The organism is Kineococcus sp. TRM81007 (assembly GCF_022669155.1).
GTDB lineage: Bacteria > Actinomycetota > Actinomycetes > Actinomycetales > Kineococcaceae > Kineococcus.
The window spans coordinates 213,779-271,449 of sequence record NZ_JALBVB010000057.1 but is presented as its reverse complement, the minus strand read 5'-3'; the positions used below and the strand labels follow the sequence as shown (position 1 = coordinate 271,449).

The window sequence follows — 57,671 nt, the reverse complement described above, 5'->3', positions numbered from 1 at the left end:
CCCTGCGCGCGACCCTGCACCAGGAACGCCGCCGCGCCGCCGCCGAACGCCTCATCACCCGAGCCGAGAGCGGGTACTTCGCCCCACTGCTCCAGGAGCACCCCAAGGCCAACGGCGACGACGTCGAGGCGCCTGCTGCCGGCGACCAGCGACAAGGCGCTGCGTGAGCTTCCTGCTCGACAAGTCCGCCCACGCCCGCTGGCACCAACCGGTCGTGGCCGCCCGGTTGAACGACCTCCTGCGCGCGGACCTGCTCGCCATCGCCCGCCCGAGCGTGCTGGAGATCGGGTTCTCCGCCCGCTCCCCGCAGGACTACCGCGACGTCATCGCCGACCTCACCGAAGCGATGACCGTCATCGAGCTCAGCACCGAGATCAGCGCCCGTGCGCAGGACCTGCAGGAGCGCCTCACCCACCGAGGCTGGCACCGGGCCCCTGGACCGGTGGACCTCCTGCTGGCCGCCACGGCCATCGAACACGAGCTGACGCTCCTGCACCTGGACAAGGACTTCGAGCTGATCGCTCGCGTCAGCTCGTTGCAGCAAGAGCGAGTGGTTCCCCGGGACGCGCCCGCTGCGTGACCCTGGCGAGGCGACGTCCGGCCGACCGGACCGACCTCACGGTCATGGCGCTGTCGCGAACGTCGACGACCCTTCTGGATCGGCGGCTCCACGCATGGACACCATGGCATCGAGCTCCTGAAGAGAGCATCCTGACTGCTGTGACGGGACAGCAGTGATGGCGATGACAGGACTCACTGAGGCGTTCCGCGGTCTGGTCACCTGGATCACCAACACTTTGCTCCCTTCCCGCAAGCAGCAGGTGAAGCAGACCGAAGAGGCCCGGCACGTCACTTACTTGGACCCTCCTGACGGTGCGCCCACCGCATCACGAGGACATCGCTGATCTCCGGCGGAGTGTGCTCCGGTGACTTCAAGGGCAGCGCCAGTGCGAGCAAGATCATCGCCGCACCGTCGCGTCCGAGTGAATCGCTAGGCGCTCCTGACGACCTCGCGGTCATGGCGCTGGCCAGGACGTCCCACGACCACCCTCACCCGCCGACGAGCGAGCACCGGCTACCCCAGGCATCGTGACTCGCATGGCCGTGTGGCACTTCACCGTCGAAGGGCACCAGTGGGTGGTGCGTGAGCGTGATGGCGAGCCCGGCTCCTACGACGTCGACTGGCTCAGCGGCCCCCACCCGTACGGCTTCACCTCCAAGTCCTCCGACGGCTCCGCGGTGGCACCAGCAGAGATGGAGGAAGCCATCGCGGACTTCCTCGCCGGGATCAACCCGCGAACCGGCTACCTCGACTGACGACCGGCCCCCAGGCACACATCCGGTTACACACCCGGTCGCACGGTGATCAGGCATCCTGAACGGGTGGGTGAACGCCGCTGCTACCGCCCCCGAGGTCACGGGACGCCGCGCCCGTGGTGGCGCGCGGAGGTCAACACCACCCCCTTGGCCGGCCAGCGCGAACCCCGCCCCGGTCCGGTCACCGATGCGGACGACGAGCGACTGGCCGACCTGCGCCGGCGGGTCGTCGAGCCGGTGGTCACCAGCGTGCTCAGACCTGAGGAGATCGAAGCCCTGAGCGTGCACTGGGGCATCGACGGGCGCGCCGGGGACGTGTGGGTGCGCATCGACATCCCCGCCGAGCGGCACGAGCAGCTGCTGCTCTCACCCTGGTGGGCGTCCGACCCGAAGGAGGTCGCCGCACCCACCACCGATGTGCAGATCGCCGCCCATCTGGGTGACCGCCTGGAGGACTGGGTCTGCGAGACGGCCTTCGCGTGGGGCCAGCAGCGACGGGCCCACTACGAACTACCCGGGGCGTAGGCGCCGGGAGCGCACCTCGCCCCGCCGACACCGCGGCCTCGGCGCCCCGGCGGCGCGACCACGGATGCCATCACGGGTGCCGTCACGGGTGTGGGGTCGGGGTCGGCGACAGTCCCAGGCTGCGGTCGACCTCTGCTCGCGGCCACACCGGCACCTGCGCCAGGTGCTCACGGAGGAAGGCCACCTCCTCCTGGTCCAGGCCGTACGAGCCGTCCAGACCGCCGGCACCGCCACCGACGTGCGCCATCGACCAGGCGACGCGACACGCACCGGGATGCTCCTCCGGCGCCGCGCACAGCGCCTGGCCGATCACCTCCTGCACCGCGTGCACCTGCTCGGGGGGTGGCCAAGACGTCCACCACGATGCGGAAGGGCTGACGGGCATCGTCCGTGGGCTGCTGCAGCGAAGGCTCCGGCACGCTCTCGACGCCAGCCAGGCAACCGATGAACGCCACTGCTTTCTCACCGACCATGCACGCGGTCATCCCGCCGATCGCGCGGTCCTGCCGATCTGCGGTAGATCGCCAAGCCCGCCCACGGCGAGCACTGGCGTCGGTTGGCGCCCTGCTCAGGGGTCAGTCCAGGCGTTCGATGAGGACCCGGTCGAGCGCCCGGCGGCCGACCGGACCCCATGCCGGCTTGCCTCCGGGCAAGCCACGGTCTCCGTTCTGGCCCATCAGCATCAAGAAGAGGCCCTTGAGCGCGGCCAAGCCGCGGGCACGCCGGATCGTCGCCTCGCCAGCCTGCGCGTAGGCGGTGAAGAAGCGACCGGCCGCGCCCTGCGGCAGCAGCACCCAGGCGGCTGCCAGGTCCACCGCCGGGTCCCCGGCGAACAGGTCACCGAAGTCCACGACCCCCACCAGCGCCCCGTCGGCGACGACGACGTTCGCCGGGTGCAGGTCGCCGTGCACCCACACCGGCGGCCCTTCCCGCGCAGGTGCCGCGACGGCGTCGGCCCATGCGGCTCGAAGAGCGGCGGCGTCAGTGCCGATCGCGTCAGCGCCGAGGCAGTCCAGGAAGCAGTTGAAGCCGTCTGTGCAGTCCTCGGGGTGCGCACCGCGGCCCGTGTCAGCCGGTGCGTCGGCGGGGGCTGGCACGTGCAGCGCCCGCAGGAACGCCGCCAGGGTGTCGGCGGCGTGCTCGCCGCGGGTGATCTCCCCGTGGTCCAGGGGCAGGCCCGGCACCCACGTCATGACCGTCCACATCCTGGGGAACCGCTCGGAAGGAGCGCCACTGCGCACCGGGACGGGGATGGGCAGCGGTAGGCGTGGGGCCAGCAGCGGCAGCCACCGGCGCTCCTTGAGCTGGTGAGCGGGGTCGGTGTCCATGCGCTGCACCCGCACGGCCAGCGCGTCCCCCAGGCGCCACATCTGGTTGCCCCAGCCGCCCCGTACTTCGCGCAGGGGCAGCTCGGCCAGGTCCGGGTGCTGGTCGCGCAGCAGGTCGCGGACGAGGTCCGCGGTGATCCCGGTCCCGTCCTCGGTCTCGGTCATGCGGAGCAAGCTACGGAGGCTGCGCCTGTGGTGACCGCTGTGACACGGCCTCCTCACAGCACCGAGGTGCTTCCCGCACATGCCGCTGGCCAGGACGTCTTCGATCGCCACCTTCTGCCGAGAAGCGGGTGACCCTGGTGCCAGGTGATCACGGCAGGCACGATGGGCCGATGAGCATGGAGGGTTTCCACGCCGTGCCGGACCCCTCCGTCGGGGACTGGCTCCCCCCACGCCTGTCCGGTGCCTTCGGCGCGGTGGGCCGCACCGTGCCCCGCGGCTACGCCGCCTACGCCCGCGTCCTGCACCCGGTGAACCCCGAGCCCGCGACTGAGCCGACCACCTGGGCCGGGGTCTGCGCCCGCACCGGTCGCACCGCCCACGCCCTCATGCAGTGGGAGTCGATCACCACCCCGGCCCCGGGCACGGTGGGCTTGCCCCTCTCCGGTGAAGGCCGCTGGGACGAGGTCCAGGTCGAGCGCGGTTGCCTGGCCCCGCAGGCGCTGAGCCCGCTGCTGGATGTCCTGGCCCCCTTCACCGCTGATCACGACGGGCAGCAGGCGTGCCACCACGCGTTGTGGGACGGCTGGGGCTGGCTCATCGGCGGCAACACCTTGGTCGTCGCCTTCCACGACGGACCCGGTCCCCGCCCACCGGCGCCGATGTGGACGGAGCTGCCCGAGGTGGTCCAGGACGCGTTGAACGCCCCGCGCCTGTCGCTACCCGGGCGTGAGCACCTGCTGTTCACCGGCCCGCTGCACGCCGCGCTGAGCATGGGCGATCAAGTCACCGACGACTGGTTCCTGCCGCAGTCACCGAACCTGCTGTGGCCGGCGGACCGTTCCTGGTGCCTGGCCAGTGAGATCGACTTCGGCTCCACCCTCGTCGGCGGTCCGGCCGAGCTCATCGCCGCCGTCCTGGCCACCCCCGGCCTGGAAGCGTGGCCCATCGGCGAGGACGACGACCTGTCCGCCTTCGCCGACCACCTCAACACCTGACCCCACGTCCGGTTATGGGGCTCTTCGGATCTGTGGGTGGGTAGCTCACCCTGACCCGGGCCGCCGACGTCGCCAGGGGCGGGTACCGTCGGCGGCGAGCAAGATGCGGATGCGGTAATTGTCGAAGTTGCGGAACCCCTGCGCCAGGCGACGGGTCTTCTCGATGATGAGGTTGATGGCCTCGGTGCCGCCGTTGCTGATGCGGTAGCGGTGCGGATCGTCATCGAAGTAAGCCAGCACCTCCGCCCGCCACGATCGCAGCGTCCGCCCCAAGCGGGCGATTTCTGAGATCGGGCAGCGGTGGAAGCTCTTGAGTACCCGCTGGGCGATGGTCCGGCCAGCGGCTGGGGTTGGGGCGTGAAACATGGAGCGAAGGTCCTGGTAGGCGTGCCAGGCCACGGTGACCTCCAGACCGGGGTCACCAGCCTGCAGCGCGGCCTCGAGGCGGGCTCGGCCGCGGTCGGTGAGGTTCTCCCGGGCCGTGGTCAGCAGCCGACGAACCCGGTACAGCGGGTCATCGCGGTGCCCGCGCCGGCCGAGGGTGGCCTGCTGGATGCGGCGGCGGACTTCGTCCATCGCGGTGGAGGCGAGCTTGACGACGTGGAAGGCATCCAGAATCGTCACCGTGTCGTGCGGGAGTTCGGTGCGGATGGCGTTGGCGTAGCCGCGGAAGGGGTCCAGGGCGGCGTGGGTGATGCCGGCGACGAACTCGCCGGGCTGGGCCCGCAGCCAGGTGGCGTAGACCGGTCTGGAGCGGCCGAGGGTGACGTCGAGCAGACGGGCGTGGACCCGGCCGTCCAGGTCGCGGGTGAGGTCGACGATGGAGGTGACGGCCCGGTCGCGGTGCCGGGCAGAGGGGCGCCAGATGTGCTCATCGACCCCGAGGGTGTCGACCCCGGCCAGCCTGGTGGCGCGGGCTGGCTCGCGGTCGAGATGCTCATGGGCTCGGGCGCGCACAGCGTTCACCAGGGTATGCCAATCCACTCCGAGCTGGCGGGCCAGGGTGGAGACAGTGGAGTCATCCCAACGCAACGCATGGATCGCCCACGAGACTGCACGGGTGGTGAGCTTCGCCCGTTCAGGCAGATTTGGGGTCTTCTCGGACCAAACGCCGACCGGACAGCGCGGTTCCCGGCAACGCCAGCTCCGCTTGCGCCAAACGAGCTGCACAGGGGTGCCGAAGCAGGGCGCGTCAGCGAGGCGGTGCTCGCGCCGGCCGTGATCGGTAGCAAGCACCCCGCAGCGCCGACAGGCCACCACCGAGGGCCGATTGGTCTCGATGAAGCGTCACGGCTTTGATGCCGCTTCCTGATGAGTCATGGGCGTGGCGGCGGGGTCCGATCGGTGGAGGCGTGGGCCGGGTCGCCTCCCAGCCATCTCAGTGCGAAGCAGTAGACATCACCCATTTACCGACCGAACGGTTTGCAAACTAAACCGTCTGGTCGGTACGGTACGGGCATGTCTTCCCTGCCCGCCGGGACCGCTGGCGCTTCGCACCCCGCTTCCCCCTCCCCCTCCGGTGGCGGGCGCGCCGGCGGGCGACAGTGGGCCGCGCTGGCGGCCCTGACCCTCGCCGTGACCCTGCTGGCCGTGGACGGCACCGTCCTGGCCCTGGCCGTGCCCTCGCTGACCGCGGACCTGACGCCGACTTCTGCGCAGCTGCTGTGGATCGGCGACGCCTACTCCTTCGCCTTGGCCGGGTTGCTGATCAGCATGGGCACCCTCGCCGACCGCATCGGGCGCAAGAAGCTGCTGATGATCGGCGTCACCGGCTTCGGCGGGGCATCCCTGCTGGCCGCGCTGGCCTCGACCCCCGGGATGCTGATCGCGGCCCGGGTGCTCCTGGGCGTGGCCGGGGCCACCCTGATGCCCTCGACCCTGTCGATCGTGCGCGACATGTTCCGCGAGCCCGTCCAGCGCACCCGTGCCATCGCGGTGTGGGCCGCGGGCTCCTCCGGCGGCGCCGCCCTGGGCCCCCTGGTGGGTGGGGCGTTGCTGGAGAACTACTGGTGGGGTTCGGTCTTCCTCATCAACCTGCCCGTCATGGCCCTGGTGCTGCTCGGCGTCGCCGTCCTCGTGCCGGAGTCGCGCAACCCGAACCCGGGTCGCTTCGACCTGCTCAGCGCGGCGCTCTCCGTGGGGGCGGTCGTGCCGCTGGTGTGGGCGGTCAAGCACACTGCCCAGGAAGGCCCGGACCTGCTCGGCGCCGCCTCCCTCGTGCTGGGCCTGGCCGCGGTGGCGTGGTTCGTGCGCCGTCAGCGGCGTTTGGAGACCCCGCTGGTCGATGTCACCCTCTTCGCGCGTCCGGCTTTCACGGGCACCGTCGTCGCCTCCCTGATCGCGATCTTCGCCTTCAGCGGCTTGCTGTTCTTCTTCTCCCAGTACCTGCAACTGGTGCGCGGGTACTCCCCGCTGCAGGCGGGGCTGCGGGAACTCCCGATGACGATCGCCTCCATCGCCGTGGTCGCGGTCGTGGCCACCGTCGTCAACCGCCTCGGGGTGGGACGCTCCCTGGGGGCCTCGCTGCTGGTGGCCGCGGTCGGTCTGGTCGTGCTGGCCGCCGGCGAGAGTCGTCCCGGTTACGGTGTCATCGCCCTGGGGCTGGTGATCATCGGCATGGGGGTGGGGATCACCTTCACCGTCTCCGTCGACGCGATCCTCAGCGTCGTGCCGCGCGAACGCGCCGGCGCCGCCTCGGCGATCTCGGAGATGTCCTTCGAGCTCGGCCTGGCCCTGGGGATCGCCCTGCTGGGCACCTTGCACACCGTGCTGTACCGCGCCGCGCTGCCCGTGGCGACGGAACTGCCCGAAGGCGCCGGGGATGCCGTCCGGGAGTCCCTGGCCAACGGCACCAACGCCCTGCAGGGTCTGGGTGCGGCCGGCGAGGAGGCCCTGTCCGCGGCCCGGCACGCTTTCACCGAAGCCATGCAGACCACCTCGCTCATCGCTGCCGCACTGCTGGCGATCGCCGCGATCGTCGCGTGGAAGGTCGTCCCCTCCGCCCGCCGTTCCTGACCCTTCCACCACAGACCCTGCGCGGGTGGCGGGGCAGGGTGGACGAGCACGCCCCTCCGCTGGGTCGACCACCCCCACGAGACTGCGCCCGCACGGGTCCGACCTGGTCATCAGCCTCCTCCAGCGGTCGCCGGACAGGGGCGACACGGTGCTGGTGCTCGATCACGACGCCGGGCAGGAGGGGGCCAACGCACCTCCCGCCCGGCGTCGACACGGGCGCCGGACCGGCCCCGGACTCAGCGCGTCAAGTGCGGCAGGACGTCGTCGGCGAACCGCCGGTAGCTCTCCTGAGGATCGTCCGCGCCGGCGACGACGACCACCGACTCGGCCCCGGCCGCCTCCCAGGCCCGCACCGCCTGCACCGCCTGCTCCGGGGTGCCCGTCACGGCGACGCGCTGGAGCACCTGGTCGCTCATCGGACCCCGGTCACCGGGGACCTCGGCCAGGCGGGCCAGGTGGTCGAAGACGCCGAAGTCGACGATCCGCTGCATGCGGGTACGCACCTGGTCCACCGCCGAGGCGTCGTCGTCGCCCAGGCTCACCATCGCGAACAGCGTCACCTGGTGCCCCGGTCCCGCACCGCGGTCCCGCTCACCCCGGGCGCCCTCGGCCACGCGCTGGTGCGCCCACCGCACGGCAGCCGGCGAGGCGATCTCGGGCAGGAGCACACCGTCGGCGTGCGCACCTCCGGCCTGCAAGCCCTTCGGCCCGGTGGTGCCGAGCAGGATCCGGGGGACGACAGCCGGCGGGAACCCGAGCCGGACGGCGTCGAGGTGCACGTGTTCCCCGTGCAGGGTCACCTCCCGACCCTGCAGCAGGACGCGCAGCGCCGTCGCAGTCTCCTGCAGGACCGTCAGCGGTCGGGGCACCGCAGCCCCGACCTGCCGCATCCACGAAGGGATGCCGTGGCCCAGTGCGACGGTCAGGCGACCGGGGGCCAGGCGGGCCAGTGCAGCGATCTCCATGGCCGTCGTCGCGGGGTTGCGCGTCGAGGCCGGCAGCAGGCCGATCCCCACGTGCAAGGTCTCGGTGCAGGCCAGGGCCGTCGCGGCCATGGCGATGCCTCCCGCCCAGGGCAGGTCCTCGCTGAACCACAGTTCGCGAAAGCCGACGCGCTCGGCCCATCGGGCGAAGGCAGGCAGGTCCTCAGGCTTCCAGTCGGGCTCGAACCGGACTCCGCAACGCACGGTTGATGGCACCTCTCTCGGTCACTGGGCACACGGTGCCGACGTGGAGCGAGGCTCAGGCAGCCTCGCCGGTGGCGACTGCGACGACCCGAGACCAACCACCGCACGCGGTAGAGGTCGGGGCGATGCAGAGTAGCCCGCTGGATCCTCCCCCGACCGCGGCGCACCCGATCGGGTGAGGTCGAGCAGGAGGTCGTGAATCCTCCGGTACACCTCGGGACGGTCGATCTCCCGGCGCGACCTCGAGAGCGCGACTCCATCGGCCGCCCGGCACACCAGCAGCGACTGCTGCGGGTGGAGTCCGTCGTGGGCCAGCTCCCGCGACCACCGCCGCGCATCGTCGCGCGCCAACTGCGGCACCCCCGGCACCGTGGCCAAGGCGGTGAGCAGGCCGATGCGGCTGGGCAGGCCCGAGGCCTCTTCCAGGGCGGCGAAGGTGACGTCTACGTAGGCGCGCAGCAGGCGCCCCCTGGTGCGGTCGCACGGATCGAGCGCGGCGTGGACCGCGAGGTGGAACCGCGCGGTCACGTCGTGGGCCAGCGCGAACATCAACTGCCGGCGGGAGCAGAAGTAGTGCATCAGGCCGCTCTTGGACACCGCGGCGTACTCGGCGATGACGCTCAGGCTGACACCAGCCCCGTTCAACATGACGACCTGAGCCGCGGCGTTCATCAGTAGTCGGCGCGCCGAGACATCGGGCAGACGGGCATGCACGCCTTTGACCCGTCCGTCCTGGCCCAGTTCTGGGCCCGATCCTGGGCACGCTTCCTGGTCCGGGTCCTGCAGTCCCCGGCGCAGGCCCGTCACCTGCGTCGGCCCGTCGTCAACGCAGGCCCCCGAACGCGAACTCCTGGCGGGAAGCCGGTAGACACCGGCCCGTCACCGGAGCCAGGTCCATCGTCGCGCAGCGCGGCGAGCCCGCCAAGCCCGTGCGGCGGCCTGAGCTTGGAGGGAGATGCGCCGAGCGTCGACGAAGTCCAGCCCTCGTCGCGCCACGATCCGGCGCACGGTCCACGTCAGCAACGACCGCACCGACGAAGGCATCGGACGAGATCGCCTCCCTGCCCGGTCCTCCAGTCGCCACACGCGCACGGGGACCGACGAGGTGTTCAGCGCGCCGGCCCGGTTCGGGAGGACGTGAGATCGGGTCGGGCTCTTCCAGAGGTTCTGGCGTTCACGTTCCATGCCCTCTACTATACCGACCAGACGGTCCGCTAGCTTGGAACGAGGAGACATGACCACCCCCGCACCCGCCGCCGACCCCTTTGCGCGCGGCGCGCTCTGGAGCGCCGGCCTGGACCCCGTCCTGGTCCTCGGCGGCACCGGCGTCGTCGGGTCCGCCCTGGTCCGCCACCTGCGCCGACTGCACCCGAACCTGCCCCTGGCCATCGGCGCCCGCACCGCCCGTCGCCTGGAGGCCGTCAGCACCGCCGTGGACTGCACGGAGCCCTTCACGGTCGACGTCATGGTGCCCGGGCTGCTGCTGCCCGCCCACCGGGGTTTCTCCGCCGTCGTCGCCGCGGTCCCTGACGCCGGCCACCACGCCCAGCGCCACGCCCAGGAGCGCGGCGTCCCGTTCGTGAACCTGGCCGGCGGGGTCCACACCATCGCCCAGGAACTCACCGTCCACCTCGCCGACCCCGGATCGAGCACCGTCGTGCACGCCAGTTCCTGGGCTGCGGGCATGGTCTCCGCCCTCACCCTGCGCTCAGCCGAGCACCTGCAGGAGATCACCAGCGTCACGCTCATCGCCGGCATCGACCCCCACGACGAACTCGGCCCCGCCAACGACGAAGCGGTCACGGCCGAGATCGCCGGATCCCACCCCCTACCCCTCACCGCCAGCGGAGGAGGCTGGTCCTGGACGCGCAAGCGCACGCGCTCACGCCTCAACTTCGAGACCGTCAGCGGCGACGCGGCCAGTGCGCGGGAGTTCAGCTCCGTCGACGTCCTGGTCCTCGGCGACGCCCTTCGCCCGGCCCGCACCCGCTTCGCCATCGCCGTGGAGGACTCCAGCGCCACGCTCACCGGGCAAGACCCCTCCCACGACATCGTCGTGCTGCTGCGCGGGCGCAATCGCCACGGCGCACCGGTGGTCAACCGCTACGACTTGATCCACCCCGGTGGCCTGGGTGACCTCACCGGCCTGGGGGCGGCGCTGCTCGTCGAGCGACTGCTGAGCCTGGACGGTGGCCTTCCGCCGGATCCCGGGTTCCACTACGCGGACCGCCTCCTGCACGGCTCACACGTCCTGCGCCGCCTCGGCGAGGTGGGGGCCCGCTTCGCCCGCTCGGCGTACCCGGTCACGACCGACCCGGTCCGGGCCGAGCCCGCGAGCCCGGCCTGATCGGATTCGCGGGGGCGGAGGTGGTGGCCGGGGCGCAGAACCCCGGCCACCACCTCACGCTCGGCGGCCGCGCTCGGCGGGCCCCGTGTGCCCCGTGTGCCCCGTGTGCCCCGTCGCGTCGGCACGGGACTCGGTCTCTACCTCGACGTCAACTTCGACCAGGGGGCCGTCGGTGCGACTGAGGGCCAGCAGCAGCTGGCGCGTGCTCTCCAGCTCCGCCGCGTCGTTGACGCCCTCGTACAGGCCGGCGATGCCGGCGCCGTCGCTGGCGCGAAGGATCAGCGTCACCCGCTGGGGGTGCAGGCCGTCGTCGGCGAACTCCTGGCCCCAGCGCCGGGTGTCCTCGCGCAGCAGTTCGCTGACCCCGGGAACCACGGCCAGCGAGGCGATGACCAGTGCGTGCTCGGTCGCGACCGGTGCGCCGATGAGTTCGTCGAAGGTGGCGTTGACGTAGCCGCGCACCAGCCGGCCCCGGGCGTGGTCACGGGGGTCGATCGCGGCGTGCACCGCGGCCCGGAACTGCTCCACCAGGTCCTCGGCCAGGGAGAGCAGCAGCAGGTCGCGTGATCGGAAGTGGTGCAGCAGGCCGCTCTTGGAGACCCCGGCCCGCTGGGCGACGGCATCGAGGCTGACTCCCACCCCCTGCTCGGCGACGACCTGCGCGGTCGCGTCGAGCACCGTTCGTCGAGTCCTGGCGGTGTCGCGCTCCTTGCCCGGCAACCGGTCCTCCGTCCTCGGCCTCGAGAAGGCCCGCTGCGGCACTCCTGGTGAGCGCGTGCAACCCACATACTATTGCCGACTGAATGGTTTGCAGAACAGTGCATGCGGTCGGTATGATGCGAAGGCTGGTGCCGCGTTCACATCGCGCTGGCCTGCTACGCGGACCCACCGCACCGGCCCACCGCGCCATCTCGAGGTGCCGCTCGCCCCACCTCCGGGACCCCGCCCTCGGGACTGCCCCCTGGAACCACACCCCCGGAACCACACCCCCGGAAGAGGACAGATCGTGAACGACGCGAAGCGCGCCTCCGGCTTGGCGGTGCTGTGGGAGTTCGTGCACCCGCACCGGTGGGTCCTCGGCCTGGCGCTGGTGCTGGGGCTGGCCTCGACCGGCGCCTCGCTGGCTCTGCCCATGGTGACCAAGCGACTGCTGGACACCCTGGGCACCGACGCCTCCCTGACCCCGGCCATCACCCTGCTGGTGGTGCTCCTGGGGGTCGGCTCCCTGCTGGGGATGTGGCAGTGGATCCTGCTGGGGACGCTGGCCGAGCGCGTCGTCCTGCAGGCGCGCACCTCGATGGTGCGCCGCTACTTCGGTGCTCGACCCGGAGCCCTGAACCGGCGCAGCAACGGGGAACTGGTCACCCGCGTCACCTCCGACACCGTCATGCTGCGCGAAGCCGCCTCCTCGGGCGTCATCGAGATCATCAACTCGATCGTCATGCTGGTCGGCACGATCGTGCTCATGGCGGTCCTGGACCGCGTGCTGCTGCTGACCACCGTGGCCGTGCTGCTCGTGGTCGGCGTCGTCGTGGGCGTGCTGCTGCCCCGCATCGGCCGCGCGCAGGAGCTCGCCCAGGCCTCACTGGGCGAACTCGGCGGCACGCTGGAGGGGGCCCTGCGCGCGGTGCGCACCGTCAAGGCCAACTGCGCCGAGGACCGTCAGGTGAGCGCGATCCTGGGCAAGGCCCGTGACTCCGCCGAGCACAGCGTGCGCGCGGTGCGCGTCGAGGCCCTGACCTGGACCGCCGGCACCGCCGGCGCCTACCTCTCCGTCATCGCCGTCCTCGCCATCGGCGCCTGGCGCATCGACGCCGGCCTGCTGAGCGTGTCGAGCCTGGTGGCCTTCTTGCTCTACGCCTTCGGCATCGTCGAGCCCATCACCAGCCTCGCCCAGGAACTCAGCCAGCTGCAGGCCGGCACCGCCGCAGCCCGCCGCATCCGCGACGTCCAGCAGCTCGAGCTGGAGGAACCGGCACCCACGGAGGGCTGCTCCGGGCGCAGCGTCCACCCCCTCACCGTGACGACGGCCGCGAGGACCGCCACGACAACCGCACCAGCGGCGTCAGCCCCCTTGCTGGCCCTGAAGGGCGTCACCGCCCGCCACCTGCCTGGCGGACCGGCCGCCCTGAGCGATGTCTCCCTCGAGTTGCCGCACCGCGGCCGGGTGGCGATCGTCGGACCGTCTGGAGCGGGCAAGACCACCCTGTTCGCCCTGCTGCTGCGCTTCCTGGCCCCGCAGCGCGGAACCGTCGAGCTCGAGGGAACCAACTACGAGGACCTGACCTTCGAGCAGGTGCGCCGCCGCTTCGCCTACGTCGAGCAGGACAGTCCCGTGGTCCCGGGAACCCTGCGCGAGAACCTCGTGCTGCCCAGCCCCTCGGCTCCCGAGGAGGCGCTGTGGAATGCGCTGGCCGCCGTGCGTCTCGCAGAACGAGCGAGAACCCTGCCCCAGGGTCTGGACACCTCGTTGAGCGCTGCTGCCCTCTCCGGCGGTGAGCGTCAGCGCGTCGCCCTGGCCCGGGCGGTCCTGCACGCACCCGACGCGCTGCTGCTGGACGAGGCGACCGCGCAGCTGGACGGCATCACCGAAGCGGCGGTGCACGACGTCATCGCCGACTTGGCCCGGAACCGGCTCGTGATCACCATCGCCCACCGCCTGTCCACGGTGATCGACGCCGACCTCATCGTCGTCGTCGAAGCGGGCCGGATCCGCGCCAGCGGGACCCACGAACAGCTTCTGGAGAAGGACGGCCTGTACCGGGAACTCATCACCGCACTGCGGATCACCACTCCCAACCAACACAGAGAACACTCGCGGTGATCACCAGCATCGTCGCCACGCATTCCACGCACCTGACGTGCGCCCACCCTGGAGCAACTCTGGGACGCACCCGAACGCCGTCCGCATCGTGGTCGCCCGGTTGATGAGCACCGCCGTCGCGAGCAGCGCGATACCGGCTCCGGCTTGTCCAGGCTTCGGCTCCAAACCCGAGCAGGGCTGTGCAACCGGCTCTCCTGCAGGGACCAGGCCGCCGCCGCGAAGCTGCACGAGGGGCGGCATCGCACAGACCGTCCGAGTCGAGGATGGGTAGGGCACCCTTCCCACCCACAGATCCGAAGAGCCGGTTATGGTTCCTCTCTGTGTCAGCCGCGCCTTTCGCGACGGCTGAACCGAGCGGGGTGTGGTGAGTGCTGCCTCCTGCTCTGGGACGGCTGGGGCATCCACCCCACCGGCCACGCCAGCTCCCCGCACAGCCACCCGCGCAACCAGCGAGGAACCTGGCCACGCCTGCCGGAAGGCGCCGGCGCCCGCCGCGTCGATGACGGTGCACCCCTGCTGCAGCAACCTCCGCCCGGGTCTGCAGCCGCGACCGACGCACCCCGGCACGCCGCAGCCGTCGACAGAGCCGCTACCGGCGCTGGTCCGCCTGCCGAACCGGGACTACTACCTCTTCGCCGGCAGCACCAGCGACCTGGGCGACTGGGGCCCGGCCCTGCCGCTGAGGTCCGGTGGCCACGCTCCCGACCCGGCGTTCGTCTGGCCCACCGATCACGCCTGGTGCCTGGCTCGCGACGTCGACCCGCACTACGCGGGCATCGGTGCCGCACCGGGAGCCATCGAGGCCCTGGTGCACCGCTCCGGCCTGGACGTCGTGCTCACTGACCTGACTCGCGAGCAGCCCCACTACTGGTGAGCGGCCGTAGTACTGCTGATCAGCGGCTCCGCCGATCGCCGGATGCATCCGCTCACTGCGCAGAATCCTCCTGCTGGCGGTCTCCTCGGGCACCGTTGCTGGTGCCGGTGACACGGGGCCGTCGGCGCACCTGGACACCACCGGATCACCGCCCAACGTCTGCTGACCCGAACTTGGTGCGAGGTCCGGCATGAGAACCGCGAGGTCCGGTGGCCCCAGGCCGTGAACGACTGGCGCTCCCCCGCAAGTGGAACGGTCACCCCGTGGATGACGGCGCGCACGCAAGGACCTCGTCGCCGCGCGTATCGCGATGGGCAACCAGTTGCGTGCTCACCTCGAGCACGTCCTGCCCGGCGTTGTCGGGCTGTTCAGCCACCTGGCTTCAGCCGTCACGCCGGCGTTCTCGATCCGCTTTCCCACCCAGGACAAGGTCGGCTGGCTCTCGCCTCGCCGGTTGGAGAACCGGCCGTGCACCCGGCACTACTGCAACCCGCGCCGCGCCGACGTCCTGCACGCCCACCTGAGCACCGCTGCCCGCACCTGCACCGGCCCGCGAGCTGAGGTGCGAGCGGCCATCACCACCGCACTCGTCGCCGGACTGACCTGCCTGGCCGGCGCCACTCCCTCGACCCGGCAGTCCGGCAAGGTGAGGGTCGTCGCCTTCCGCTGGGCCGTGGGCATGCAGTTGCGCGGGGCGTGGGGGTACCTCCCGCTCGACGGGGTGATGGAGTTCGCCGGCGACTCCCACCACGCCAACGCCTGGGCCGTCGACCTCCACGCCCGCGCCCGCGCCAAGGGGCACTCCCATTCGCACGCCACCCGCATCCTCGCCGGAGCCCGGGTGCACGTGACCTGGCGCTGCTGGCGCGACGGCGTCGCCTACGGCCCGACCCGCCACCGGGCCCATCAATCACTCACAGCAACAGCCGCTTGATCGCAAGGGCGTTGCAGTTCTCGAAGCGCCGACCGCACGTGCTCAGGCAGCTCGCACAACCCAGTAGCGGGACGCCAACACGGCCGCGGCTGCACAAGCGAGCACGATGGCCGCCTCGAACAGCACGACGGACGCCTCGGTGCTGTAGCCGCTGGTGCGGGCGACGAGGACTGCCAACGGCAGGGACACGACGGCGGACAAGGGCATCAACAGTGCCATCCTGCGCAGCGTGGCGCCCAGCCGGTCTGCTGACCGCAAGCCGAAGTTCACCGCGAGCAGGACCAGGCCCACGAACAGCACACCGGCCAGGGCGTACAAGCTGAAGATGAAGACGGTGCCGCCGGTCGTGGCCTCTTCCGTGATCACGCTGGGCGGAGGAGGTGTTGTCCCCGGAGGGGAGTAAACCGGCTCTGGCGTCGGTTCCGAGGTGACAGCACCCATGACCCCCAGCAGCAGCGGCCAGATGCCGATGACGGCGACCACGGCGCCGATCGCCGAGAACACCATCAAGCGGCCGTAGCGCCCGCGCGGGCGCTGCAACCCCCGCTCCCGCACCACCTCGTCGGCGAAGGCGTCGACGTCGGTGCCCAGCAGGGCGTGCGGGTCGTCGGTGTCCATCTCGGCACCGGCGGCCACCAGGTCCGCTTCCACGTCAGTCAGAAGATCGCGACGGTCCCGACGCGGCAGGCCGGTGGCTCGCCAGCGGCGATCGATCTGCGCCAGCACGCCGTTCACGCCGGACGGCAGGGACTTCTCGTCCTTCTCGGCGAGGTGTTGCTCGCTCATCGGTGCACCTCCGTGGGGTGGGTGTGGGACGCGGCAGGGGGGAAGGTGTTCGTGGCGCCGTCGACACCGGCGAGCAGGGCGGCCACGGCACTGGTGGTGTCCTGCCACTGCTGCTTCCACGCCGCCAGGGCGAGCGAGCCGTCAGGGGAGACGGAGAACACCTTGCGCGGTGGGCCGACGCTGCTCGGCTCTGAGCGCTCCTCCAGCAATCCCAGGCGTCGCAGGCGGGTGATCAGCGGGTAGATGGTGCCGTAGCTGGTCTCTCCCAGCCCGGCGTCCTGCACGCGGGACGCCAGTTCGTACGCGTGGCAGGGACGCTGGCTCAGCAGCGCCAGCAGGCACATGTCCAGCACCCCGCGCAGCAGTTGGGTGCGACGTTCGAGGGCTTCTCCCTCATCCGCTGGCGCCATGTCAGGCACAGTAGCTGCTGGTAGTTGGTCTTGCCTAGTACCTCCTGCGTGTCACTCGTCGATCAGGCGGTCTGCCGGGTCAGCGACCACTCGCCGTCGACACGGGGCATCTCACGCCGCGCTCCGGGCGCGGTTCTCGCTCACCCCAGAGCCGAGACGACCGGCTCCAGCAACTGCTTCAAGGCGGGAGTGTCCTCGCGCAGGGTGGTGCTGAGCAGGACCTGGTGCTCGTCGAGCACCCAGCCGGCGGGCTGCTGCAGCGGCAGCAGCCGCAGGTGCAACGTGAAGGGACGCACCCGTCGGCCGAGGCGGTGCTCGTAGGCGTTGACGAAGCGGGTCAGGTCCAGTCTCTCGTGGCTGGCGCTGGAGCGGTCGTGCCCGCTGCGATGCTGCGCCGACTGGTCGAGCTTGATGTCGTTCAGCCAGTGCCAGAAGTCGCGGTGGTGTCGTTGGGCCAGATCCCGCATCGCGGGCGAGTCCTGCAGCCCGCGCCAGTGCGGCGGTGACGGTGGGGCCATCTCGCGCGCCTCGTCCGGTGTCGCCGGCGGAGCGGTGGGCGGCAGGTGCTGCAGGGCGCGAACCCACCACCTCGTCCACTCATCGACTGCCAGACGCAGATCAGCACCCGGCCCGACGTCAGCGCCGGCGCGGCTCTCGTGGGACTCGCCTGGCCCACGGGTCGGAACGGGTGGGAACAGGTGGCCGACGTCCGGCTCGGTGACCACGAAGCGTCCCAGGCCGGCGGCGTCCCGCACGTACAGGGCCATCGCCAGGTGCTGGTCGATGCTCTCGCGGATCTGCCAGCTCCTCGTTCCGGCGAAGCGCACGTCCTCACCCTGCTGCCAACCACCTCAGCGATCAAGGGCCGATCGAGGTGTCGCCGTCATGGCGCCGTCCGAACGCGAGCACGGGCGGTCGCTGGTACCCGCTCGTGTCGAGGCCCGCGCTGATCCCCTCGCCGTTGCCGCCTCCAGTTCGTCGAGTCCCTGGCGGGAGGTCGCCCCGCCCGACGCACGCGTTCCACGACCCAGCGCATGCCCTCGCGGGACTGGACCGACTACCCCGAGCAGCGTTCCAGCGCCGCGACCTCTTCCACGCTGACCCCGGCTCGAAGCCCGGGTGCCCACGGGCAGGAGCGGTCCGCCCCGCGGCGGGTCAACGCGCCCGCAGGACGAGGGCCGCTCCCTGCCCTCCGCCGCCGCAGATCGCGGCGACACCCGGCGCGCCGCTCCCGGCGCGGTGCAGGCGCAGCGCCAGGTGCCCGGCGATGCGGGCCCCGGACGCGCCGATCGGGTGGCCCAGGGCGATGGCCCCACCGTGGGCGTTGACCAGGGCGGGGTCGACGCCGAGCAGGCGGGTGGAGTGCACGGCCACCGCCGCGAAGGCCTCGTTGATCTCGACGGCCACCGCGTCACCGGGTGCGGCGCCGATGCGCTGCAACGCCCGCGCGGCCGCGTTGGCCGGCTGGGCGTGCAGGGTGGTGCCGGGGCCGGCGACGACGGCGTGGGCGAGCACCTCGGCCAACCCGGTGACCCGGTGCGCACGGGCGTACGCCTCGCTGGTGAGGACCAGCGCGGCGGCCCCGTCGGTGATCTGCGAGGAGGACCCCGCGGTGATCGTGCCCTCCGGGGTGAAGGCCGGGCGCAGCCGGGCCAGGACCTCGGGCGCGGTGTCGGGGCGGATGCCGTCGTCGGCGGCCACGGTGGTGCTGCCTCGGCGGCCGGGGACCTCGACCGCGGTGATCTCCTCACCCAGGACGCCGCTCCGAGCGGCGAGCGCGGCGCGCTGGTGGGAGGTCGCGGCCCAGGCGTCCTGCGCCGCGCGGTCGATGCCCAGCGCGGTGCACGCCGCGTCGGTGGCCAGCCCCATGGCAGTGCCGTCGAAGGCGTCGGACAGGCCGTCGTGCTCGAGGGTGTCGATCACGCTCACCGCGCCGAAGCGGGCGCCGGTGCGCGAGCCCACCCAGGCGTGCGGGGCCAGGGACATCGACTCCTGCCCGACCGCGACGACCACGTCGGCCTCGCCGGCGGTGATGAGCCGGTGCGCCTGCGCGACGGCTTCCAGGCCCGACAGGCACACGGCGTTGAGGGTGGTCGCGGGGGCCGTCAGCGGGATGCCGGCCGCGACGGCGGACTGGCGGGCGGGGTTCTGACCCGCGCCGGCCTGCAGGACCTGCCCGCCGACGACGGCGTGCACCTGGCCGGGGTCGATGCCGGCGCGCTGCAGGGCGGCGGTGACGGCGTGGGCGCCGAGCACCGTGGCGGGCACGGTGGCGAAGGCACCGAGGCTGCGCACGAAGGGGGTGCGGGCGTACCCGGCGAGCACGCTGCTCACGCCGGACCTCCCGTCGCGACCGCCGCGACCGCCGCGACCGCCGCGACCGCCGCGGCGACGGTGAACGGCGCACCGGTCAGCGCGCGCACGCCCTCCACGCTCTCCCCCGGCGCGAGCACGACGAGTTCGAGCCCGGTCCCGCCGGGGCCGATGTCGAAGACGGCCCGGTCGGTGATGACGCGGTCCACGACGCCGCTGCCGGTCAGCGGCAGGTCGCAGGAGCCGACGATCTTGGGGCTGCCGTCGCGCGCGAGGTGCTCCATGACGACGACGACGCGCGGGGTGCCGGCGACCAGGTCCATCGCCCCGCCCATCCCCTTGACCATCTTGCCCGGCACCTGCCAGTTGGCCAGGTCCCCGCGCGCGGAGACCTGCAGCGCCCCGAGGACGGCGACGGCGACGTGGCCGCCGCGGATCATCGCGAAGGAGGTGGCCGAGTCGAAGCAGCTGCCGCCGGGCAGCACGGTGACGGTCTGCTTGCCGGCGTTGATCAGGTCGGCGTCCTCCTCGCCCTCGAACGGGTAGGGGCCGAGGCCGAGCAGGCCGTTCTCGCTCTGCAGGGTCACGCGCACCCCCTCGGGCAGGTGGTTGGCCAGCAGGGTGGGGATGCCGATCCCCAGGTTCACGTGGTCGCCGTCGCGCAGCTCGGCCGCGGCGATCGCGGCCATCTCCTCACGGGTCCAGGGCACGGGGTGCTCCTCTCATCGCTCTGACGGGCCGGCCGCGGGCCGGGGGCGCACGGTGCGCTGCTCGATCGGGCGGTCGCGGTCGGTGCGCACCACCGCGGTGACGAACACGCCGGGGGTGTGCACGTCGTCGGGGTCCAGGTACCCGCTGCGCCCGCCGACTCGGGGCTGTTCTCCCCCGGGCTCGAGCAGGTGCTCCACCTCCGCGACCGTCACCGGTGCCGCGGTCGCCACGACGGGGTTGAAGTTGCGCGCCGTCAGCCGGTAGCGCAGGTTGCCCTCCGCGTCGCCGGTGTGCGCGTGGACCAGCGCCAGGTCGGCGACGATGCCGCGCTCTAGCAGGTACGTGCGCCCGTCGAGGACGGCGGTGGGTTTGCCCTCGGCGACCGGTGTGCCGACACCGGTGGCGGTGTAGAAGGCGGGGATCCCGGCCCCGCCGGCGCGCAACCGCTCCGCCAGCGTGCCCTGCGGGACGAACTCCACGTCCAGGTCGCCGTCCAGGTAGCGCTTCGCGAAGAGCTTGTTCTCCCCCACGTAGGAGGCCAGAACCCGGCTCACCTGGTCGTTCTCCAGCAGCACCCCCAGGCCCTGGCCGTCGACGCCCATGTTGTTGGACACGATCGTCAGCTCCCGCACGCCGGACCCGCGCACGGCGTCGATGAGGGCGAACGGCACCCCGCACAACCCGAAACCTCCCACGGCGATCGTCATGCCGTCGCGCAGGACGCCCTCGAGCGCCTGCGCCGGGCTGCTGCGCCGCTTGCTCACCGCTCCCCCTCGTCCGTGCCCGTGCCCGCGATCTCGACCGTGCCCGTGGGCGGCGGAGCGCCGCGCCGGCGCTGCGGGTGGCGCGGGCGCGCGGGCGGCACCACCGGCAGGTCGGCGAGGTCGGGCCCGGCCACGACGCGGTTGCTCAGCGCGCCGATCCCCTCGACCTCCAGGCGCACCACGTCGCCCGGCGCCAGCGCAGGCGGTTCCTGGGCGCCGTGGCGCCCCCAGAGCTCGGCCAGGCAGCCGCCGTTGCCGCAGGTCCCCGAGCCGAGCACGTCCCCCGGACGCACCCACGTGCCGCGCGAGGCGTAGGCGATCATCTCCTCGAACGTCCAGCCGGCGTTGGAGAGCAGGTCGCGCCCCACGCGCCGGTCCCCGACGAACGCCTGCAGCTCCAGCGCGAGGTAGCCCTCGTCGTCGCGGAAGGTCTCCAGCTCCTCGGGGGTGACGACCCACGGACCGAGCGCGGTGGCGGAGTCCTTTCCCTTGGCGGGGCCGAGGTTGACCTTCATCTCCCGGCCCTGCAGGTCGCGGGCGGAGAAGTCGTTCAGGACCGTGTAGCCGAAGACGTGCTCGCGCGCGGCCCGCGGGGACAGGTTCGCGCCGGGGGCGCCGACGACGACGGCGACCTCCAGCTCGAAGTCGAACAGCCGGCACCCCGGCGGGACCGGCACGTCGTCGTGCGCGCCGATCAATCCGTGCGGGTTGGTGAAGTAGAACGTCGGCGCCTCGTACCACTGCGGCACCACACCCGCACCGCCGGAGACGCTCTGGACCACCCCCTCGACGTGCTCCTCGAAGGTGACGAAGTCGCGCACCGACGGCGGGGTCAGCGGCGGCAGGAGCCGCACGTCGGCCACTGGCACGGCGGGCGAGGAGCGCACGGCCCAGTCGGCGGCCTCCCGGGCCGCGTCGTGGCCGGCGCCGGCCAGGTCGAGGACCGTGGTCCCCGCACGCAGCGCGTGCAGCACCTCCTCACCGGAGGCACCGGTGACGACGGCGGAGAACTCGGCGCCGGCGTGGGCGCAGCGGGCGAACCTCACGCCGGCACCTCCACCAGGGTGGAGATGCGGCGCATCAGCCCGGGCACGTCGGCCTGCTCGCGGGGGGTGTGCTCCAGCATCCAGCGGCCCAGCTGCACGGAGGCGTCGACGACCTGCCGGGCGCGCTCGCGGCGCCGCTCGGCGTACCGGTGCAGCACCTCGTCCAGCGCGGCCGCGTCGAGCTCGCCGCTGCCGCCGCCCGAGCCGGTGAGCAGCTCGGCGAGCACGGCGACGTCCTCCAGCGCCTGGGCGGCGCCCTGGGCGACGGTGGGCGGGCACGAGTGCACCGCGTCACCGACCAGGACGACGCGGCCGCGGTGCCAGGGTCCGTCGACGAGGTGGGACTCGAAGCGGGCGTAGTTGACGTGGGTCTGCTCGGTGAGGCTCTCGCGGATCGCGTCCCACGGGCCGTGGTAGGCGCTCGCGAGCTCGCGCACGACCTCGACCTGCTCGGCCGGGCTCAGGCCGGAGCGGTCCTGCACGTCCTCGACGAGGTAGGCGTAGACGGAGTCCCGGCCCGTGGGGCAGTACCCGGCGATGTAGCAGGGACCGCCGTAGGTGAGGTCGGTGCGGGTCACCTCCGGCGGGCGGGGGACGTACACGCGCCAGATGCCCATGCCGGTGCCTCGCGGCTCGACGTCGATGCCGATGGCGCGGCGGGTCCAGGAGTGGATGCCGTCGGCGCCCACGACCAGGTCGTACCGGCCGCCGGAGCCGTCGGAGAAGTCCACGTCCACGCCGTCGGCGTCCTGGCGCAACCCGGTCACCGAGGTGCCGAACCGAACCCGCGCGCCGGCGCCGGCCGCCCGCTCCAGCAGGATGCGCGCCAGGACCGGGCGGGGCATCCCGAGGGTGGCGGGCAGGTCGGGACCGCCGGTGCGCACGTCGGGGATCTCCGCCACGAGGGTGCCGGCGGGGTCGGGGGCGCGGATGCCCACGGAGTCGAAGGCGAAGCCCACCTCCTGCACGGTCGGCCACACCCCCAGCCCGCGCAGCACGCGCAGGGCGTTGCCCTGCAACGTGATGCCGGAACCGACGTCCGGGACCCCCGCCCGGCTCTCGGCGAGCTGCACCGCGACCCCGGCTTCGGCGAGCAGGGTGGCGGCAGCGCACCCGGCGGCACCCCCGCCGACGACCAGGACGGAACGGACTGCGGGCATCGTCGCCCCACCTCTCTGACGGAACTTCCTGACGGTCCTACTTCAGGGCGATCGGGTTCAGCGGTGCACCCACCGCCCCGGTCACCGGCAACGGTGCGGCCACGAGGAGGAACTCGTGGGTGCCGTCGGCCGCGCAGTCGGCGGCCAGCTCCTCCAGCGCCCACATCTCCCCGACGAACAGGCCGGTGTGGGGGATGACCACCTGGTGCAACGGCTGGAACGCCGCGTCGAACTCGTTGGGCCGCACCTCGAAGCCCCAGGTGTCGGTGGCGACGGCGGCGAGGTCGCGTTCGTGCAGCCAGTCGGCCGTGGTGAACGAAAGCCCCGGGGCGGGCCCACCCGCGTACTCGCCCCAGCCGTCGCGCCGGGTGCGGCCGTACTGACCGGTGCGCACCAGGAGGATGTCGCCGGGGCCGACCGCGGCGGTGGGCCCCTGGGCGGCGATGGTCGCCTCCAGGTGCTCGGGGGTGATGGCGAACCCGTCGGGCAGTTCACCGCCGGTGCCGGCGACGTCGTCGCCGAGGGCCCGGCCCACGTCGAGCAGGACACCGCGCCCGGCGAAGTCCGCGGCGACGGTCTCGATGCCGGTGACCGCGTCGCCGAGGGAGGTGACGACGTCCCCGGCGCGGCGGCCGTTCCACGCCCGGCCGTGGTCGAAGATGTGCCCGAGGCCGTCCCACTGCGTGGAGCACTGCAGCGGCATGGCCACCACGTCGTCCGCACCACCGAGGCCGTGCGGGAAGCCCTGCCCCCGTTCGGCGTCGGTGCCGGTGTCGAGCATGGTGTGCACCGGGTTGGTCCGCCGCCGCCAGCCCCGCTGGGGACCGTCCATGTCGAAGCGCTGCGCCAGGGAGAAGCTGCGCCCCCGGCGCACCAGAGCCGCAGCGCGCCGGCGGTGCTCGTCGGTGATGAGGTTCAGCGTGCCCTTGACGTCGTCGGCGCCCCAGCGACCCCAGTTCGAGCAGCGGGCGGCCGCCGCGGCGATCGCCCCCTCGGGGTCGGTCCGGTCCAGGGGCGCGGCGGCCGGTCCCCGCGGGCGGGTGGTGCTCACTCCGTCCGCCCGCCCAGGCGCTCGGCCACCCAGTCCGCGATGAGGTCGGTGGCCACCGCCCCGTTGTCGACGCTGGAGTGGGCCGTGCCGCCGGTGCGGTCGGTGAAGACGACCAGTTCGCGGTCCGGGGAGTTGACCAGCTGCTCGTACGTGCGGTGCGCGTACGCGAGGGGGATCTGCCGGTCGTGCTCACCGTGGGTGACGAGGAACGGCACCCGGACGCGGTCCAGGACCCCGTCGAGGTGGACGCGCTCGGCGACCTCGAAGAAGCCGTCCAGGTCCTCCGCGCCCCACACCCACCGCACGTGCTCCCAGTAGTGCGGGACCGGGCGCTCCCCCTCGCGCTCGCGGCGCGCCTTCTGCACGGCGCGCCAGTCGTGGTTGGCGCCCCACGCCACGCCGAGGGCGAATCGCGGCTCGAACGCCACCGCGCGGGGGGCGTAGTACCCGCCCAGGGAAACCCCCAGCAGGCCGATCCGGCCCGCGTCGACGTCCTCGCGGGCGGCGAGGAACTCGTACACCGGGCCGGCCCACTGCTCGGCCTCGGGCACCGCGTGCATCTCGTGCAGCCGCAGCGCCTCACCGGTTCCGGGCTGGTCGATGCTCAGGGTGGAGACCCCGCGGGCGGCGAGCTTGGCGCCCGGCCCGGTGCGGTAGAGCATCTCCTTGGTGCTGTCCAGGCCGTTGACCTGCACGAGCAGCGGGGCCGGGCCCTGCACGCGGGTGCCGTCCGGGTTCAGCGCCCGGGTGAGGATCCCGGACAGGTGGGCGCCCGCGTAGGGGATCTGCACCCGTTCGGCGTTCTCCCCGGCCAGGCGCACCCCGCGCTCGAACGTCTCGCGGAACTTCGCGTACAGGGCGACGCGCGGGGCGTGCCCGGCGGCCTGCACGCGCTCGCCGGTGAGGAAGTAGGTGGCCGCGCGGCCCAGCTTCTCCCCCGCCGAGCGCAGCCGGCCGGCGGCCTCGTCCTCGGCGGCCAGCTCGACGAGCACGTCGCCCTGACGCTCCCAGGAGGCCGTGAACTCCGCGGTGCCGGCGTCCTCACCGCGCTGGGCGGCTTCCAGCAGCGGCTTGCAGATGACGTCGACCTCGCCGATCCGCGCGCCCATCTCCATCGCGAGGTTCACGGACAGGTTCCACACGTAGTTGCCGGGGAAGTACTGGAACACGACTCTCCTCGATCCTGCGGGCTTCTCAGCCCTGGCCCTGGCGGGCGTACGGGTTCACCAGGGCGTCCTCGGTGCCGGGCAGCACGCCCTCCTCGGTGGCGCTCGGCCTGCCGGCGTCCGGCGGGAAGCACTCGGTCATCGACATCGGCATGGCGCCGTTGCGGTAGATGCTGTTCGAGCCCAGCGACGGCTTCCACGTGTTGGGCTTCCAGTCCGGCACGTAGTTGCGGTAGCCGCCGGTGTTCAGCTCCACCCGCATCCCGCCGGGTTCGCGGAAGTACAGGAAGGTCTGCTCGCCGATGCCGTGGATGGACGGGCCGTACTCGATGTCCACGCCGTTCTCCATCAGGACGTCGGCGGCCACCAGCAGCTCCTGGTGCGAGTCCGTCCAGAACGCGATGTGGTTCACGCGCCCGCCGAGCGAGGAGGAGTCGAGCACGACCCCGAGGTCGTGGGACTTCTCGTTGGTCGTCAGCACGCTGAAGACGGTGACGTCGGCGTGGTCCAGCTCGGTGAACGCCATGGTGCGGAAGCCCAGGACCTCCGAGTACCAGGCGGCGAAGCCCTTGACGTCGGCGGCGGCGATGGTGACGTGGTCCAGGAACCGCGGGGCTGCCGCGTGCGAGGAACGCTTCTCGGGGCGGTCGGGGAACACCGAGGCCAGCTCGGCCGGGGCGGTGTGCCGAGGGACGTCCCAGTACAGCTCCGTGGTGTGGCCGTAGGGCCCGGTGAACCGGTAGGAACGGCCGTGCCCCTGGCGCTTGTCGTGCCAGGTCCCGCTCACGCCCTTCGCCTCCACCCGCGCGGCGGCGTCCTCCAGCGCCTGCGCGCTGGTGGTGCGCCAGGCCATCGTCAGCAGGGCCGGCTGCTCCCCGGGGGAGATCACCAGCGAGTACGGGTAGTGGTCGCCCCAGCAGCGCAGGTAGACGGAGCCGTCCTCGTCGCGGTCGACCACGCGCAGGCCGAAACCGGCCTCGAAGAAGGCGGCGGAGGCCTCCACGTCGGGGGAGGCGATCTCGAGGTGGGCGAGGTGCGCCAACAGGTTCGTCATCGAACGTCCTCTCGGGTTTCTCGTCGTCGGCCCGGGACGGCGCGGGGTGCCGCAGGAGGCGCCGCGCCGCGGCCTGCCACGACTCTGCGGCACGCCCGGGCCATCGGGGAAGGACCACTTCCCGATGCCCGTCATCACCGGGACTGATGCCCGTGCGGGCAGGGGCCACGTGGCGGTGGGCAGCGCCGGCACCAGGGGCGCGGCGCCCGCGACGGCCGCGGCGCTGACCGCGCCGGTGGTGGACGCTCGGTGTCAGGCGGGCACCGGTGGCAGGGAGGACGCCGCCCGGCGCACGACGTCGCGCACCCAGGTGTGCTCGGGGTCGGCGGTGTACACCGGGTGCCACCACATCGCCTCCACGAGGGGGCCGATCTCCAGCGGTGGCACCAGCGCCCGCACACCCGAGCCCGGCAGCAGCCGGCGCGCGAGCCGTTCCTGCAGCAGGGCGATGCGCCCGCTGCCGGCCACCAGCGCCGGGACGGTCAGGAAGTGCTCGGTGACCACCTGCACGTGCGGTTCCACGCCCAGCATCCGCATCTGCAGTGCCGCGGGCGTCGAGGCCCTCGGGCCGTGGTAGGTCACCACCCACGGCATCGAGCGCAGCTGCTCCACGTGCAGCTCGGCCCCCACGTCGGGGTTGTCCTCGGCCACCACGCACACCCACCGGTCCCGGTGCAGGTCCGCGTGCGGGGTGTCGGTGAGGAACCCGTGCGGCAGGAGCAGCAGGTCAGCGTCGACGAGCGTGCGCTCGGCGTTCTCCACGACCGAGGGGGTGTTGGCCGAGAACCGCAGCCGCACACCGGGCGCCTCCGCCGCCAGCAGGGCGGTCAGGGGCCCGCTGAGCACCGCCTCGGCGTAGTCGCTGCTGACCACGTGCACCTCGCGCTCCGACGACGACGGGTCGAAGTCGGGCTCGGCGCTGAACACCCGCTCCACCCCCGCCAGCGCGACGCGGGCCTGCTCGCGCAACCGCACCGCCAGCGGTGTCAGCTGGTGCTCGTTGCCCACGCGGGTCAGCAGCGGGTCGTCGAAGTGCCGGCGCAACCGCGCCAGGGACGCGGACAGCGCCGGCTGGCTCAGGCCCACCTGCGCGGCGGCCCGGGTGACGCTGCGCTGCTGCAGCAGCGCGTCGAGCGCGACGAGCAGGTTGAGGTCCAGGTTGCGCAGGTTCACGGGCGGGCGGCCGGGACGTGGAAGACGTGCCGGCCGCACGGCACCTCGGTCACCTCCGCGCCCGGCAGGTCCACCACGCCGCTCGCCCCGGGCGGCACGCGCACCTCGACGTGCAGGCCCTCGTCGTCGCGGCTCCAGCGGATCGACGCCTCGCCGTAGGGGGTGCGGTGGCTCGCGGCGGCGGAGGTCACGGTGCCGCCGGGGCGGGGCGCGAAGCGGATGCGCCGGTAGCCCGGCGCACTCGGTGCGAGGCCGGCGACGACGCGGTGCAGCCAGTCCGCGACCGCACCCAGGGCGTAGTGGTTGAACGAGGTCATGTCACCGGGGTTGACGGTGCCGTCGGGGAGCATCGAGTCCCACCGCTCCCAGACGGTGGTGGCGCCCATCGTCACCGGGTACAGCCACGACGGGCACTCGGTGCTCTGCAGCAGCCGGTACGCCTGGGCCACGTGCCCGGTGCCGCTGAGGGCCTCGGTGACGGCGGGCGTGCCCGCGAAGCCCGTCGCGATGCGCCCGCCGGCGTCGTCCACGAGTTCGGCGAGGCGGTGGCCGGCCGGCGCCCGCACCTGCTCGGGGAGCAGGTCGAACACCAGCGCGAGGGCGTAGGCGGTCTGGGTGTCGCTGCTCAGCCGGCCGCCCTCGCGCAGGTACCGACCGGTGAACGCGGCCGTCACGTCCTGCGCCAGTGCCGCGTACCGGGCCGCGTCGGCCTCCTCCCCCAGGACGGTGGCGGTCCGCGCCAGCCGGCGCACCGACCGCGCCAGGTACGCGGTGGCCACCAGGCCGGGTTCGGTGGTGGCCTCCCACGGGGCGTCGGGCGGCGCGGCGGGGTCCAGCCAGTCCCCCAGCTGCCGCGTCTTGTCGCACACGAGGTCGTCGCCCGCCGCGGCCACGGCCTGCTCCACCCAGGCGCGGGCGCTGGTGTACTGCCGGCGCAGCACGGCGGTGTCACCGGTGCGCTCGTGCAGGACCCCGGGGGTCAGGACCGCCACGTCGTCCCACACCGCGGCCGGGAGCTCCAGGACGCTCGCCCAGAAGCCCAGGGGGATCCACGGCACGTAGTAGGGCACCGCGCCCAGCTCGGCCTGCTCGGCGGCGAGGTCGGCCAGCCAGGACCCCAGGAAACCGGAGACGTCGTACAGGAACGCCGCGGTGGGCGCGAACACCTGCAGGTCACCGGTCCAGCCGAGCCGCTCGTCGCGCTGCGGGCAGTCGGTGGGCACGTCGACGAAGTTCGAGCGCAACGACCACACGACGTTCTCGTGCAGGCGCTCCAGCAGCGGGTCCGAGCAGGAGAACCACCCGGTGCGCTCCAGGTCGCTGTGCAGGACGCGGGAGACCACGTCACCGGGGTTCAGCTCGCCGGGCCACCCGGAGACCTCCGCGTAGCGGTACCCGTGGATCGTGAACCGCGGTTCCCACGCGAGGGGATCGCCGGGCAGGACGAGGACGTCGGTGGCGGCGGCCTGCCGCAGCGGGCGGGTGCACAGCTCACCGTCCTGCAGGACCTCGGCGTGCCGCAGGGTGACCTGCGCGCCGGCCAGTCCGTCGGTGCGCACGCGCAACCTGCCGGAGTGGTTCTGCCCGAAGTCCAGCACGAACCGCCCCTGCCCCTTCGCCTCGACGGACACCGGGAGGAGCTCCTGCGTGCAGCGCACCGGCGGCCCGGTCGGGGCGACCAGGACGCTCGCGTCGAGCGGGGACGTGCGCACCGGTTCCCACCCGGCGTCGTCGAACCCGGGCAGGGACCACGCCGCGTCGTGCAGGCGGGCGTCGAAGCGCTCACCGTCGTACAGCCCGGAGAACAGCACCGGCCCGGACCCGGCCCGCCAGTCCGGACCGCTGGCGACCGTGTGCAGCACCCCGTCGGACGTGGTGACCTCCAGCTGGGCCAGCGCCGCCAGGTCGCTGCCGTACACGTCGTGCCGGCCGCCCTCGAAACCGAGGCGACCGCGCCACCAGCCGTCACCCAGCCACACGCCGATCGCGTTCGCGCCGGGGCGCACGAGGTCGGTGACGTCGAACGTGGCGTACCGCAGCCGGTGGTGGTAGCTGGTCCAGCCGGGGGTCAGCTCCTCGTCCCCCACCCGCTGCCCGTTGACCTCCGCCTCGGCCAGCCCGTGGGCGCTCAGGTGCAGGCGGGCGCGCACGATGCCGCCGGGCAGGTCGAACTCGTGCCGCACCCGGCAGGGGCGGCGGTCGGTGCCGGCCTCCTGCGGCCAGGGGGCACCCGCGAAGCGGGCCGTCCAGTCCTCCGGTCGCAGCAGTCCCGTCTCCAGGACGGCGGGCTCGCTCCCCCCGCCCCAGCCCGCCGGGCCCCGCACCTGCACGCGCACGCGCACGCGCTCGCGGGAGTTCAGGTCCCGGGCGGGCCAGGGCACCAGGACCTGCTCGCCGCCGTCCACCTCGTGGACGCTGACCTCCACGGCGCCCGCGGGTGCCTCGACGCCGACCTCCACGCGGTAGCCGAGCTGCCGGTAGCCCTCGGGGGCGTCCTCGACGCGCCAGGACAGGCGCGGCCGGGACTCCCCCGTGCCGAGCCGCCCCGGCTCGTGGTGCTCGAAGCGGACGGAGACGGGGCGGGGTGTCACGGGCGGGCCTTCCGGTGCGGGCGGGAACGGGGTCAGGCGGTGTGCTGCGGGGCGCGGGCCCCGGGCGAGGGTTCCTCGGCCACGGAGTCCACCCGCGGGATCCGGGAGATCCACAGCAGGCCGATGAGGCACGCAGCCAGGCTGGTGCCCGCGAGGAAGTAGAACAGGTAGCTGGTGCCGGCGTTGAGGATCGACAGGGTGAACAGCGCGACGACGGCGGCGACGACGCGGGCGAAGGCGATGGTGATGCCCTGCGCGCTGCTGCGGTACAGGGTCGGCAGGAGCTCCTGCGACCACACCTTGTACATCGGCTCGCCGGCGATCGCGCCGCCCAGGGCGAACAGGTAGCTGGCCACGGCCAGGGTGGTGGCCGACAGGCCCGCCAGCGCCGGGACGAGCCACGCGCCGACCACGAGCACCGTGCCGACGAGGAAGGCGGTGGTGCGGTGACGGGTGTCCACCAGGCGCATGAGGCTGACCATGCCGACGAAGACGACGACGAGCCCGATCAGGCTCAGCACGCCCGCGGTCTGGAAGTCCAGGCCGGCGTACTGCGTGTACAGCACGGTGCCGTACTGGCCGTTGGTGTTCGCCGCGATGTTGGCCAGGGCGTAGAACAGGCCGGTGGCCACCAGCGGGGCGGCGTAGCGGGAGCGGAACAGGTTCGCCAGCGAGCGGAAGTCGATGTCCTCGCGCTGCACCTCACGGGTCCGCCCGGAACGCGCCGCGCTCCACTCGCGCGACTCCGGCAGGCCCAGGCGCAGGACCAGGACGACGAGCGCGATGACGAGCAGCTGCCCGTAGACGATCCGGCCGCCGGTGGTGCCCATCGGCCCGACGCCGATCTGCAGCAGGATGACGGCGACCACGCCGACCATCCACAGCACGTGGGAGAAGGCCACCATCTTGCCCTTCTTCCCCTCCGGTGCGCTCTCGGCGACCATCGCCAGCGACGGCGGCAGGTCGGCGCCGGCCGCGAACCCGAGCAGCGCCACACCCGGGTAGAGCAGCGCCAGGCCCGGCGCGAACGTCAGCAGGGCGGCGCCGGCGGCGAACAGGACCATCGTGACGCCGAAGACCCGCTTGCGCCCGAACCGGTCGGACAGGCGGCCGCCGACGAGCGCACCGACGGCGATCATGGCGGTCAGCAGGGCCGACAGCTGCTGGAACTGGCCGTCGCCGATGCCGAGCTCGTCCTTGTACAGGGCCAGGGCGACGCCGGTGCCGGCGATGGCGCCGGCGTCGAGGTAGGAGGCCATGCCGGCGACGACGGCGACGTACCAGGCCCGGCGCTCCGACAGGGGCGCGGGGATCGAGGGGTTGGTGCTCACGGATTCTCCTTCGAACCAGTCGAGGGGGGGCGGTGTCAGCCGACGAGGCCGTCGCCGAAGCGGAAGACGGGGTCGGCGGTGTCGAACGGGACGTCGCTGCGGCTGGCGGCCACGGCGGCGGTGGAACGGGGCAGGTCGAAGGGCAGCCGGCCGCGCGCCACCGCGCGCCCGGTCAGGACCGCCCACAGCGCCTCGTCGCCCACCCCGAAGGTGGCCGTCAGGCAGGCGGCCGCCTCGGCGATCTCCGGGAGCGCGGCGGGGCGGTCGAGGTGGACGTCGACGACGGTGGGCACGGTGCGCGCCACCGAGAGGACGCGTTCGAGCTCCTCGGCGCCGAACTCCAGCGCACCGGTGTGGAAGTGCGCCTCGAACCCCCCGGGCCGGGGTTCGTGGGGCGCCTGCACGCGCACGACCGCGACGTCCGCGCGCGCCGGGTCCGGCACGGCGACGACGTCGTCGCCGACGGCGGCCGGGTCCAGCCCGTCGAGGAACACGCGGGTGCCGGGCCGCAGCGGCAGCAACCGGCCACCGCCGGGGGCGCGGTCGGTGAGGACGGTGACGGAGGCGGACTGCGCGGCCAGGCCGGCGGCGCGCAGGTCGGCGCGCCCGACGGTGCGCCCGGCCGCCTCCACGTCCACGTACGGGTCCTCGAACAGCCCGAGCTGGAACTTCACGCGCAGCAGGCGGCGCACGGACTCGTCCAGGCGGGACTGCGGCACCCGGCCGGAGCGCACGAGCTCCAGGACGAGGTCGGTGCGCGTCTCGCCGCCGAACTGGTCGACACCGGCGTGCAGGGCCTTCTCCACGCGCTCCAGCGGGCTGAGGTGCTCCACCCCCCAGGCGCGGGCCGGCATCCACTGGCCGAAGATCGACGCGTCGGTGATCAGGCCCCAGTCGGTGCACACCACGCCGTCGAAACCCATCCGCTCGCGCAGCAGGCCGGTGGCCACGCCGCGGTTGAACCCGAAGGCGACCTCCTCCAGGTCGGTGCCCACGGGCATCCCGTAGTACGGCATGACCTGCGCGGTGCCGGCGGCGATGGCCGCGGCGAACGGGCGCAGGTGGTCCTCCAGGTTGCCGCCCGGGTAGACCTGCTCCCGGCCGTACGGGAAGTGCGGGTCCTCCCCGTCCTTCTGCGGGCCGCCGCCGGGGAATTGCTTGGTGGTCGTGGCCACCGAGGCCGGGCCCAGCGAGGCGCCCTGGAAACCCTCGACGTACGCGGCGACGAGCTCGCTGGTCAGCTGCGGGTCCTCGCCGCACGTGCCGCTGATGCGCGACCACCGGTACTCGGTGGCCAGGTCCACCTGGGGGTGCAGCGCGGAGCGGATGCCGAGCGCGAGGTACTCCTGGCGGGCGGCGTCGGCGGCCCGCCAGACCAGCCCCGCGTCGCGGGTGGCCGCCAGACCCAGCGGTTCGGGCCACTGCGACAGCGCCCCCGCCGCGGCGGCCGCACCGGGGTTGTCGGCGGAGGCGTTGCGCGGGTCGGAGGAGACGGTGACCGGGATCCCCAGGCGCGTGCTGCGGGCGAGGTCCTGCAGGCGGTTGTGCCACTGCGCGGCCTCTCGGGCCGAGGCGACGGGGCCGACGAGGTTCAGGTGCGAGATGCCCAGGCCGGCGACGAGCTCGGTGGTGTCCGCCAGCCCGACCTCCGGGGCGGCCGCTGCCAGCTCACCGCCGGGCCCGATCGCCACCATCGTGTGGAAGAGCTGACCGGCCTTCTCCTGCAGCGTCATGCGGCCCAGCAGGTCCTCGACGCGCTGGTCGACGGGGAGGGGGGCGGTGCGGGGCCTGCTGTCCACGGCCATCGAGGACCTCACTGCTCGGACGGCCCACGGTGGCCGCGACACCACGACCGTAAGTGAAATTGTCCGCTTGGTCAATGTTCGTGGTCCGGGCGGGCGCTTGCTAGCGTTCCGGCACCGGGCGGGCAGTCCGGGGACGGGGAGGACGACGGTGACCGCGCACGACCAGGCCGCTGCACCCGCCGCGACCCGGCGGTCCGGCGGCAAGCGGGGGCCCTACGCCAAGACCGCCGGCAGGCGCGAGGAGATCCTCGACGCGGCCTTCGACGTCTTCGCGCAGCAGGGCCTGCGCGGCAGCTCCCTGCGGGAGATCGCCGAGCGCGTCGGGGTCAGCCACACCTCCCTGCTGCACCACTTCGGCTCCAAGGACCAGCTCCTCATCGCCGTCCTCCAGCGGCGCCGGGAGGTGCAGACACCCGTCATCGAACGCCTCATGAGCGAGCGGGGGGTGATGGACGCCGTCGTCGAGAACGTCCGCGAGAGCGCCACCACCCGCGGGATCGTCGCCCTGCACACCACCGTGGCCGCCGAGTCCACCGACCCCGACCACCCCGCGAACCTCTTCTTCCGCGAGCACTACCACGGCTACGCGCAGACGATCAGCGCCGGCATCGCCCGCGACCAGGCGCTCGGCCGGCTGCGCGACGACGTGGCCCCCCTCGTGGTGGCACGGCAGTTGTCCGCCCTGCTCGACGGCCTGCAGGTGCAGTGGCTGCTCGACCCGGACCTCGACATGGTCGCCGAGGTGGAGGCGTTCGCCGCCCTCCTGCTGCCCCGCTGAGCGCCGGCGCTCAGCGGGCGCAGCGCGGCCCCGCGCCAGCCGGCCCGGGGCGCCGCCACGGGTGGCTCGGCGACCGGCGGAGCACCTCGAGCGGGGCGCCCGGGTCTCGCCGAGCCCGGCGCGGAGGACCGCTCCCCCGGCTCCGGCGGGGCCGGAGCCGGGTCGCGGTGGGGCCGCGGTGGGGTCAGGCCGCAGCCGGCTCGACGGCGCCGACGAGCGCGTCCAGGACGGCGCTGAGCTTCTCGGTGACCTCCGTGTCGTCCTTGGGGTGCAGCTCGGCGAAGCGCACCACGGACGCGGGGATGGCCATGGTGGCCTCGGCGAGCACGCGCGCGCCGGCGACGCCGAAGACCTTGCGGGCGTCGTCCTGCGCCCACACGCCGCCGTACTGGCCGAAGGCGCTGCCGACGACGGCGAGCGGCTTGCCGGACAGGGAGCTGGCGCCGTAGGGGCGCGAGGCCCAGTCGACGGCGTTCTTCAGCACGGCGGGGATGGAGCCGTTGTGCTCGGGGGTGACGACGAGGACGGCGTCGGCGGCCGCGATCGCCTCGCGCAGGGCGGCGGCGGCGGGCGGGACGGAGCCCTCGACGTCGACGTCCTCGTTGTAGAAGGGCAGGTCGCCCAGGCCCTCGTGGACCCGGAGGGTGGTGCCCTCGGGGGCGAGGTGGACGGCGGTCTCGGCGATCTGGCGGTTGACGGAGGCGGCGCGCAGGCTGCCGACCAGGACGAGGACGTCGGTCACGGGGAACTCCTCGGGGTGACGGGGCGGAACGGGAGTGGGACGAGGGGTGGGGCCGGCGGGCCGTGGGGTCCGGCGGCCCCACCGGAAGAAGGCGGACCGCGGTCCGCTTGTTCCCGGACTGTAGTCCGCTCCCGGGCGCACCCGCCACCCCCGTCACCCCGCGGGCGCCCCGGGCGGGGCCTACCCTCCCGGTGTGACGCGCGCGCTGCCGGTGCTGGCCCCGGGACGGGGACCGGTGCGCGCGGACGCCTCCCGCAACCGCGAGGCGCTGCTGCGCGCGGCGCGCTCCCTCGTCGAGGAGTCGGGCGTGGCGGGTTTCAGCATGGACTGCCTGGCCGCCCGCGCCGGCGTCGGCAAGGGCACCGTGTTCCGCCGGTTCGGCTCGCGCTCGGGGTTGTTCACCGCGCTGCTCGACGAGTTCGAGCGCTCCTTCCAGGAGCAGGTCCTCGCCGGTCCACCGCCGCTGGGACCGGGCGCCGACCCCGTGGCGCGCCTGGAGGCGTTCGGCCGGCACCGGCTGCGCTTCGTCGCCGAGCGCGGCGACCTGCTGCGCGCGGCCGGGGCGGACCTGCGCGGCGGGGTGGACCCGCCCGGGGACTTCGCCCGCACCCACCTGCGGGTGCTGCTGCGCACCGCGGGGGTCGACGGCGACCTCGACGTGCTCGCCTTCTACCTGCTGGCGTGCCTGGAGGCGCCGCTGGCGGCCCAGCTGGCCGGGGTGCGCGGTCTCGGCGCCGAGCGCCTGGGCGAGGGGTGGGCCGACCTGGTGCGGCACGTCACCGCCCCGGCGGCCCGGCCCACGGGGTGACGCGCCGCGGCGCCGCGAGGGGGACGGCACCCGGTCAGGCGGTGCGCTGGTACAGCACGTGGTCCTGCCAGCGGCCGGCGACGCGCAGGTAGCCGCGGGCGACGCCGATGCGCTCGAAACCGTTGCGCTGCAGCACCGCCTGCGACGCCGAGTTCGACAGCAGGGTGCCCGCCTGCAGGCGGTGCAGGCCCAGCTCGCCGAAGGCCGCCTCGACCGTGCGGGCCACCGCCTCCGTCGCCACCCCGCGCCCGTTGACCTCCTCGGCGACGAAGTAGCCGAGGTCGCCGGACTGGGCGGGCCCGCGGACCACCTCGCTGACGGTGCTGCGCCCGACCAGGTCGCCGTCGTGGACGACGGCGTACGGCACGACCCGGCCCGCCGCGTGCTCGGCCAGCAGGTGCGCGATCAGCGCCGCCTGCCCCGCCTCGGTGGCGTACCCCTCGTCGCGCTCGGGTTCGAAGGGTGCCAGGAACTCGCGGTTCGCGGTCAGCAGCCGCGCCAGGCCCGCGGCGTCGGCCGGTTCGAGCAGCCGCACCGCGGTGCGCGCCCGGGGGCGCCGGGCGCCGTCGCGGGCGCGGCTCACGACAGGACGAACCAGACGGTCTTGCCTCCGCCCACCCGCTCCACGCCCCACCGGTCGGAGACGATGTCCACGAGGGCGACGCCGCGGCCGCCCTCCGCCTCCAGGGCGGCCTCGCGGCGCACCGGCGGGCGCGGATCGCCGTCGGAGACGGACACCTGCATCCCGGCGGTGCCGTTGCAGTGCACGCGCACCCGCACGGGCGGGCCGCCGTGGCGCACCGCGTTCGTCACCAGCTCCGAGACGAGCAGCTCCGCCTCGTCGAGGACCCGCGCGTGGTGCACCACGCAGTAGGCCTCGGACAGGAAGTGGCGGGCCCGGCGCGCCGAGTGCTCGTGATCAGGCAGGGTGACCTCAGCATCCGGCGTCGCCTCGCACACGGGGCCATCCTGCCCGCACCCGCGCGAGCGTGCGCGGCGGGGCCGTAGCCGGCACCCGCCGCCACTTGCGGCGTCAGGCCGCCAGCAGGCGCAGCATCTCCTGCGCGACCTGCTGCACGCGGCTGCGCAGGGCGTCCAGCTCCCCGTCGTCGACGCGGCCGCCGCTGAGGTGACCGGCCGGGCGCGGGGCGCGGGCGGGCGCCAGCAGCCGCTCGGACAGCTCCACGCCCAGGCGCACGGACACCGACAGCGGCGACGCCCAGCCGGGCGCGTCCACCTGCGCCAGCGCGGCGGGCAGCTCGTCGGGGAACGACCAGGCGGCCAGCGCCTCGGCCGACACGCGCGTGTGGCTGCTGCCGTACAGGTGCACCTCGGCGGCCAGCAGCTCCTCGCGGTCCGCCGCCCCCGCCAGGACGGCCGGGTAGCGGTCCGGGTCGCAGCGCACCAGCAGCGCCTGCCCCAGCCGGGCCAGCAGGCCCAGGCTGAAGGCGTCGGGCGCCTTCACGCCGAGGCGCCCGGCGACCTCCCCGGCGGCCACGGCCGTGAGGACGCTGCGCTCCCAGAACTCCTCCAGCGACTCGGGGACGTCCTCCAGCCCCGCCATCGCCGCCACGGCCAGGCTGCGCACGGTGGAGAAGCCCACGACGGTCACCGCGAACGCCGGCGCGGACACGCGGCCGCTGAGGCCGAAGTACGCCGAGTTCGCCAGGCGCAGCACCTTCGCCGTCAGCGCCGGGTCGCAGCCGAGGGTCTGCCCCAGCGAGCGCGCGTCGGAACGGTGGTCGTCGGCCTGCGCGATGACGCGGGCCGCCACGGGGCGGTGCGCGGGCAGGTCGTCCAGGGCGGCGCTGATGCGGCCCAGCACCTCCACGGCACCGCCGGGGGCCGCGGAGGTGCCCGGCGCGGACGCCGGGACGGGAGGGGCCGCACCCGCGCGCGGGCGCGGCACGCTCACGCCGGCACCTGCCTCGGGGAGGGCAGCCCGGCCGGCTGCGGGGCCAGGGTGCCCCCGTCGCAGAGCACGCGCCACAGGTCCTCCCGGGTCATGGGCCGCGCGTACAGGTACCCCTGCACGGCCTCGCAGCCCAGCTCGACGAGCACGTCGTTCTGCTCGTGCGTCTCCACGCCCTCGGCGACCACGTCCAGCCCCAGGGTGCGCGCCAGCGAGACGATCGCGGCCGCCACCGCGCGCGCCGGGCCGCCGCGCGCGGCGCCGGCGGCGCCGGTGCCGCGTCCGCCGCGCAGGTCGCGCACGAAGGAGCGGTCCACCTTCAGGTGGTCGGCGGGCAGGTCCACCAGGTACGCCAGCGAGGAGTACCCGGTGCCGAAGTCGTCGATGGCCACGAGCGCGCCGTCGCGGCGCAGCTCCTCCAGCACGGTGCGGCAGGCGCGCAGGTCGCTGGCCAGGGCGGTCTCGGTGACCTCCAGGCACACGTCCTCCAGCCGCAGGCCGGCGGCGGCGACCGTGCGGCGCACCCCGTCGGCGAAGCCGTCCGCGGACAGGGACACGGCGGAGACGTTGACCGCCACCCGCCGCGGGACGTGCGGCAGGCCCGCCGCCGTCGCCTCGGCGCGCCACGTCGCCAGGTCCCGGCACGCCACGGCCAGCACGTGCGCGTCCAGCGCCGGCACCAGGTTGGCGCGCTCGGCGACCTCGATGAACGTCGCCGGGTCGATCGGGCCCAGCTCGGGGTGCCGCCAGCGGGCCAGCGCCTCCACCGACAGCAGCTGGGCGTGCGGGCGGGTGGGCGTGCCGGGGCGCACCACCGGCTGGTAGTGCACGTCGAGCGTCCCCCGCGCCAGCGCCTCGCGCAGGTCCGCGACCAGGCGCAGGGACCGGCGCGCGCGCTGGCGCACGTCCTCGTCCAGCAGCGCCCAGCGGCCGCCCCCGGCGGCCTTGGCCTCGTGGGTGGCGATGCCGACGTCGCGCACGACCTCCTCGGCGCCGCCCGGCTCACCGCTCAGCAGCACGACGCCGACGCTGGCGGCGACCCGCAGGCGCAGGCCGTTGACCTCCACGGGCGCCACCAGGGCGTCCAGCACGCGCCGCGCGGTGGCCTCCACCGCGGACTCGTCGGGCAGGTCGTGGCACACGAGCACGAACTCGTCGCCGCCGGGGCGGGACACCAGGTCACCGGTGCGCACGGTGCGCACCAGCCGGCGCGCCACCTCCACGAGCACCGCGTCGCCCGCCTCCGGGCCCAGGCCGTCGTTGACGGTCTTGAAGTCGTCCAGGTCCACCATGAGCACGCCCACCGGCGCCGCGGGGTGCACCGGCGGCAGCGGCACGCCGGCCGCGTCGGGGCAGGCCGCGTCGGGCAGCAGCTCCCCCAGGTGCTCCAGCAGCGCCAGGCGGTTCGGCAGGCCCGTCAGCAGGTCGTGCTGCGCCTGGTACGCCAGCCGGTTCTCCCGCGCGCGGCGGTCGGTGACGTCCTCCACGGTGCCGACGAACCCGGCGCCGTAACCGGGGGTGCGGCTGGGCGCCAGGCGCACCGTGACCCAGCGGACCTGCCCGGCGGAGGTGCGCAGCCGCGTGTCGAAGACGACGCGCTCGCCGGCCAGGACGTCGGCGACGGCCTGCGCCACGCGACCGCGCTCGTCGTCGAGCACGTGCGTCAGCCAGCCCGTGCCGCACAGCTCCTGCGCCGGCACGCCCAGCAGCGAGGCGAAGGCGTCGTTGACGCGGGACAGGCGCGCGCCGACGTCGGAGACGAGGGTGGGCACCGGGGAGTCCTGCGCGAGGGTGGCGAAGCGCTCCTCCGCGGCGCGCAGCGCGGCGCGCGAGCGCTCGTCGTCGGGGCTGAGCAGCTGCAGCACCCAGTGGTCCTCCGCGGCCAGCGCCACGTCGACGCGCAGGCGCTCGGAGACGGCCCCGAAACCGCTGATCCGCTCGGGCACGGGCCAGGCGGCCACCTCCGTGGCGCGCACCTCGCCGGAGGCGGTGACGGCCTCGACGGTGAAGCGGGTGCAGCGCTCGCGCACCAGGGCGCCGGGGGCGTCCGCGCCGCGCAGGACGCGGCCGACGGCCAGGTCGAGCAGGTCGCCGGGCGCGGCGCCCAGCAGGGCGGCGAGGGTGGCGTTGGCCCAGCGCACGCGGGGCCGCTCGGGCGCCTCCGGCGGGCGGGGGCGGGAGACGACGAGGACGGGCTGGTCACCGGCGGCCGCCAGGTGCAGGAGGGCAGCGGCCACCCCGGGGGCGACGTCCTCGCCCTGGCTGCGCCACACCTCGTCGAACACGCCTCGCCCCGTCCTCGAGAGCGGCACCCGGGCGGTGCCGCACGGGTCCTCCATCGGCACGCGCAGCGGTGCGGTTGACCCTTCCGGGCGCACCCGTGCGGGGGAAGGCGCCACGGACGGCCCCGGGAGGGTCACCGCGGGTGCCCGGCGCAGGTGTTCACCGCCCGCTGCAGCCCCGTTCACCGCGGTGCGGCGAGACCGGCACCGGGGCGCGCTGGGGTGAGGGGGTGACTCCCGACCTCTCGCGCCGGGCGCTGATCGCCTCCGGCCTCACCGTCCCCGCCGCCGCCGCGGCGGCCTCCCCCGCCGCGGCGTCCCCCGCGTCCGCGTCCCCGGCGCAGCCGCGGGCCGCGGCCGCCGGAGGCCCGTTCGACGCCGACTCGCCGCGCTTCACCCTCGCCGTGCTGCCGGACACGCAGTACCTCTTCGACGCCGACGCCGCCGACCCGGCACCGCTGGCGGCGACCCTGGCGTGGCTGCGCGAGCACCGGGCGGAGGAGAACATCGCCTTCCTCGCCCACCTCGGCGACGTCACCGAGCACGGCACGGAGGCGGAGACGGCGCTGGCCGCGCGCGTCTTCGACACCGAGCTGCCCCCGGGGCGGCGGAACCTGCCGCACGCCGTCGTCGCGGGCAACCACGACGTCAGCGGGGAGGACACCCGCGGCGCCACCCCGTTCCTGCACCACTTCGGCCCCGGGCGCGCCGCCCGGGTGCCGACGCACCGCGGCTCCTCCCCCGACGGGTACTCCTCGCACCACGTGGTGCGCGCCGGCGGCCGGGACTGGCTGGTGCTGGCGCTGGACTGGCGGCTGTCGGAGGCGGGGCTGGCGTGGGCCGGGCGGGTCCTCGACGAGAACCCGTCGCTGCCGACGGTCCTGGTCTCCCACGAGCTGGTCAGCGCCGACGGCGGCGACGGCACCGCGCAGCTGTCGGAGTACGGCCGGCGCCTGTGGGAGGAGCTGGTGCGCGGGCGCGACCAGGTCTTCCTCACCCTCAACGGGCACTTCTGGCCGGTGGGGCGCACCGTGCTGACCAACGACGCCGGCAACCCCGTGCACGCCCACCTGGCGAACTACCAGGACCGGTACTACGGGGGCGCCGCCGCGCTGCGCCTGTACCGGTTCGACCTGGAGCGCGGTGTCGTGGACGTGGAGACCTTCTCGCCCTGGTTGCGCTCGGTGCCCGAGGAGGAGCGCACCCCGCTGCAGCGCGAGGAGGTCGAGCGCACGAGCGGCGCGGACCGCTTCTCCTTCGAGCTGGTGCCCGCCCGGCGCTTCGCCGGGTTCGCCCCGCCGGTGGTGCCCGACCCGCGGCCCGCCCCGACCGTGGTGGGCCCGCACACCGCCGCCTACTGGCGCTTCGACGCCCTGCCCGGCGCCGCCGAGGGAGCGGTCGTCGCCGCCGGCACCGTCGTGGAGGACCTGTCCGGCAACGGCAACGACCTCACCGCCCGGCTGATCGGTGCCGGCACCGCCGGGGCGCTCACCTGGTCCGCGGAGCACCACGACGGCCAGCCCGCGCACGCCAGCCTGCGCTTCGACGGCCGCAAGGACCCCGACGGCGGGGCCGTGCTGGAGACCGCGCCGGGCGCGCCGCTGAACTCCGAGACGTTCCTGTCCGGGTTCACCATCGAGGTGTTCCTCAAGCTGCCCGACCCCTTCACCGGGGACCACGCCTGGATGGGCGTGCTGAGCTGGGAGGGCAGGAACGGCGACGCGGGCAAGACGCAGGGCTACAGCCCCGACGAGCCCACCTGCAGCCTGAACGTCAGCCCCGAGCGCTTCCTGCAGTTCGTGCTGTACCCGGAGCTGGACGACCTGAACCCGACGTCCTGGACGCACGCCCTCGACCCCGGCCGCTGGGTCCACGTGGCGATCGTCAACGACGGCCGGCGCAGCGTCGTGCACGTCGAGGGGTCGCGGACCGCCCGCAACCCGTCCACGCTCGCCCGGGGCATCGCCACCCTCGGCAAGCCGTTCGCCCTCGGCGCCACCCAGTCGGAGGAGGTCTTCGGGCAGGGCTTTCACGGCTGGGTCGGCGACGTGCGCATCAGCTCGCGCGCGCTGGAGCCCGGGGAGTTCCTCAGCGCCCCGGTCACCGCGACCCGCGAGGACTGACCGGGCGACGGGGCTACCGGGCGGCACTGAACGCGAGGAGGGCGGCCACCCCACGGGGGTGACCGCCCTCCTCGCCGTCAGGCGCCCGTCAGGCGCCCGTCAGGCGCCCGTCAGGCGTTCGTCAGGCGTTCGTCAGCGAGCGCAGCACGTACTGCAGGATGCCGCCGTTGCGGTAGTAGTCCGCCTCACCGGGGGTGTCGATGCGCACGACGGCGTCGAACTCCACCGTGGAGCCGTCCTCCTTCGTGGCGGTCACCTTCACGGTGCGCGGCGTGCGGCCCTCGTTGAGCTCGGTGAGGCCGGAGACGTCGAACATCTCGGTGCCGTCCAGGCCGAGGGAGTTCGCGCTCTCACCCGCCGGGAACTGCAGCGGCACGACACCCATGCCGATGAGGTTCGAGCGGTGGATGCGCTCGAAGCTCTCGGTGATGACGGCCCGCACGCCCAGCAGCGCGGTGCCCTTGGCCGCCCAGTCGCGCGAGGACCCGGACCCGTACTCCTTGCCGCCCAGGACGACCAGCGGGGTGCCCTGCTCGGCGTAGTGCTGCGCCGCGTCGTAGATCGACGTCTGCTCGCCGCCGGCGGTGAAGTCGCGGGTGTAGCCGCCCGAGACGCCGTCCAGCAGCAGGTTGCGCAGCCGGATGTTGGCGAAGGTGCCGCGGATCATCACCTCGTGGTTGCCGCGGCGCGAGCCGTACGAGTTGAAGTCCTTGCGCTCCACGCCGTGCTCGGACAGGTACTTCCCGGCCGGGCTGTCGGGCTTGATGGAACCCGCCGGCGAGATGTGGTCCGTGGTCACCGAGTCGCCCAGCAGCGCCAGCACGCGCGCGCCGGAGATGTCGGTCACCGGGGACGGCTCGGCCTGCATGCCCTCGAAGTACGGGGGCTTGCGCACGTAGGTGGACTCCGCGTCCCACGCGAAGGTGTCGCCCTCGGGCGTGGGCAGGCCCTGCCAGCGCTCGTCGCCGGCGAAGACGTCCGCGTAGTCCTTGACGAACATGTCCTTGCTGATGGCCTCGCCGATGACCCGCTCGACCTCGGCGGCGTCGGGCCAGATGTCGCGCAGGAAGACGTCCTGGCCGGACTCGTCCTGCCCGATCGGGTCGTCCTCGACGTCCCAGTCCATGGTGCCGGCGATCGCGTAGGCGATGACCAGCGGCGGGGAGGCGAGGTAGTTCATCTTGACGTCCGGGTTGATCCGGCCCTCGAAGTTGCGGTTGCCCGAGAGCACCGCGGTGACGGCGAGGTCGTTCTCCTGCACCGCGGCCGAGACGGGCTCGGGCAGCGGGCCGGAGTTGCCGATGCAGGTGACGCAGCCGTAGCCGACCAGGTGGAAGCCGAGCTTCTCCAGGTAGGGGGTCAGGCCGGCCTTCTCGTAGTAGTCGGTGACGACCTTCGAGCCCGGCGCCAGCGACGTCTTCACCCAGGGCTTGGCCGTCAGGCCCTTCTCCACGGCGTTCTTCGCCAGCAGCGCCGCGGCGATCATCACCGAGGGGTTGGAGGTGTTGGTGCAGGAGGTGATCGAGGCGATGGCGACGGCGCCGTGGTCGATCTCCGTCCGCGTGCCGTCCTCCATCGTGACGGCGACCTTCCTCGACGGCCGGCCCGACGCGGCGCCGGGGTCGGCGGGGGCGTCGCCGCCGTCGCCGCCGGAGGCGGCCGGCGGGTCGGAGGCGGGGAAGCTCTCCGCGCTGGCCTCGTCCTGCGTGGCCGTCGCCGTGTCGTCGATCGTGCTGCTCATCGCGGACGAGGGCGCGTCGCCGGGCACCTCGTCGGTGACGTAGTCGCCCAGGGCGGCGCGGAACGCCTCCTTGGCGCCGGTCAGCGCGATGCGGTCCTGCGGGCGCTTGGGGCCGGCGATGCTCGGCACCACGGTGGACAGGTCCAGCTCGAGGTACTCGGAGTACTTCGCCTCCCGGGACGGGTCGTGCCAGAGGCCCTGGTCCTTGGTGTAGGCCTCGACGAGCGCGACCTGCTCGTCGCTGCGGCCGGTCAGGCGCAGGTAGTCCAGCGTGACGTCGTCGATCGGGAAGATCGCCGCGGTGGAGCCGAACTCCGGGCTCATGTTGCCGATGGTGGCGCGGTTGGCCAGCGGCACGGCGCCCACGCCCTCGCCGTAGAACTCCACGAACTTGCCGACGACACCGTGCTCGCGCAGCATCTGGGTGATGGTCAGCACGACGTCGGTGGCGGTGGCGCCGGCGGGGATGGACCCGGTCAGCTTGAAGCCGACCACGCGCGGGATGAGCATCGAGACCGGCTGACCCAGCATGGCCGCCTCGGCCTCGATGCCGCCCACGCCCCAGCCCAGCACGCCCAGGCCGTTGACCATCGTGGTGTGCGAGTCGGTGCCCACCAGGGTGTCGGGGTAGGCCTGCAGCTCGCCGCCGACCTCGCGCGGGAAGACCACGCGGGCCAGGTGCTCGATGTTGACCTGGTGCACGATGCCGGTGCCCGGGGGGACGACCTTGAAGTCGTCGAAGGCGGTCTGGCCCCAGCGCAGGAACTGGTAGCGCTCGCGGTTGCGGCCGTACTCGATCTCGACGTTGCGCTCGAAGGCGTCGGGGCGGCCGAAGACGTCGGCGATGACGGAGTGGTCGATGACCAGCTCGGCCGGCGCCAGCGGGTTGATCTTCGCGGCGTCGCCCCCGAGCTCGGCCACGGCCTCGCGCATGGTGGCGAGGTCGACGATGCAGGGCACGCCGGTGAAGTCCTGCATGATCACACGGGCGGGGGTGAACTGGATCTCGGTGTCCGGCTCGGCGTCCGGGTCCCAGCCGCCCAGGGCGCGGATGTGGTCGGCGGTGATGTTCGCGCCGTCCTCGGTGCGCAGCAGGTTCTCCAGCAGCACCTTGAGGCTGAAGGGCAGCTTCTCGGAGCCCTCGACCGCCGCGAGGCGGAAGATCGTGTAGTCGGTCCCACCGACTGTTAGGGTAGCCTTCGCTTGGAAGCTGTTCTGGCTGCTCACCGTGAGCTCCTCACTCGTCGTCCGCTTCGCCGTCGTCGCGGGTCGTGCACGTCGTCCCCGATGCTGCCACCGTGCGGGCGGCGCCGGACCGGCACCCCACCGTGTTCGCCGACCATTTATCTCGACGTCAAGATACCACCGGGCGGCCCCGACGCGCCGGGCACGTCGGGACCACCCGCGCTCAGCTCGCCGGGACCAGCCGCGCCACGCACTCCACGTGGTGCGTCATCGGGAACAGGTCGAACGCGCGCACCCCGTCCAGGACGTACCCGCGCTCCGAGAAGGACGCCACGTCCCGCGCCAGCGCCGCCGGGTCGCACGCCACGTACGCCACCGCCCGCGGGCGCAGCCGCGCGATCGCCTCCACCGCCGCGGCGCCCGCGCCCGAGCGCGGCGGGTCGAGGACCACCACGTCCACACCGGCGCCCTCCAGCTCCGGGTCGGCCAGCGCCTCCTCCACGCGCCCCTCCCACAGCTCCACGTGCTCGGAGCCGTGCAGCGAGCGCCGCGCGTCGCGCACAGCGCGCGCCTCGCCCTCCACGGCCAGCACCGAGCCGTCCGCACCCACCGCGTCGGCCAGGACGGCGGTGAACAGCCCCGCGCCGGCGTACAGGTCCACCGCGCGCTCCCCCGGGCGGGGCTCCAGCGCCTGCAGGACCGCCTCCGTCAGCGCGGCGCCCGCGCCGGCGTGCACCTGCCAGAAGCCGGCACCGCTGACGCGGAACGCCAGCTCCCGCCCGCGCACCGGCACGCGCTCCCCCACCCAGGTGCGCCCGCTCACGCGGTGCACGCCCTCGGGGGTGCGCACCGCCACCGAGGCCCCGGGCAGCTTCGGCAGGTGCGCGCGGGCACCCTCGCTCGGCGTCACCACGACCAGCGGGTCGCCGCCGTCCGAGCCGGCCGCCACCTCCACCGTCGCCACGTTGCCGAAGCGCTGCCCCAGCACCCCGCTGCCGGCGACGGCCGGCGTGGAGATCGGGCAGTCCGCCAGCGGCACCACGTCGTGCGAGCGGTGCCCGCGCAGCCCGGTGCGCCCCTCGGCGTCGACGGCGAACTGCGTGCGGGTCCGCCAGCGCAGGCCCGGGTGCTCCGGCTGCGCGGCACCCGCGGGCAGCGGGACCTCCTCGACCTCGACGGCCAGGTCCAGCCCGGCCAGCCGCTGCAGCTGCTCGGCCACCACCTGCGCCTTCAGCGCCCGCTGCCGCGGCAGCGCCACGTGCTGCAGGTCGCAGCCCCCGCACAGCCCCGGCTTCGCCACCGGGCAGGGCGGCTCGACGCGGTCGGGGTCGGCGCGCAGAACCCGCACCGCGTCGGCGCGCCAGAAGCGCGAGCCGTCGAAGCCCTCGGTCACGCGCGCCAGCACCCGCTCCCCCGGCAGGGCGTGGCGGACGAAGACGACGCGACCCTCGTGCCGGGCCACGCAGTGCCCGCCGTGGGCGATCGGGCCGACCTCCACCTCGAACTCGGCGCCGGCGCGGTCGGCGCCCCTCGCCTCCGCGGAGCGGGTGCGCCGGTCGCGGCGGGCGCCGGGCGCGGCGGCGCGGGCCGGGCGGCTCACCGGGCCCCCTCGCGCTCGCCGCCGCTACCGCCGGGCGGCGGGGTGGTCGCGGCGGGCGAGGCGGGGTCCGGGCGCGTCGGCGTCGGCCCGAACGTGCCCCGGCGCACCACGCCCGGCGCGGATCGTTCCACGCGGTCCTCCATCCCCTCCGAACTGCTCAGCTGCCACGGCACGCTCGCCACCATCACTCCCGGGGTGTAGCGCAGCCGCGCCCGCAGGCGCAGCGCGGACTGGTTGTGCAACAGGGTCTCCCACCAGTGGCCCACGACGTACTCGGGCACGTAGACGGTCACCAGGTCGCGCGGATGGCGCGCGCGCAGCGCCTTGACGTGCTCGAGCACCGGCCTGGTGACCTCGCGGTACGGCGAGTCGAGCACCGTCAGCGGGATCGGCAGGCCGAGCGCGTCCCAGCGCGCCTGCAGGGCGGCGGTCTCCTCCGGGTCCACCGAGACGGTCACCGCCTGCAGGTCGCTCGGTCGCGCGGCGCGCGCGTACGCCAGGGCCCGCAGCGTCGGCTTGTGCAGCTTGGAGACCAGCACGACGCCGCGCACGCCGGTGGGCAGCGCCTTGGCCCCGGCCTCCTCGGCGATCTCCAGCTCGCGCGACACCGAGGTGTAGTGCTGCCGGATGAGCTTCATGTTCGCGAAGAGCACCACCATGGCGAGGATCGCCAGCCACGCGCCCTGCGTGAACTTCGTCAGCAGCACGATGACCAGGACCATGCCGGTCAGCCCCAGGCCGATGGAGTTGATGACCCGCGAGCGCTTCATCCGCCGGCGCGCCGCCGGGTCGCGCTCGGTGCGCAGGTGCCGGGTCCAGTGCCGCACCATGCCGGTCTGGCTCATCGTGAAGGACACGAACACGCCCACCACGTACAGCTGGATGAGCCGGGTGACCTGCGCGTCGAAGGCGAGCACGAGGACGACCGCGGCGCCGGCCAGGGCGATGATGCCGTTGGAGAACGCCAGCCGGTCGCCGCGCGTGTGCAGCTGCTTGGGCAGGTAGCCGTCGCGCGCCAGGATCGAGGCGAGCACGGGGAAGCCGTTGAAGGCGGTGTTGGCCGCCAGCACGAGGATGACGCCGGTGGCGGCGGTGACGACGTAGAAGGCGACCGGGAAGTGGTCGAAGACCGTCGCCGCGAGCTGGCCGATGATCGGGTCCTGCACGAAGTCGTCGCCGACGGGCACGCCGTCCTCGAGCAGCTGGATCGAGGGGTCCTCCGCGAAGCGCACCTGCGTGAGGTTCGCCAGCGCGATCGTGCTGACGAGCATGGTGACGCTGATGGTGCCCAGCAGCAGCAGCGTCGTGGCCGCGTTGCGGCTCTTGGGCTCGCGGAACGCCGGCACGCCGTTGCTGATGGCCTCCACGCCCGTCAGGGCCGCGGCACCGGAGGAGAAGGCCCGCAGGATCAGGAAGGCCCCCGCCAGGCTGGTCAGGCCGCCGGAGATGTCGTGCTCGGCCGTCAGGTCGTAGCGGGAGCTCTCCGCCATCGGCAGGTCGCCGAACAGGTACCGGCCGAAGCCGTACAGCGCCATGCCGAGGATCGAGAACATGAAGATGTAGGTGGGGATCGCGAACGCGGTGCCGCTCTCGCGGACCCCGCGCAGGTTCACCGTCATCAGCAGCAGCACCAGGGCGGCGGCGAAGAGGGCCTCGTGCCCGCGCAGCGCGGGGATCGCGGTGGCCGCGTACTGCGCGCCGGAGGAGATCGACACCGCCACGGTCAGGACGTAGTCCACCAGCAGCGCGCTGCCCACCGTCAGGCCCGCGCTCGGGCCCAGGTTCACCGTGGCGACCTCGTAGTCCCCGCCGCCGGAGGGGTAGGCGTGCACGTTCTGCCGGTACGAGGCGACGACCACGAGCATGACGACGACGACGGCCAGGCCCACCCACGGCGAGACCGCGTAGGCGGCGATGCCGGCGATCGACAGGGTCAGGAAGATCTCGTCGGGGGCGTAGGCGACCGAGCTGAGGGCGTCGGAGGCGAACACCGGGAGCGCGACGCGCTTGCGCAGGAGGGTCTCGGACAGTCGCTCGCTGCGGAACGGCCGGCCGACGAGCACGCGCTTGACCGCGTCCGTCACAGAGGGCACGTCCACCGATGCTACGTCCGAGCTCCCGCTGCGGCGGCACGCCGACGGGGCCGTCCGGGCGTCCGGGCGTCCGGCCGCGCCCCCGGACGCGCCCCGGACGCGCCCCGTGCACGGCCACGGCGGCGGGTGCGCCGGCGAGGCGGTAGCGTCGCCGCCCGGGAGGAGCCGCCGGCCACGCCGGCGCTCCCGGCCGCACAGGACGCACCGGAGGGGTCGTGCACTTCGTGATCATGGGGTGTGGGCGTGTCGGCTCCACCCTGGCGCTGACCGTGGAGCAGCGCGGGCACAGCGTCGCCGTCGTCGACCAGGACACCGACGCCTTCCGCCGGCTGGGCACCTCCTTCACCGGCCAGCGCGTCACCGGGGTCGGCTTCGACCACGACACGCTCGTGGAGGCCGGCATCCACCAGGCCGGCGCCTTCGCCGCGGTCTCCTCCGGCGACAACTCCAACATCCTCGCCGCGCGGGTGGCGCGCGAGAAGTTCGGCGTGGAGACCGTCGTGGCGCGCATCTACGACCCGGGTCGCGCCGAGGTCTACCAGCGCCTGGGCATCCCCACCATCGCCACCGTGCGCTGGACGGCCGACCAGGTCCTGCGCCGGCTGGTCCCCGAGGGCGCCCTCAGCGAGTTCCGCGACGCCAGCGGCCGCGTGGTCCTGGTCGAGGCCCCGGTGCACGAGGGGTGGGTGGGCAAGCCCCTGCACGTGCTGGAGGCCGCCGCCGGCGTGCGGGTGGCCTACGTCACCCGGCTCGGGCAGGGGCTGGTGCCGGTGAAGGGCACCGTCCACCAGGAGGGCGACCTGGTCCACGTCGTCGTCGCCGAGGAGCGCACCGCCGCGGCCACCGCCGTGCTCGCGGCCGCGCCGGGAGGGGGGGCCTGATGCGCGTCGTCATCGCCGGCGCCGGGATCGTGGGGCGCTCCATCGCGCGCGAACTGCTGGCCAACTCGCACCGCGTGCTGCTGGTGGACCGCTCCCCGGCCGCCATGAAGATCACCAGCGTGCCCGACGCCCAGTGGCTGCTCGCCGACGCCTGCGAGATTTCCAGCCTCGACGAGGCGGAGCTGACCGACTGCGACGTCGTCGTCGCCGCCACCGGCGACGACAAGGCCAACCTCGTCGTCTCGCTGCTGGCCAAGACCGAGTACGGGGTGCCGCGCACCGTGGCACGGGTGAACAACCCCAAGAACGAGTGGCTCTTCGACGAGGCGTGGGGCGTGGACGTCGCCGTGTCCACGCCGCGGCTGATGACGGCGCTCGTCGAGGAGGCCGTCAGCGTCGGCGAGCTCGTGCGCCTGTTCACCTTCCAGCGGGGCAGGACCTCGATGGCCGAGTACACCCTGGACACCACCAGCCCCGCCGTGGGCCGCACCGTCGGGCACCTGCCGCTGCCGGCGGACGCGGTGCTCGTGGCCATCGTGCGCGGGGACCGGCCCATCGCCCCCACGTCCGACGACGTCCTCGAGGCCGGCGACCACCTGATGTTCCTCAGCGTCCCCGAGGTCGAGGCGGAGCTGAGCGCACTGCTCGGCGCTCGCTGACGGCGGCCCTCAGGAGCGCCGGGTGCGCTCCTGAGGGCGCTCCGGGACCGCCTCGGGCCCCGTCCCCGGCTCCTCCGGCTGCAGGGGCGTGCGACCGCGCAGCAGCAGCGTGCCGGCGACCACCACGCCCAGGACGAGCAGGGGCCAGCCCAGCACGAGCTTGCTGACGGCCAGCGCCGTCGTCCACTCCCCCCCGCTGGAGCGGTCCGCCAGGTACAGCGGCAGCTGCACCGCCACGCGCACGACGTAGCCGGCCAGGAGCAGGCCGGTGAGCTTCTGGCACAGCGCGACGACGCCGCGGTCGCGCCGCCACCCCGCGGGGTCCTCGGTGACGGCGCCCACGACGAACCCCACCACCGGCCAGCGCGCCACCATGGAGACGGCGAAGACGACCGCGAGGGCCGCGTTGAGCAGGATGCCCGGCAGGAAGACGTCCGCGGCGCGGCCCGTGCGCGAGGCGATGAACGCGGCGACGGCGGTGGCGAGGATGCCGCCGACGGCGTGCTGCACGGTCTCGCGGCGCGCGATCCGCACGACCAGGGCCACCAGCAGCACGGCCACCGAGGCACCCACGGAGACCAGCACGTCGGAGGTGAGGAGCCAGCCGATCAGGAAGGCCAGCGCCGGGGCCGCCGAGTCCAGCAACCCCCGCCACCCGCCGAGCGCTGCGGACAGCCGCCGGCGCACGACCTCCTCGACCGTGGTGGGGGTGGCCTCCTCAGCGGCACCCCCCGCCCCGCCGAGCGCGCCGGGCGGCTCCGCCGACGGCGTCACGCGCCCTCGGGGCAGAGCAGGTCGTACCCGGGGTTGAAGATCACGCGGTGGCCGTCGTCGTCGGCGACCAGACCGCGCGCCCGCAGGCGCCGACCCGGCTCGACACCGGCGATGCGCCGCCGCCCCAGCCACACCAGCGACACGGACCCGGAGCCGTCGAACAGCTCGGCCTCCAGGGCGGGCACACCACCGCGCGGGCGCAGGGTGACCGAGCGCAGCGTGCCGCACACGCAGGCGCGCGTGCGGTTGCGGATGGCCCCGCACGGCGTCCCGCCGTGGCGCACGGCGTCCTGCTGGGCCTCCTCGGCCACCAGGTCCGACTCGGATGCGGTGAAGCGCTGAAGCGCGCGACGCCACAGCGGCGTGCTCAGCACCGACGACTTCGACACGTGCACAGCGTAGGACCCTCCCGGCCCGGCGGTGACCCGCTCACCCGCGCGGGCGAGGGGCGGCACCGCGAACGGCTCAGCGGACCTCGGTGATCTCCGGGCCGCGCTCGAACGGCTCGAGGTCGTCGCGGCCACCCTCGCGCCGCTCCCCCCGTCCCTGCTCCTGCTCCGCCGGTGCGCCCTGGGGGCGGCCCTGCGGCGGCAGCGCCAGCGGGATCAGCTCGCGGGGGGCCATCGCCTCGGCGCCGCGCACCACGACGACGTCGCGGACGACGGCCTCCAGCGCCTGCGCGGCCTGCGCGTCGTGCGCGGCCGGGCCGGAGAAGACGGCCCGCAGGAACCACCTCGGGCCGTCCACGCCGACGAAGCGGGTCGGCTGGTGCGCGGTGCGCCCGTCCTCCGTGCGCACGGGCAGCCGGCACAGCAGCTCGGCGCCGAAGGGCCCGGTGCGCTCCTCGGAGGCCCCGCCCTGCGCGTCGACGGCGGCGACGATCTCGGCGCGGATCTCGTCCCACACCCCGCGGGTGCGGGGGGCGGCGAACACCTGCAGCTGCGCGGCGGAACCGGCCAGGCCCACCGTGACGGCGATGACGCGCTTGCTGGCCTCCTCCACCTCGAAGCGCAGCTCCATGCCCTCGCGCCCGGCCAGCCGCAGCCCGCCCAGCGGCAGGCGGCCGTCCTCCGCCGGCACCTCCGAGGAGTCGAAGGGACCGTTCGAGCGGTCCGCGGCCACGGGGACCACGGGGGCCGCCGGGGTCGCGACCTCCCCGGCACCCGGCGCGGGTGCCGCCGCGGGGGCCTCCACGGAGGAGCCCGCGGCCTGACCCGCACCCGGGGCGGGCGCGTCCTCCACGGCCTCCTGAGCGGTGCCCTCGGTGGTGCCCTCGGTGGTGCCCTCGGTGTCCTTCGCGCGCTTGCGGCGGAACAGGCTCACGGTCGTCCCTCTCCGGTGCTGGTGCTCTGGTCTGTCGGCCGGGGCGCTCCCGTCAGCGCCTGCGAACCGCCCGTCGAGCCGTGCCCGCCCTCGCCCCGCGCGGACACCGGCAGGGTGCCGACGGGCACGAAGCGGACCCGCTCCACGCGCTGGACGACGAGCTGCGCCACGCGGTCACCGGCCCGCAGCTCCACCGCCTCGCGCAGGTCGGTGTTGTGCAGGGTGACGCGGATCTCCCCGCGGTACCCGGCGTCCACGGTGCCGGGGGCGTTCAGCGTGGTCAGCCCGCGCCGCGCCGCCAGGCCGGAGCGGGGCACGACGAACGCCGCGTACCCCTCCGGCAGTGCGATCGACACGCCCGTGGGCACGGTGACGCGCTCCCCCGGGCCGACCACGACGTCGACGCGGGTCGTCAGGTCGGCGCCCGCGTCACCGGGGTGCGCGTACCCCGGCAGCGCGGCGGGGTCGGCCAGGACCGTCGCCACCTCCAGGGCGGCTCCGGGCTCGACGGCGTCGGCGTTGCTCACGGGCGAGGACCCTACCGGCCGCCCCCGCACCGTGCCGGGGCGGCGCGTGGGCAGCGGCGCGTGAGAAGCTGACGCGGTGAGCACCACCCCCGGTCCCCGCTCCGCCGCCGACGCCGGGACCGGTGCGGCGGTGTGGCGCGAGCGGTGGTGGCCGGCGCCGACGACGTGGCTGGCCTGGCTGCCCGCGGTCGCCGGAGGCGCCCTCGTCGCCCTGCCGATCCTCGGGCCGGTCGGCGCGGCCGCGGGGGCCGCGCTCGGTGCGGCGCTCGCCGTGGCGGTGCTGCTGAGCATGGCCTCCACCGTGGAGGTCGCGGACGGGCACCTGCGCGCCGGTCGCGCCCGGCTGCCGCTGCGCGTCGTCCGCGGCGTCGACGTCGTGCCCGCCGCGCAGCGCCGCGCAGCGCTCGGCCCCGAGCTGGACGCCCGCGCCCACCTGGCGATCCGCTCCTGGGTGCCGACGGCCGTGCGCGTCCACCTGGACGACCCGGACGACCCGGCCCCCTACTGGGTGGTCTCCACCCGTCACCCCCAGCGGCTCGCGGACGCGATCACCCGCGGCCGCTGAGGGCGGGCGCCGCGTCTCAAGCGGCGCAGTCGTTGCACACGACGCGGCCGTCGCCGGTGTCGTGCAGCTGGCTGCGGTGCACCACCAGGAAGCAGCTGGTGCACGTGAACTCGTCCTGCTGGCGCGGGAGCACCCGCACCGACAGCTCCTCGTTGGACAGGTCCGCACCGGGCAGCTCGAACCCCTCCGCGGCCTCCGTCTCGTCCTCGTCGACGGCACCGGAGCTCTTGTCCGTGCGACGGGCCTTCAGCTCCTCGATGGAGTCCTCGTTGAGCTCGTCGTCGTTCTTGCGCGGTGCGTCGTAGTCGGTGGCCATGACCCCTGCCTCACTCCGTGTTTCCGTCGTCCTGCGGCCCGCTCAACGCGGCGCGGGCCCGAATGATGCCCGCGCCCCGGACCCTGCTCGCCGGTGCCCCGTTCGGCGAGGCGAGCACGCATCATGACCTACCGTCGCGCGCCCCACGAACCGGGGCTCCTCACGGCGCGTCGCGACACGCCACTCAGGGCAGTCGGGGTGGGCCGGGCGGGCCACCCGCCGGGCCGTGCGCGGTCCACAGCGCCGCAGCGGGAGTTGGAACGGGCTCCGACGCCCCGTAGTGTGCCGCCGTCCCCGCCGACCGGCGGACCGCGGCGCCCCGGCACCGTTCGGCCGCCGGGGCGCCCGAAGCTCTCGAGGAGGTGCCGTGCCCGTGCAGCAGCCCGCGCAGCAGCCCGTGCAGGACCCGCGCGCGAGCGAGGCGACGACCGTGCCCCACGGCGACACCGCCCGCACCGCGCCGCCCGCCTTCGTGGCGGAGCTGTCCGAGCGCGTCCAGCAGACGCGCGCCACGATCGACTCCGCGACCGCGGCCGGCGAGGAGGAGCTCGCCGCCGCCCACCTGGGCGAGCTGGAGGGGCTCGTCGACCTGGCCGCGGCGCACGACGTCGCCCTGCCCGACACCGTCGCCTACCTCGCCGCGCAGCAGACCGAGCAGCACGTGGAGCTGCCGGCCGAGCCGCAGCCCTCCGTCGACCTGACGCTGCCGGCCCAGCGCGCCGCCGCCTGCCCGGCCACCTGACCCGGCACCGGACGCCGTGAGGCCCTCGTCCCGCTCGGGACGGGGGCCTCACGCGTCCCCGGGCGGGCGCCCGCGGCGCCTCAGCCGGCCAGCTCCGCCCGCAGCGCCCCGTGCAGGCCGTCCGCGGCCACCAGCACGCCCTCCGGGCCGGCGGGCCCGCCGTCGAAGCCGGTGACCCGTGCACCCGCCTCGGCGGCCACGAGGGCGCCGGCGGCGAGGTCCCACGGCTTCAGCCCGCGCTCGTAGTAGGCGTCCAGCCGCCCGGCCCCCACCCAGCACAGGTCCAGCGCCGCGCTGCCGACGCGCCGCACGTCCCGCACCCGCGGGAGCAGGCGGGCCAGCACGGCGGCCTGCTCGGCGCGGCGCACCGGGTCGTAGCCGAAGCCGGTGCCCACCAGGGCGCGCTCCAGAGCGACGTCCGCCGGCCCGGGCAGCGCCCGCTCGTGCTCGCCGTCGCGCAGGCTCGCCCCCCGGCCGAGGGCCGCGCTCCACGACTCGCCGGTGGTGGGGTCGTGCACGCAGCCGGCCAGCACCGTCCAGGTGGCCGGGTCGGGGCGCTCCGCGCCGTGCGAGGGGTCGAGCACGCAGGCGACGCTGACGGCGTACGCGCGCAGCCCGTACAGGTAGTTGACGGTGCCGTCCACGGGGTCGACCACCCAGGTCAGCCCGGAGGTGCCGGGCCGGTGCCCGCCCTCCTCGCCCAGCACCCCGTCGTCCGGGCGCAGCCGGCCCAGGACCTCGCGCAGCAGCTCCTCGGAGGCGTGGTCCATGGCGGTGACGACGTCGGTGGGGGTGGACTTGGTGGCCGCCACCTCCACGCGGTCGGGGCGGCCGGTGCGCACGAGCTCACCGGCCGCGGCGGCGGCCTGGACGGCCACGCGCCGCAGCTCGGCCAGCTCCGGCACGCCCGGCAGGCCGTCCACGGCCGTCCCGCTCACGCCGGGGCCGGGGCCGGGGCGCGGTAGTCCTCGCCCGTCGCGGCGGGCAGGTCGGCACGCAGGTTCCGGCAGCAGTCGACGGGGCAGACGGTGCGGGAGGGGCCCAGGGCCCCCGTGGCCGGCTGCTCGGGGCGCTCCCCGCGGGCCTGCGCGGACCGCTCCTCGATCAGGTCCACCAGGCCGGCGACGAACGTCGCGTCGGCACCGACGGTGGCGGCGCGCGCGAACGGCAGCCCGATCTCGCCGGCGGTCTCCGCGGCCTCGGTGTCGAGGTCGAACTTGACCTCCATGTGGTCGCTGACGAACCCGATGGGAGCGACGACCACGCCGGGGACGCCCTGCTCGTGCAGCGCGCGCAGGTGGTCGTTGACGTCCGGCTCCAGCCACGGCTGGCTGGGCGGGCCGGAGCGCGAGCAGTACGTCAGGTCCCACGGCACGTCGCCGCCGCGCTCGGCGCCGACGCGGCGGGCGACCTCCGCGGCCACGTCGAGGTGCTGGCGCACGTAGGCGCCGCCGTCGCGGCCGGAGACGTCGTTCATGGCGTCCGGGATCGAGTGCGTGACGAAGACCACGCGCGAGCCGTCCGGCACCTCGCCCAGCGCGCGCGCCACGGCGCGGGCGTTGACCTCGGTGAAGGCGGGGTGGTTGAAGTAGTGGCGGATCTTGTCGAACTCGACCCGCCGGCCCTCGTCCGCCAGCTCCTGCGCCGTGCGGGCCAGGTCCTCGCGGTACTGCCGGCAGCTGGAGTAGGACGAGTAGGCGCTGGTGAAGACCACCAGGAAGCGGCGGGCACCGGCCTCGTGGGCCTCGCGCACCACGTCGGTGGCGTAGGGCTCCCAGTTGCGGTTGCCCCACAGCAGCGGCAGGTCGGCCAGGCCGCGGGCGTCCAGCTCGGTGCGCAGCCGAGCCAGCAGCGCGCGGTTCTGGTCGTTGATGGGGCTCTTGCCGCCGAAGTGCAGGTAGTGCTCGGCGACGGCCTCGAGCCGCTCGCGCGGGATGCCCCGCCCCCGCGTGACGTTCTCGAGGAACGGCACCACGTCGTCGGGGCCCTCCGGGCCCCCGAAGGACAGCAGGAGGACGGCGTCGTAGGGACGCGCGGAGGTGGTCGCAGCGCTCACGAGCCCATTCTCACCGCTGCGCGGCGGCGCGCCCGACGGGGGTGCGGCACCCGGCGACCCCCCTCCCCCACCCTTGACCCTCCACCTGAGGTCCAGGGTCGTCGCGGATTCGTGGACCGCGCCGGGTGAACGGCGCGGCACGCAGGTGGCAGAGTGCGTGCAGCGCTCGGCCCGCCCGGGAGCCGCGCCGGCCCGGCCAGTCCGGCCGCGCCGCCGCAGACGACACCGCTGGAGGACGCCCTCATGCAGGACCTGAGGCTCGTCGGGGTCCACGACGACGGCGAGCACGTGGTGCTCGTCGGCGCCGACGGAGCGCGTTACCGGCTGCGGGTGGACGAGGCGCTGCGCGCGGCGGTGCGCCGCGACCGGGCCCGGCTCGGTCAGCTGCAGATCCAGCTGGAGTCGCAGCTGCGTCCCCGGGACATCCAGGCGCGCATCCGCGCCGGCGAGTCCGCCGAGGAGATCGCCGAGTCCGGCGGGCTGCCCCTGGACCGGGTGCGCCGCTACGAGGGGCCGGTGCTCGCCGAGCGGGCCCACGTGGTCGGCCTGGCCCGCCGCACCGCGTACGGGCGCTCCGGGGGCAACGGCACCCTGGAGGAGCTGGTGGTCAGCCGCCTGAGCGCCCGCGCGGTCGACCTGGAGGGGACGCGCTGGGACGCCTGGCGGCAGGAGGACGGCGACTGGACCGTGCAGGTGGAGTTCGTCGCCGGTGGCCGCGGGCGCGTGGCGCGCTGGTCCTTCGACCCCGGCTCCCGCGCGCTGACGGCCACCGACGACGAGGCGCGCTGGCTGAGCGAGGAGGAACCGGCCGAGGCCGGGCCGCTGCCCGCACGCCGCCTCGTGAGCGTGGCCGGCGAGGCCGTGCGCGGGCGGGAGCGCGTGTACGACGTGGAGGCCGACGGCGGGGTGCGCACCGGCGGGCACGGGCAGCGCCCGGCTCCCGGGGACCTGGCCGCCGGGCTGCTGGACGCGCTGGACGCCCAGCGCGGGGTGCGCGGCGAGCCCGCGCCCGCTCCCGGGGCCGAGCCCGCCCCGCGGGTCGACGCCCTGCTGGCGGACCCGCCGCCCGCGCACCCGCCGGCGTCCGCGCCGCACGAGCACGAGGACCGCACGGTGCTGCCGCCCCCGCGCCCGGCCTCCCCGGAGCGCGCGGCGGGCGAGCACCGCCCGGACGAGCACGTGGCCGCCGAGGACGCCGAGGCCGCGGCGTCGCCCGCCGAGCACGGACCGGCCGAGCACGCGCCCGCCGAGGAAGCGCCCGCCGAGCACGCACCCGCACCGGGCCCCCTCCCCGGGGACGCCGCGGCGGACTGGGAGCTGGGTGCGGAGCAGGAGGTGGCGCAGGACCCGGAGCAGGAGGTGGCCCAGGACACCCCGGGGGGAGCGAGGACCCCGGACGTCCCCGAGACGCCGGGCTCGCCGCACGTGGACGGGGCGCCGGAGGCGGGGGCCACCGGGCGGCCCGACGCGGACGAGGCGGGCGAGGCGGGCGAGCAGGAGCAGCAGGACGGCAAGGCGTCCGCGGAGCGGCCCGCGCCGCGCCGGCGCAACCGCTCCGCCCGGCGCGCCCAGGGCGGCACGAGCGGCAAGCGCTCCAGCGTCCCCAGCTGGGACGAGATCATGTTCGGCGCCAAGAAGGACTGAGCCCGGGAGGACTGGACGTCCCCGGGTACGACGAGGCCCCCGTGCGGT

The 57,671-nt window shown here is 74.4% G+C and carries 54 protein-coding genes (1 of these 54 cut by a window edge); 18 read left to right on the top strand and 36 right to left on the bottom strand.

The genetic code is table 11. The features are described from left to right. The 4 genes from MN205_RS18440 to MN205_RS18425 all read left to right on the top strand — a co-directional run. Positions 1-167: the 3' portion of a type II toxin-antitoxin system VapB family antitoxin gene (locus tag MN205_RS18440; protein WP_242129845.1), read on the top strand. The gene continues 94 nt to the left of window position 1, outside the view; the window shows 167 of its 261 coding nt (coding positions 95-261); its start codon lies off the left edge, out of view; the stop codon is at positions 165-167. Beyond that, positions 164-580: a PIN domain-containing protein gene (locus MN205_RS18435; RefSeq protein ID WP_242129843.1), complete on the top strand. Its 417-nt coding sequence runs from the start codon at positions 164-166 to the stop codon at positions 578-580. Before MN205_RS18440 ends, MN205_RS18435 begins: the two co-directional genes overlap by 4 nt. A gap of 509 nt (positions 581-1,089) precedes the next feature. After that, entirely contained in the window at positions 1,090-1,317 is a 228-nt protein-coding gene (locus tag MN205_RS18430; RefSeq protein ID WP_242129841.1) for a hypothetical protein, read from the top strand. 66 nt (positions 1,318-1,383) lie between these two features. Then, a complete protein-coding gene (locus MN205_RS18425) occupies positions 1,384-1,842 on the top strand; it encodes a hypothetical protein (RefSeq protein WP_242129840.1) in 459 nt (152 codons plus the stop codon). A gap of 82 nt (positions 1,843-1,924) precedes the next feature. Here MN205_RS18425 and MN205_RS18420 read toward each other — a convergent pair whose 3' ends face one another. Next, positions 1,925-2,164, bottom strand: coding sequence for a hypothetical protein (locus MN205_RS18420; RefSeq protein WP_242129839.1), 240 nt, complete (start codon positions 2,162-2,164; stop codon positions 1,925-1,927). A gap of 253 nt (positions 2,165-2,417) precedes the next feature. Then, a complete protein-coding gene (locus MN205_RS18415) occupies positions 2,418-3,335 on the bottom strand; it encodes a phosphotransferase (RefSeq protein WP_242129838.1) in 918 nt (305 codons plus the stop codon). A gap of 170 nt (positions 3,336-3,505) precedes the next feature. On the opposite strand from MN205_RS18415, the gene MN205_RS18410 reads away from it, so the two are divergent. Next, positions 3,506-4,330 carry a hypothetical protein gene (locus tag MN205_RS18410; protein ID WP_242129837.1) on the top strand — a complete coding sequence of 275 codons (825 nt, stop codon included), beginning with the start codon at positions 3,506-3,508 and terminating at the stop codon, positions 4,328-4,330. Between the two features lie 45 nt (positions 4,331-4,375). Here MN205_RS18410 and MN205_RS18405 read toward each other — a convergent pair whose 3' ends face one another. Then, positions 4,376-5,611 (bottom strand): ISL3 family transposase, encoded by a 1,236-nt coding sequence (locus MN205_RS18405; protein ID WP_308220308.1) that lies wholly within the window; start codon positions 5,609-5,611, stop codon positions 4,376-4,378. A gap of 177 nt (positions 5,612-5,788) precedes the next feature. Between MN205_RS18405 and MN205_RS18400 the strand changes: the two genes are divergently transcribed. Next, complete coding sequence (locus MN205_RS18400; protein WP_242129835.1) at positions 5,789-7,345, top strand: MFS transporter; 1,557 nt, start codon at positions 5,789-5,791, stop codon at positions 7,343-7,345. A 236-nt stretch (positions 7,346-7,581) separates the two neighbouring features. Here the strand turns inward: MN205_RS18400 and MN205_RS18395 are convergent, their stop codons facing one another. Continuing rightward, positions 7,582-8,532, bottom strand: a complete 951-nt coding sequence (locus MN205_RS18395; RefSeq protein ID WP_242129834.1) for an LLM class flavin-dependent oxidoreductase — start codon at positions 8,530-8,532, stop codon at positions 7,582-7,584. A gap of 21 nt (positions 8,533-8,553) precedes the next feature. Further along, positions 8,554-9,339 carry a TetR/AcrR family transcriptional regulator gene (locus MN205_RS18390; protein ID WP_242129832.1) on the bottom strand — a complete coding sequence of 262 codons (786 nt, stop codon included), beginning with the start codon at positions 9,337-9,339 and terminating at the stop codon, positions 8,554-8,556. Positions 9,340-9,766: 427 nt separating this feature from the next. Here MN205_RS18390 and MN205_RS18385 point away from each other — a divergent pair, with 427 nt between their 5' ends. After that, complete coding sequence (locus tag MN205_RS18385; protein ID WP_242129830.1) at positions 9,767-10,879, top strand: hypothetical protein; 1,113 nt, start codon at positions 9,767-9,769, stop codon at positions 10,877-10,879. 54 nt (positions 10,880-10,933) lie between these two features. On the opposite strand, the gene MN205_RS18380 is transcribed toward MN205_RS18385, so the two are convergent. Continuing rightward, a complete protein-coding gene (locus tag MN205_RS18380) occupies positions 10,934-11,557 on the bottom strand; it encodes a TetR/AcrR family transcriptional regulator (protein WP_242129829.1) in 624 nt (207 codons plus the stop codon). 328 nt (positions 11,558-11,885) lie between these two features. Here MN205_RS18380 and MN205_RS18375 point away from each other — a divergent pair, with 328 nt between their 5' ends. The 3 genes from MN205_RS18375 to MN205_RS18365 all read left to right on the top strand — a co-directional run bounded on the left by MN205_RS18375 (position 11,886) and on the right by MN205_RS18365 (position 15,511). After that, positions 11,886-13,703 (top strand): ABC transporter ATP-binding protein, encoded by a 1,818-nt coding sequence (locus MN205_RS18375; RefSeq protein WP_242129827.1) that lies wholly within the window; start codon positions 11,886-11,888, stop codon positions 13,701-13,703. Positions 13,704-14,202: 499 nt separating this feature from the next. After that, positions 14,203-14,577: a hypothetical protein gene (locus MN205_RS18370; RefSeq protein ID WP_242129825.1), complete on the top strand. Its 375-nt coding sequence runs from the start codon at positions 14,203-14,205 to the stop codon at positions 14,575-14,577. A gap of 310 nt (positions 14,578-14,887) precedes the next feature. After that, positions 14,888-15,511, top strand: coding sequence for a hypothetical protein (locus MN205_RS18365; protein WP_242129823.1), 624 nt, complete (start codon positions 14,888-14,890; stop codon positions 15,509-15,511). A 42-nt stretch (positions 15,512-15,553) separates the two neighbouring features. On the opposite strand, the gene MN205_RS18360 is transcribed toward MN205_RS18365, so the two are convergent. The 15 genes from MN205_RS18360 to MN205_RS18290 all read right to left on the bottom strand — a co-directional run bounded on the left by MN205_RS18360 (position 15,554) and on the right by MN205_RS18290 (position 32,872). Beyond that, a complete protein-coding gene (locus MN205_RS18360) occupies positions 15,554-16,297 on the bottom strand; it encodes a hypothetical protein (protein ID WP_242129821.1) in 744 nt (247 codons plus the stop codon). After that, the gene (locus MN205_RS18355; protein ID WP_242129818.1) at positions 16,294-16,707 is read right to left on the bottom strand and encodes a PadR family transcriptional regulator; all 414 of its coding nucleotides are present in this window, start codon (positions 16,705-16,707) and stop codon (positions 16,294-16,296) included. Before MN205_RS18355 ends, MN205_RS18360 begins: the two co-directional genes overlap by 4 nt. A gap of 140 nt (positions 16,708-16,847) precedes the next feature. After that, a complete protein-coding gene (locus MN205_RS18350; RefSeq protein WP_242129817.1) occupies positions 16,848-17,534 on the bottom strand; it encodes a hypothetical protein in 687 nt (228 codons plus the stop codon). Between the two features lie 328 nt (positions 17,535-17,862). After that, positions 17,863-19,041, bottom strand: coding sequence for an acetyl-CoA C-acyltransferase (locus MN205_RS18345; protein WP_242129815.1), 1,179 nt, complete (start codon positions 19,039-19,041; stop codon positions 17,863-17,865). Further along, positions 19,038-19,730 (bottom strand): 3-oxoacid CoA-transferase subunit B, encoded by a 693-nt coding sequence (locus tag MN205_RS18340; protein ID WP_242129812.1) that lies wholly within the window; start codon positions 19,728-19,730, stop codon positions 19,038-19,040. Before MN205_RS18340 ends, MN205_RS18345 begins: the two co-directional genes overlap by 4 nt. 12 nt (positions 19,731-19,742) lie before the next feature. Further along, a complete protein-coding gene (locus tag MN205_RS18335; RefSeq protein WP_242129810.1) occupies positions 19,743-20,495 on the bottom strand; it encodes a CoA transferase subunit A in 753 nt (250 codons plus the stop codon). Further along, on the bottom strand, positions 20,492-21,541 hold the full coding sequence (locus MN205_RS18330; RefSeq protein ID WP_242129809.1) for a fumarylacetoacetate hydrolase family protein: 1,050 nt from the start codon (positions 21,539-21,541) through the stop codon (positions 20,492-20,494). The genes MN205_RS18335 and MN205_RS18330 overlap by 4 nt, the downstream gene beginning before the upstream one ends. Continuing rightward, positions 21,538-22,701: an FAD-dependent monooxygenase gene (locus MN205_RS18325; RefSeq protein ID WP_242129808.1), complete on the bottom strand. Its 1,164-nt coding sequence runs from the start codon at positions 22,699-22,701 to the stop codon at positions 21,538-21,540. The genes MN205_RS18330 and MN205_RS18325 overlap by 4 nt, the downstream gene beginning before the upstream one ends. 37 nt (positions 22,702-22,738) lie before the next feature. Further along, positions 22,739-23,713 (bottom strand): cyclase family protein, encoded by a 975-nt coding sequence (locus tag MN205_RS18320; protein WP_374115984.1) that lies wholly within the window; start codon positions 23,711-23,713, stop codon positions 22,739-22,741. A 35-nt stretch (positions 23,714-23,748) separates the two neighbouring features. Then, on the bottom strand, positions 23,749-24,921 hold the full coding sequence (locus tag MN205_RS22120; protein WP_242129806.1) for a S9 family peptidase: 1,173 nt from the start codon (positions 24,919-24,921) through the stop codon (positions 23,749-23,751). 25 nt (positions 24,922-24,946) lie between these two features. Further along, positions 24,947-25,972, bottom strand: a complete 1,026-nt coding sequence (locus MN205_RS18310) for a VOC family protein (protein ID WP_242129805.1) — start codon at positions 25,970-25,972, stop codon at positions 24,947-24,949. Between the two features lie 252 nt (positions 25,973-26,224). Further along, positions 26,225-27,145 (bottom strand): LysR family transcriptional regulator, encoded by a 921-nt coding sequence (locus MN205_RS18305; protein WP_242129804.1) that lies wholly within the window; start codon positions 27,143-27,145, stop codon positions 26,225-26,227. Further along, positions 27,142-29,736: a glycoside hydrolase family 78 protein gene (locus MN205_RS18300; protein ID WP_242740395.1), complete on the bottom strand. Its 2,595-nt coding sequence runs from the start codon at positions 29,734-29,736 to the stop codon at positions 27,142-27,144. The genes MN205_RS18305 and MN205_RS18300 overlap by 4 nt, the downstream gene beginning before the upstream one ends. A gap of 32 nt (positions 29,737-29,768) precedes the next feature. Continuing rightward, the gene (locus MN205_RS18295) at positions 29,769-31,067 is read right to left on the bottom strand and encodes an MFS transporter (RefSeq protein ID WP_242129803.1); all 1,299 of its coding nucleotides are present in this window, start codon (positions 31,065-31,067) and stop codon (positions 29,769-29,771) included. A 35-nt stretch (positions 31,068-31,102) separates the two neighbouring features. Beyond that, positions 31,103-32,872 (bottom strand): glycoside hydrolase family 3 protein, encoded by a 1,770-nt coding sequence (locus tag MN205_RS18290; protein ID WP_374115972.1) that lies wholly within the window; start codon positions 32,870-32,872, stop codon positions 31,103-31,105. A gap of 148 nt (positions 32,873-33,020) precedes the next feature. Here MN205_RS18290 and MN205_RS18285 point away from each other — a divergent pair, with 148 nt between their 5' ends. Further along, positions 33,021-33,650 (top strand): TetR/AcrR family transcriptional regulator, encoded by a 630-nt coding sequence (locus MN205_RS18285; protein WP_242129801.1) that lies wholly within the window; start codon positions 33,021-33,023, stop codon positions 33,648-33,650. Positions 33,651-33,834: 184 nt separating this feature from the next. Here the strand turns inward: MN205_RS18285 and MN205_RS18280 are convergent, their stop codons facing one another. Further along, complete coding sequence (locus tag MN205_RS18280; protein WP_242129799.1) at positions 33,835-34,392, bottom strand: NAD(P)H-dependent oxidoreductase; 558 nt, start codon at positions 34,390-34,392, stop codon at positions 33,835-33,837. 193 nt (positions 34,393-34,585) lie between these two features. Here MN205_RS18280 and MN205_RS18275 point away from each other — a divergent pair, with 193 nt between their 5' ends. Further along, entirely contained in the window at positions 34,586-35,200 is a 615-nt protein-coding gene (locus MN205_RS18275; RefSeq protein WP_242129797.1) for a TetR/AcrR family transcriptional regulator, read from the top strand. Positions 35,201-35,234: 34 nt separating this feature from the next. Here the strand turns inward: MN205_RS18275 and MN205_RS18270 are convergent, their stop codons facing one another. The 4 genes from MN205_RS18270 to MN205_RS18255 all read right to left on the bottom strand — a co-directional run bounded on the left by MN205_RS18270 (position 35,235) and on the right by MN205_RS18255 (position 39,397). Continuing rightward, positions 35,235-35,783 carry a GNAT family N-acetyltransferase gene (locus MN205_RS18270; protein WP_242129795.1) on the bottom strand — a complete coding sequence of 183 codons (549 nt, stop codon included), beginning with the start codon at positions 35,781-35,783 and terminating at the stop codon, positions 35,235-35,237. Then, complete coding sequence (locus MN205_RS18265; RefSeq protein WP_242129794.1) at positions 35,780-36,160, bottom strand: ATP-binding protein; 381 nt, start codon at positions 36,158-36,160, stop codon at positions 35,780-35,782. The genes MN205_RS18270 and MN205_RS18265 overlap by 4 nt, the downstream gene beginning before the upstream one ends. 73 nt (positions 36,161-36,233) lie before the next feature. Beyond that, positions 36,234-37,115, bottom strand: a complete 882-nt coding sequence (locus tag MN205_RS18260) for an HDOD domain-containing protein (protein ID WP_242129793.1) — start codon at positions 37,113-37,115, stop codon at positions 36,234-36,236. Continuing rightward, on the bottom strand, positions 37,112-39,397 hold the full coding sequence (locus MN205_RS18255) for a bifunctional diguanylate cyclase/phosphodiesterase (protein ID WP_242129792.1): 2,286 nt from the start codon (positions 39,395-39,397) through the stop codon (positions 37,112-37,114). Before MN205_RS18255 ends, MN205_RS18260 begins: the two co-directional genes overlap by 4 nt. A 227-nt stretch (positions 39,398-39,624) precedes the next feature. On the opposite strand from MN205_RS18255, the gene MN205_RS18250 reads away from it, so the two are divergent. Then, on the top strand, positions 39,625-41,517 hold the full coding sequence (locus MN205_RS18250) for a LamG-like jellyroll fold domain-containing protein (RefSeq protein WP_242129791.1): 1,893 nt from the start codon (positions 39,625-39,627) through the stop codon (positions 41,515-41,517). Positions 41,518-41,638: 121 nt separating this feature from the next. Here MN205_RS18250 and MN205_RS18245 read toward each other — a convergent pair whose 3' ends face one another. The 3 genes from MN205_RS18245 to MN205_RS18235 all read right to left on the bottom strand — a co-directional run bounded on the left by MN205_RS18245 (position 41,639) and on the right by MN205_RS18235 (position 48,136). Beyond that, complete coding sequence (locus MN205_RS18245; protein WP_242129790.1) at positions 41,639-44,485, bottom strand: aconitate hydratase; 2,847 nt, start codon at positions 44,483-44,485, stop codon at positions 41,639-41,641. A 181-nt stretch (positions 44,486-44,666) separates the two neighbouring features. Next, positions 44,667-46,043 (bottom strand): class I SAM-dependent RNA methyltransferase, encoded by a 1,377-nt coding sequence (locus tag MN205_RS22115; protein WP_242129789.1) that lies wholly within the window; start codon positions 46,041-46,043, stop codon positions 44,667-44,669. Continuing rightward, positions 46,040-48,136, bottom strand: a complete 2,097-nt coding sequence (locus tag MN205_RS18235; RefSeq protein ID WP_242129788.1) for an APC family permease — start codon at positions 48,134-48,136, stop codon at positions 46,040-46,042. The genes MN205_RS22115 and MN205_RS18235 overlap by 4 nt, the downstream gene beginning before the upstream one ends. Positions 48,137-48,351: 215 nt before the next feature. On the opposite strand from MN205_RS18235, the gene MN205_RS18230 reads away from it, so the two are divergent. After that, positions 48,352-49,017 (top strand): TrkA family potassium uptake protein, encoded by a 666-nt coding sequence (locus tag MN205_RS18230; RefSeq protein ID WP_242129787.1) that lies wholly within the window; start codon positions 48,352-48,354, stop codon positions 49,015-49,017. Next, positions 49,017-49,676 carry a TrkA family potassium uptake protein gene (locus MN205_RS18225; RefSeq protein WP_242129785.1) on the top strand — a complete coding sequence of 220 codons (660 nt, stop codon included), beginning with the start codon at positions 49,017-49,019 and terminating at the stop codon, positions 49,674-49,676. Before MN205_RS18230 ends, MN205_RS18225 begins: the two co-directional genes overlap by 1 nt. Positions 49,677-49,685: 9 nt before the next feature. On the opposite strand, the gene MN205_RS18220 is transcribed toward MN205_RS18225, so the two are convergent. From MN205_RS18220 to dut, 4 genes are all read right to left on the bottom strand, one after another. Then, positions 49,686-50,450, bottom strand: coding sequence for a DUF3159 domain-containing protein (locus MN205_RS18220; protein ID WP_242129783.1), 765 nt, complete (start codon positions 50,448-50,450; stop codon positions 49,686-49,688). Further along, positions 50,447-50,839 (bottom strand): OB-fold nucleic acid binding domain-containing protein, encoded by a 393-nt coding sequence (locus tag MN205_RS18215; RefSeq protein ID WP_242129781.1) that lies wholly within the window; start codon positions 50,837-50,839, stop codon positions 50,447-50,449. The genes MN205_RS18220 and MN205_RS18215 overlap by 4 nt, the downstream gene beginning before the upstream one ends. A gap of 76 nt (positions 50,840-50,915) precedes the next feature. Then, positions 50,916-51,773 (bottom strand): DUF3710 domain-containing protein, encoded by an 858-nt coding sequence (locus tag MN205_RS18210; protein WP_242129779.1) that lies wholly within the window; start codon positions 51,771-51,773, stop codon positions 50,916-50,918. Then, positions 51,770-52,264 (bottom strand): dUTP diphosphatase, encoded by a 495-nt coding sequence (gene dut, locus MN205_RS18205; protein WP_374115983.1) that lies wholly within the window; start codon positions 52,262-52,264, stop codon positions 51,770-51,772. The genes MN205_RS18210 and dut overlap by 4 nt, the downstream gene beginning before the upstream one ends. Before the next feature lie 112 nt (positions 52,265-52,376). Between dut and MN205_RS18200 the strand changes: the two genes are divergently transcribed. Continuing rightward, complete coding sequence (locus MN205_RS18200) at positions 52,377-52,865, top strand: DUF3093 domain-containing protein (protein ID WP_242129777.1); 489 nt, start codon at positions 52,377-52,379, stop codon at positions 52,863-52,865. 16 nt (positions 52,866-52,881) lie between these two features. Here the strand turns inward: MN205_RS18200 and MN205_RS18195 are convergent, their stop codons facing one another. Beyond that, complete coding sequence (locus MN205_RS18195) at positions 52,882-53,181, bottom strand: DUF4193 domain-containing protein (protein ID WP_242129776.1); 300 nt, start codon at positions 53,179-53,181, stop codon at positions 52,882-52,884. A 367-nt stretch (positions 53,182-53,548) separates the two neighbouring features. Between MN205_RS18195 and MN205_RS18190 the strand changes: the two genes are divergently transcribed. Next, entirely contained in the window at positions 53,549-53,923 is a 375-nt protein-coding gene (locus tag MN205_RS18190; RefSeq protein ID WP_242129775.1) for a hypothetical protein, read from the top strand. 80 nt (positions 53,924-54,003) lie between these two features. Here MN205_RS18190 and MN205_RS18185 read toward each other — a convergent pair whose 3' ends face one another. Continuing rightward, positions 54,004-54,861 carry an inositol monophosphatase family protein gene (locus MN205_RS18185; RefSeq protein ID WP_242129774.1) on the bottom strand — a complete coding sequence of 286 codons (858 nt, stop codon included), beginning with the start codon at positions 54,859-54,861 and terminating at the stop codon, positions 54,004-54,006. Next, positions 54,858-55,979 (bottom strand): ferrochelatase, encoded by a 1,122-nt coding sequence (locus tag MN205_RS18180; RefSeq protein WP_242129773.1) that lies wholly within the window; start codon positions 55,977-55,979, stop codon positions 54,858-54,860. The genes MN205_RS18185 and MN205_RS18180 overlap by 4 nt, the downstream gene beginning before the upstream one ends. A gap of 243 nt (positions 55,980-56,222) precedes the next feature. On the opposite strand from MN205_RS18180, the gene sepH reads away from it, so the two are divergent. Continuing rightward, entirely contained in the window at positions 56,223-57,623 is a 1,401-nt protein-coding gene (sepH, locus tag MN205_RS18175; RefSeq protein WP_242129772.1) for a septation protein SepH, read from the top strand. Positions 57,624-57,671 lie beyond the last annotated feature (48 nt).

Bases quoted from the DNA above. Each gene is read 5' to 3' on its own strand.
- MN205_RS18415 (WP_242129838.1), bottom strand. From the start codon at position 3,335: ATGACCGAGACCGAGGACGGGACCGGGATCACCGCGGACCTCGTCCGC.
- MN205_RS18410 (WP_242129837.1), top strand. From the start codon at position 3,506: ATGAGCATGGAGGGTTTCCACGCCGTGCCGGACCCCTCCGTCGGGGAC.
- MN205_RS18400 (WP_242129835.1), top strand. From the start codon at position 5,789: ATGTCTTCCCTGCCCGCCGGGACCGCTGGCGCTTCGCACCCCGCTTCC.
- MN205_RS18385 (WP_242129830.1), top strand. From the start codon at position 9,767: ATGACCACCCCCGCACCCGCCGCCGACCCCTTTGCGCGCGGCGCGCTC.
- MN205_RS18370 (WP_242129825.1), top strand. From the start codon at position 14,203: ATGACGGTGCACCCCTGCTGCAGCAACCTCCGCCCGGGTCTGCAGCCG.
- MN205_RS18365 (WP_242129823.1), top strand. From the start codon at position 14,888: ATGGGCAACCAGTTGCGTGCTCACCTCGAGCACGTCCTGCCCGGCGTT.
- MN205_RS18360 (WP_242129821.1), bottom strand. From the start codon at position 16,297: ATGAGCGAGCAACACCTCGCCGAGAAGGACGAGAAGTCCCTGCCGTCC.
- MN205_RS18355 (WP_242129818.1), bottom strand. From the start codon at position 16,707: ATGGCGCCAGCGGATGAGGGAGAAGCCCTCGAACGTCGCACCCAACTG.
- MN205_RS18325 (WP_242129808.1), bottom strand. From the start codon at position 22,701: ATGCCCGCAGTCCGTTCCGTCCTGGTCGTCGGCGGGGGTGCCGCCGGG.
- MN205_RS18310 (WP_242129805.1), bottom strand. From the start codon at position 25,972: ATGACGAACCTGTTGGCGCACCTCGCCCACCTCGAGATCGCCTCCCCC.
- MN205_RS18290 (WP_374115972.1), bottom strand. From the start codon at position 32,872: ATGGCCGTGGACAGCAGGCCCCGCACCGCCCCCCTCCCCGTCGACCAG.
- MN205_RS18225 (WP_242129785.1), top strand. From the start codon at position 49,017: ATGCGCGTCGTCATCGCCGGCGCCGGGATCGTGGGGCGCTCCATCGCG.
- MN205_RS18195 (WP_242129776.1), bottom strand. From the start codon at position 53,181: ATGGCCACCGACTACGACGCACCGCGCAAGAACGACGACGAGCTCAAC.
- sepH (WP_242129772.1), top strand. From the start codon at position 56,223: ATGCAGGACCTGAGGCTCGTCGGGGTCCACGACGACGGCGAGCACGTG.